The organism is Streptomyces sp. CA-210063, from assembly GCF_024612015.1.
Taxonomy (GTDB): Bacteria; Actinomycetota; Actinomycetes; order Streptomycetales; family Streptomycetaceae; genus Streptomyces.
This window is the reverse complement of the sequence record NZ_CP102512.1, coordinates 7,181,917-7,238,905: the sequence shown is the minus strand read 5'-3', so window position 1 is coordinate 7,238,905 and position 56,989 is coordinate 7,181,917. Positions and strand designations below refer to the sequence as shown.

Sequence of the window (56,989 nt, the reverse complement as noted above, 5' to 3'; positions counted from 1 at the left end):
CGCCAACCAACCGCCCAGCGAGGTACCCCTCGATCTGGTCCAGAGACACCCGCTCCTGCTTCATCGAGTCCCGCTCACGCACGGTCACCGCATTGTCGTCGAGCGTGTCGAAGTCGACCGTCACGCAGTACGGCGTACCGATCTCGTCCTGGCGCCGGTACCGGCGACCGATCGCCCCCGCGTCGTCGAACTCGATGTTCCAGTTCTGCCGCAGCGCCGTCGCGAGCCCCTTCGCCTTCGGGGACAGCTCGGGGTTGCGCGACAGCGGCAGCACCGCGACCTTCACCGGGGCGATCCGGTGGTCGAGACGCAGCACCGTCCGCTTCTCCAGCTTGCCCTTGGCGTTGGGCGCCTCGTCCTCGGTGTAAGCATCGAGGAGGAACGCCAGCATGGTGCGGCCGACACCGGCGGCGGGCTCGATGACGTACGGGGTGTAGCGCTCGCCGGCCTCCTGGTCGAAGTAGAAGAGGTCCTGGCCGGAGGCCTTGGAGTGCGCGGTGAGGTCGTAGTCCGTGCGGTTGGCGACGCCCTCCAGCTCACCCCACTCGTTGCCGCCGAACTGGAAGCGGTACTCGATGTCGGCGGTCCGCTTGGAGTAGTGGGAGAGCTTCTCCTTCGGGTGGTCGTACCAGCGCATGTTCTCCTCGCGCAGACCCAGGCCGGTGTACCAGTTCCACCGCTCCTGCATCCAGTACTCCTGCCACTTCTCGTCCTCGCCCGGCTTGACGAAGAACTCCATCTCCATCTGCTCGAACTCGCGGGTACGGAAGATGAAGTTGCCGGGCGTGATCTCGTTGCGGAAGGACTTGCCCATCTGCGCGATGCCGAACGGGGGCTTCTTGCGCGAGGTGGTCTGCACCTGGGCGAAGTTGGTGAAGATGCCCTGGGCGGTCTCGGGCCGCAGGTAGGCGATGGAGCCGGTGTCCTGCGTGGGGCCGAGGTGGGTGGAGAGCAGACCCGAGAACTGCTTGGGCTCGGTGAACTGGCCCTTGGTGCCACAGTTGGGGCAGTTGACGTCCGCGAGGCCGTTCTCCGGCAGGCGGCCCTTCTTCGCCTCGTACGCCTCTTCCAGGTGGTCCGCGCGGAACCGCTTGTGGCAGGAGGTGCACTCGGTGAGCGGGTCGGAGAAGGTGGCGACGTGGCCGGAGGCGACCCAGACCTCGGGGGCCAGGATGACGGACGAGTCGATACCGACCACGTCCTCGCGCGACGTCACCATGTAGCGCCACCACTGGCGCTTGAGGTTCTCCTTGAGCTCGACACCCAGCGGTCCGTAGTCCCAGGCGGCACGCTGACCGCCGTAGATCTCGCTGCACGGGAATACGAAGCCACGGCGCTTGCTCAGGCTGACGATGGTGTCGATCTTGTCGGCGGCCACGGTGCTCTCTTCATTACGACGACGGGCGACGAAGCGGTGCGCTCCTGGAGGGAAGCGGATGCGCTTCAGAGCGAATGCTTCAGGTTACCGGCGCGGCCTGCCCTCCAATCAAATCGGTTCGGGGAAGGAGACGGGCGAGAGCCGGACAAAGGCCCTACCCGGGACTTACCCAGGGCTTACCAACAGGCTTGTTGACAATCGTTTCCAGATAAGATGAAAATGACTGTCATGAACGTAGTAAGACGACGACTCCTGATACCCGCGGCGGCGACCGCGGCCGCCGCCATCGGCCTCACCACTCTCTCGGCATGTTCGAACGACAGCGCCGCCGCGGGCAACACGGACAAGTTCGACGTCGTCGCGTCGTTCTATCCGATGGCCTTCCTCGCCGAGCAGATCGGCGGGAAGTACGTGAACGTCACCAGTCTGACCGAGCCCGGCCAGGAGCCGCACGACCTGGAGATCAGCGCCAAGCAGACCGCGCAGCTCCAGGAGTCGGACGCGGTGGTCTATCTCAAGGGCCTGCAGCCCTCCGTCGACGACGCCGTCGACCAGTCCGAGATCAAGACGAAGATCGACGCCGCCACGCTGACCTCCCTGGAGGAGCACGGCACCGAGGTCGGCGGCCACGCCGAGGAGCACGACGACGAGCCCGCGGAGGACGAGCACGGCCACGAGGAGTCCGGCAAGGACCCCCACATCTGGCTCGACCCCGTGAAGTACGCCGAGGTCGCCAAGGGCGTCGGCGCCGCCCTCGAAAAGGCCGACCCGGACCACGCGGACACCTACAAGACCAACACCGAGGCCCTGGTCGAGAAGCTGGGCGCGCTCGACGGCCAGTTCGAGAGCGGCCTGAAGAACACGAAGACCAAGGTCTTCATCACCACCCACGCCGCCTTCGGCTACCTCGCCGAGCGCTACGGCCTCACCGAGGAGGCCATCTCCGGCCTCGACCCCGAGTCCGAGCCGAGTGCGGCGCGGGTGAAGGAACTTGAGAAGATGGCGAAGGCCGACGGCGTCACCACGGTGTTCTACGAGACACTCGTCAGTGACAAGACCGCGAAGACCATCGCCGCCGACGCCGGGCTGAAGACGGACGTCCTCGACCCGATCGAGGGCATCACCGAGAAGTCCCGCGGCAAGGACTACTTCTCGGTCCAGGAAGCCAACCTCAAGGCGCTCCAGACGGCCCTGGGAGCCAAGTGATCATCCGGAGGACCCGACCATGAGCGAGCCCGTCATATCGCTGCGCGGGGTACGCGCCGAACTGGGCTCGCGCACGGTCCTGCGCGGCATCGACCTCACCGTGCACCGCGGTGAGGTCGTCGCGTTGCTCGGCGCCAACGGCTCCGGCAAGTCCACCGCCGTACGCACGGTGATCGGCCAGGTGCCGGTCAGCGACGGCGAGATCGAGCTGTTCGGCACCCCGCGGCGCCGCTTCCGCGACTGGCGGCGGCTCGGGTACGTGCCGCAGCGCACGACCGCGGCGGGCGGCGTCCCGGCGACCGTCACCGAGGTCGTGACGTCCGGCCGGCTCTCCCGCGCCCGCTTCGGCATCCTCGGCAGGGCGGACCGCGAGGCCGTACGACGGGCCATCGACCTGGTCGGCATGGCGGACCGCGCCAAGGACTCGGTGAACGCCCTCTCCGGCGGCCAGCACCAGCGCGTCCTCATCGCCCGTGCCCTCGCCTGCGAACCCGAGCTGCTGATCATGGACGAGCCGATGGCGGGCGTCGACCTGGCCAGCCAGGAGGTGCTGGCCGCGACCCTGCGCGAGCAGGTCGCGAAGGGGACGACCGTGCTGTTGGTCCTCCATGAACTGGGCCCGCTGGAGCCGCTGATCGACCGCGCGGTGGTGCTCCGCGACGGCTGCGTCACCCACGACGGCCCGCCCCCGAAGGCGGTCGGCCAGCACGCGCTGCCCGGCCACGACCATGTCCACCCGCACGCGGCACCGGGCACGGAGCCGGTCCGTACGGGCCTGCTGAGCTGAGAAGGCATTCGCGATGGAAATCCTCAACTACGCCTTCATGCAGCGGGCCCTGCTCGCCGCCGTCCTCGTCGGCATCACCGCCCCCGCGATCGGTATCTACCTCGTCCAGCGCCGCCAGGCCCTCATGGGCGACGGCATCGGCCATGTCGCGATGACCGGCGTGGGCCTCGGCTTCATGCTCTCCTGGTCGCCGGTGTGGATGGCGACGCTGGTGTCCGTGGTGGGCGCCGTCCTGATGGAACTGATCCGCTGGTACGGCAGGACGCGCGGCGACATCGCGCTCGCCATGCTCTTCTACGGCGGCATGGCGGGCGGTGTGATGCTCATCAACCTCGCGCCCGGCGGCACCAACGCCAATCTGATGTCGTTCCTCTTCGGCTCGCTCTCGACCGTGTCGCAGGAGGACATCACCGCGATCTGCGTCCTGGCCGCGTTCGTGATCGTGATGACGCTGGCGCTGCGGCGGCAGCTGTTCGCGGTCAGCCAGGACGAGGAGTTCGCCCGGGTCACCGGCCTGCCGGTGCGGGCGCTGAACCTGCTGACGGCGGTCACGGCGGCGGTGACCGTGACGGTCGCCATGCGCGTCGTCGGCCTGCTGCTGGTGTCCGCGCTGATGGTCGTCCCGGTCGCCGCGGCGCAGCAGCTCACCCGCAGTTTCGCGGCGACGTTCGCGATCGCCGTGGCCATCGGGGTGTCCGTGACGATCGGCGGCACCGTCACGTCGTACTACCAGGACGTACCGCCCGGCGCGACGATCGTGCTGCTCGCCATCGCCGCGTTCATGGTGCTCACCGCACTGGCCACACCCCTGGCCAGGCGGCGTGCGAAGGCGATGGAGCCGGCGGCCGGCGACCCGGCGGTATGCGTGATTCCGAAGTCCGGTGAGGAGGCCGGGGCGGGGGTGATCAGGGATACGGTTCCGGCCAGCCGGACCTCCGCCGAGGGGTCCGCCGGCTGACCGGCGTCCGAACGGGGTGTGTCCGGGCTGGCACAATGGCCCGGCAAGACCGCTACGTGAGGAGGCAACGGTGACGACCGCTGGACCCGTACGAGGTCGTTCCACCCGGCAGCGGGCGGCCGTGGCTGCGGCACTCGACGAGGTCGACGAGTTCCGCAGCGCGCAGGAACTCCATGACATGCTCAAGCACAAGGGCGACTCGGTCGGGCTCACCACCGTGTACCGCACGTTGCAGACCCTCGCCGACGCGGGCGAGGTCGACGTTCTGCGCACCTCCGACGGCGAGTCCGTGTACCGCCGCTGCTCGACCGGCGAGCACCACCACCACCTCGTCTGCCGCGTCTGCGGCAAGGCCGTGGAGGTGGAGGGCCCCGCGGTCGAGAAGTGGGCCGACGCGATCGCCGCGGAACACGGCTTCGTGAACGTCGCCCACACGGTGGAGATCTTCGGCACCTGCGCGGAGTGCGCGGCGAAGATCTCGTAGGCCGGGCGTCGGCCGGATCTCCCGCCGGCCGGATCTCCCGCAGGCCGGGATCTCCCGTCGGCCGGATCTCCCGTCGGCAGCCTTGCCGCTACAGGCGGGTCAGACCTTCGCGGTCGAGGACGGCGCGGAGCCGGTCGGCGTCGCCTGGGTTCCGCAGGCCCCTCTTGGGCAGCACGGTGAGGCGGGGCGCGTGGGTGCCGCCGCTGAGCAGGACGAAGGTGTGCGGGGTCTCGGCGTACCGGGACACCTGTGACCAGCGGGCCGGGTGTTCGGTGCCCCGGTCGTGCCGGACGGTCACGCCCCACAGGTCCAGCACGGCGTGGTGCGTGCCGAGCAGCGCCGCCCGGCGGTGGAGATGGCGGGCCTGGAGGTGCGGGAGCACCAGCAGGCCGAGTACCGGCGCGGCCGTCATCACGAGGACCTTGGGATCGGGTGCGGCACCGAGCAGCAGCGACACCGCCGCCAGGAGCACCCCCAGCCCGCCGGAGAAGAGCAGCAGCCCCCTGCCCCACCGCCCGAGCGCCGAGGCCCGCGTCGACGCGTGCAGCGCCTCGCGGAACTCCCCGGCCGTCGCCCGGTACACCAGCTCGACCCGGTCGACCGGCCCGGCCGACTCCACCCGCTCCGCACCGGCCTCCGCCAACGGTCAGCCCTCCGTCCGGCCCTCCATCCGGCCCTCCATCGCCAGCAGTTCCTCGTTCGGGATGGCGCCGCCGAAGCGGCGGTCCCGGGAGGCGAACTCCATGCACGCCCGCCACAGGTCACGGCGGTCGAAGTCCGGCCACAGCACGTCCTGGAAGACCATCTCGGCGTAGGCACTCTGCCAGAGCAGGTAGTTGGAGGTGCGCTGCTCGCCGCTGGGGCGCAGGAAGAGGTCGACGTCCGGCATGTCCGGGTAGTAGAGGTACTTCGCGAAGGTCTTCTCGGTGACCTTGGAGGGGTCGAGGCGGCCCGCGCGGATGTCCTCGGCGAGGGCCTGCGCCGCGTCGGCGATCTCGGCGCGGCCGCCGTAGTTCATGCAGAAGTACAGGGTCAGCAGGTCGTTGCCCTTGGTCTGCTCCTGGGCGACCTGGAGCTCCTTGGCGACGGACTTCCACAGCTTCGGCATCCGGCCGACCCAGCGGACCCGGATGCCGAGTTCGTCGAGCTGGTCGCGGGTCTTGCGGATGAAGTCGCGGTTGAAGTTCATGAGGAAGCGGACCTCGTCGGGCGAGCGCTTCCAGTTCTCGGTGGAGAAGGCGTAGAGGGAGATGTTGCGGACGCCGATCTCGAGGGAGCCCTGGAGGACGTCGAGCACACGCTCGGCGCCGACCTTGTGGCCCTCGGTGCGCGGCAGCCCGCGCTCCTTGGCCCAGCGGCCGTTCCCGTCCATGACGATCGCCACGTGCTCGGGGACCAGCTCGCCGGGCAGCTTGGGCGCGCGGGCGCCGGACAGATGCGGCGTCGGCGCCTTGTACTCGCGGCGCTGACGCCCGAGGAACCCGCGTACCACCATGTGCTTCTCGTCTCCTCTGTGCTGCTGACGACTCTGTACTGCTGACGACTCTGTACTGCTGACGGCTGACTCTGTGTGCCGACGACTCTGATGTGCTTACGACTCTGTGTGCTTACGACTTTTCCACGTACCGAAGTGAGCGCAGGCCGCGCTCCAGATGCCAGTGCAGGTAGGCGGAGACCAGCCCGCTGCCCTCCCGCACATACCGCGGCTCGCACGCGTCCGCGGTCTCCCAGTCCCCCGTCAGCAGCGCGCCGAGGAGTTCCAGGGCCTGTGCCGAGGGTACGACGCTGCCGGGCACCCGGCAGTCCACGCAGACGGAGCCGCCGGCCGCGACGGAGAAGAAGCGATTCGGTCCGGGCAGCCCGCACTTCGCGCAGTCGCCGAAGCTGGGGGCGTAGCCGTTGATGGCGAGCGAGCGCAGCAGGAAGGCGTCGAGGACGAGGTGCGGCGCGTGCTCGCCGCGGGCGAGGGTGCGCAGCCCGCCGACGAGCAGCAGATACTGCTGCACGGCGGGCTCGCCCTCGTGGTCCGTGAACCGCTCGGCCGTCTCCAGCATGGCCGTCCCGGCGGTGTAGCGGGCGTAGTCGCTCACGATGCCGCCGCCGTACGGCGCGATGGTCTCACTCTGTGTGCACAGGGGCAGCCCGCGTCCGATCAGCTCACTGCCCCGCGCGAAGAACTGCACGTCCACATGCGAGAAGGGTTCGAGCCGCGCCCCGAACTTCGACTTGGTCCGCCGCACTCCCCGGGCCACGGCCCGCACCCGCCCGTGACCACGAGTGAGCAGCGTGATGATCCGGTCCGCTTCACCCAGCTTCTGGGTGCGCAGCACGATGCCGTCGTCGCGAAAGAGACTCATCGCACGCCCCCGGGGGTTTCCTGCTGGGGGTACGGGGGTCGCCCCCCGGGAGAATGCAGCATGATCCGGTCCGCTTCACCCAGCTTCTGGGTGCGCAGCACGATGCCGTCGTCGCGGAACAGGCTCATGCCGCCCATTCTCGCCTACGGTCACCCCTTCAAGGGACCTCACCTCGGCTACGGGCGTTCTCGTACGCCGTCGCCGCGCGCAGTCGCTCTATGGTCGTGGCGGCCCGTACGGCCTCGGGGGCGCAGTCCCACTCCCTGCCTCCGCCGACCGGCCGCAGCTGTACGTACGGCCCCTCGTGGCCCATGACACGGCCGACCTTGCCAGTGCGGGTGTCGACCGCGTAGGTGCCGATCGCCGGCTTCTTTCCGTTCCCGCTCACCGCAGGGCCGCCGCCGAAATACCCGCTGGCGGCGGCACAATTCCCGTCCTCTGGCTCACTCGCCGCAATTCCTCCACCATGTCCTCCGCCTCTCCGGCGCACCGCGCCGGGCGTCGTCCCCCGAGCCCTTCTCTGCTGCCTCCACCCTGCTCCCCTGCCCCATCGAATTTCACTCTTCGCATCTCTTCGGTGACCTGCCGTGTCTAAACTCGGCAGGAGTCTGTGCTCGTCAACTGCGGGGCGGGGCAGAGATGTTGACCTTGGGCAATGGCCCGGATTCCCGCGACCCCACGGCTCCCCCACGGCATCGCCACAGGTGGTCCTCACCTACGTGAGGAATCTCCGCGTTGTCCACCTAAGATTCCGTTTGGTTCCCCCGTTTTCCGACAACTCACCGGCGCATCATGCGTCTTGGGAAACCACTCGGCGTACATGAGCGTCGAACGTTGCGTGAGCAACCGCTGTCCCGGCGGTCCGACGGCACGGAAGATGGGGACCCGTGGAGCTGGAATTCCGACTGCTCGGTCCGGTCGAGGCGTGGCACGGTGCGAGGCCCCTGCGGCTGGGCGGCCCGAAACCGCGTGCGCTGCTGGCCGTGCTGCTGCTGCGGGCCGGTCAGGTGGTGCCCGCGGACGCGCTGGTGGACGTGATCTGGGGGGACGAGCCCCCGGACACCGCGCGGGCGCTGGTGCAGACGTATGTGTCGGCGCTGCGGCGGGCCCTGCCCGCCGAGGCGGCGGAGGCGATCGAGACCCGGCCGCCGGGGTATGTGCTGCGGCCCGGGGTCGGGCGCGTGGATGTGGCGGAGTTCGAGGCGCGCACGGCGGACGGGCGGCGGGCCGCCGCCGAAGGGGACCACGAGGGGGCCGCGCGGCTCCTGCGGGAGGCGCTGGAGCTGTGGCGCGGGCCGGCGCTCGGCGGCGTCGGGGAGGCGCTGCGGGGCGAGGCCGGGTGGCTGGAGCAGGCCCGGCAGGCGGCCCTGGAGGAACGGATCGCCGCCGAGCTGGAGGTCGGCGGACACGAGGCGGAGCTGGTCACCGAGCTGACCGCGCTGGTCAGGGCGCATCCGAGCCGGGAGCGGCCACGCGGCCAGTTGATGCTGGGCCTGTACCGGCTGGGGCGGCAGGCCGACGCGCTGGCCGTGTACGCGGAGGGGCGGGCCGTGCTCGCCGAGGAACTGGGGATCGACCCGGGCCCGGAGCTCAACCGGCTGTACGAGGCCATCCTGCGGGCCGACCCGACCCTGCTCGCCTCCACCACGGCCACCGCCGCTCCGCAGCAGGCCGCCCCGGCCCGGCCCGTGTCCCTTCTCCCGCCCGCCATCGGGGACTTCACCGGGCGGGAGGACGAACTGGCCCAGGTCGTCGAACGGTTGACGGGCGAGCGGGAGGCGATGCCCGTCGTCGTGGTCTCGGGGGCCGCCGGGGTGGGCAAGTCCGCACTCGCCGTGCAGGCCGCGCACCGGGTGGCCGGCGAGTATCCCGACGGGCAGCTCTACGCCGAACTGCACGGCTTCAGCGAGCCCGTACCGCCCGCCGAGGTGCTGGGCCGGCTGCTGCGGGCGCTGGGCGCGGACCCGCCGGAGGACACGGCCGAGCGCGGCGATCTGTTCCGCAGCCTCGTCGCCGGGCGGCGCATGCTGCTGGTCCTCGACGACGCGAACGGCGAGGCCCAGGTGCGCCCGCTGCTGCCGGGCAGCGCCACGTGCGGGGTGCTGGTGACCTCACGGGCGAGGCTCGGCGGGCTCGTCGGGTCCCGGCGTACCGACCTGGACGTCCTGGACGACGCCCGCGGCCTGGAACTGCTGACCAGGGTCACCGGCCCGGACCGTACCCCGGACGATCCGCCCGAGCGGGCCGCCGCGCGCCGGATCGTCGAGCTGTGCGGCGGGCTGCCGCTGGCCCTGCGGATCGCGGGCGCACGCCTGGCGACCCGCAGGCACTGGACGCCCAGCGTGCTCGCCGAGCGCCTCGCCGACGAACACCGCCGCCTCGACGAACTGTCCGTGGGGGACCTGGAGGTACGGGCCAGTCTCGGCCTCAGCTATCAGGCCCTGGACGAGTGCGCCCGCCGGGTCCTCCGCCGCATCGCCACGCTCGGCTCCGCCGACGTCGCCGTCTGGACGGTGGCCGCGCTCTCCGACACCCCGGAGGACGAGGCGGAGGAGATCCTGGAACGCCTCCTGGACGCCCAGTTGATCGACTGCCCGGGCCGGGACCAGGTGGGCCAGCCCCGTTACCGCCTGCACGACCTCGTACGCGTCTACGCCGCCGAGCGCGCCGAGACCGAGGACCCCGCCGACGACCGCACGGCGGCGGTGGGCCGCGCGTTGACGGCCGGGTTGTGGCTGATGGACCGGGTGACAGAGGCGGCACCGTCGGGTGCGGTGATCTTGAGACAGGGTTTCAGACGAGCGCCCCTGAAGGGGCGCGGGGAACTGCGCGAGCAACCACGGACAACCGGCAGCCGCGAACAATCCGAGCACACCTCCCCCGTAGGCGAACAAACCGCCCGCCGCGCCCTGGAAGACCCCTTCTCCTGGTTCGACGCCGAGGCAGACACGCTCACCTCGGCGGTGGAGCGGGCCGCAGCCATGGGCCTGCACACCCTCGCCTGTGAAGCCGCCGCCGCGCTGTGCTCTTCCTCGTTCGCCATCAAAAACCGCTTCGACGCCTGGTGGCGCAGCCACGACGCCGCCCTGGCGGCGGCCCGCCGCGCCGAGGACCGCTCGGGCGAGGCCCTGCTGATCATCGGCCTGGGCCAGCTCCGCTACGAGCAGGACCGCATCGCCGAGTCCCAGGAGTACTTCCGCACCGCCGAGCGCATCTGCACCGAACTCGGCGACGTACGCGGCCGTTCCGCCGCCCTCGCCGGCCTCGGCAGCGCCTGCCGCGAGGTGGGCGAACTGCGTGACGCGGAACGGGCTCTGACCGACGCGGCCGACGGCTTCCGGCGGGTCGGCGACGACACCGGGGTCGGTGTCGCCTGCCGGTACGGCGGTTCCGTACGCCTCGAACTCGGCGACCAGGAAGGGGCGTTGCCGCTCCTCGACGAGTCGCTGCGGGCGTACCGGAGGCTCGGCAGCCGGCGCGGCGAGGCCCTGGCGCTGCGCACGCTCAGCCTGGTGCACCGGTCGCTCGGGGCGTACGAGGAGGCCGCGCGCGTGGCCGAGCAGGCGCTGGAGATCCTGCGCGCCCTCGGCGATCCGCACATGGCGGCGTACGCCCTGCGGGCCCGGGCCAAGGCCCGGTTGCGGCTGGGGCACACCCGGGAGGCGGAGACGGAACTGCACGAGATCCTCGATGTCTGCCGGGTCCACGAGGACCGCTTCGGCGAGGCCCTGACGCTGCGCACGCTCGGCGAGTGCGCGCTGGCAGAGGGCCGGCTGACGGACGCGGAGGGGCTGTTGACCGCCTCCGCCGCCCTCTGGGGTGTCCTCGCCCTGCCCCTCCCCCGCGCCCGCGCCCTGCGCAACCTCTCGGTCGTACGTGCCGCGCTCGGCGATCAGGACGGCGCCGACGCGCTGCGGGCCGAAGCCATGCGGGTGTTCAACGCCTGCGAGGCCCGCGAACGGCACGAGCCATGGCCGTGGGTGTGACCCGGGACCAGAGGGCCAAGGCCGCGCCGGTTGCCGGTCGGCGGGTTGCGCACGCCTGTCGGCCAGGCCGAAACCCGCTTGCGGCGGACTTGCAGAGAACTTCCAGCGGAGTGCGGCATTCTCGTTGTCCTCGGGGGAACAACGGATCGGCCGGGCGACCACCGCCCGGCCGGTCGACCCACCGGAGCGCGCAGGGGACGGACCGGTGGGAACGTGAACACAGTGGGATCGGAACGGCACGACGGACGGGGGGAACGACCGTCGTCAGGTCACAGACCACCACTCAAGGGGGGAAGCCCCCGGGGAGGGACATCAGGGGATCAGGTCCCTCCCCGGGGTGCTGCCACGCACCCCGCCGCATCACACCTCCCGCCCGGTGGAAGACGACGTATGCCTTCGATCATCCTCATGAGCGACCCCGAGGTCGCCCGCGTCCCGGTCCAGGACTGCGGTGAGCCCCTCGTCGACCTGAGGGAACTGCCCTTCGTGGTGGTCGACTCCCGTCAGGCCGACCCCGAGGGGTCGTACGCGCACCTCCGTGAGGGCGTCGCCTGGCGCCTCGCCCGCGCCGCCCGGCTGCTGCCCGACGGGCTGCGGCTGCTGGTCACCGAGGGGTACCGGCCGCTCGCCCTGCAGATCGAGTACTTCGAGAGGTACGCCGCCGAACTGCGCCGGGCCAACCCGGACTGGTCGGAGGACCACCTCCGCGTCCAGGCCAGCCGCTCCCTCTCCCCGCCGGAGATCGGGCCGCACGTCGCCGGCGCCGCAGTCGACCTCACCCTGTGCACCGCCGCCGGGGAGGAACTCGACATGGGCACCCGCCTCGACGCCAGCCCCGAGGAGAGCGACGACGCCTGCTACACCGACGCCCCCAACATCTCCGACACCGCCCGCCGCAACCGCCGCACCCTGTCCGCGGCGCTCACCACGGCCGGGCTGGTCAACTACCCCACCGAGTGGTGGCACTGGTCGTACGGAGACCGGTACTGGGCGCTGATGACCGGCGCCCCGAACGCCGTGTACGGCCCCGCGCGGACCGGCGCCTAGCCCGGTCCCGCCGAGACGCCCGAGGCCTTCCCGCCCCCGCCGTCCCTACCCGTCCCATCCCTGAGGGCTGCACCCCACCCCCCGTCGTCGCCTCGGCGGCAAACCCCGTAGCGGGGGCCAGGGGCAGCACCCCGCGGATGGGACGGGCAGGGGTGGCGGGGGCGGAGTCACGCCGAATCCAGGTCTTCGGTGTCGTCCGTCAGGTTCCGAACCGTCGTACGTACCGCCGCTGCCACGGCGTCTCCACCGCGCGCCGGTCGTAGTGCCGGCGTACGTACGCCACGGCGTCCTCCGGTGGTACGCCGTCCAGGACCGCAAGGCAGGCCAGCGCGGTGCCGGTGCGGCCCCGGCCGCCGCCGCAGGCGAGTTCGACGCGGTCGGCGGCCGCCCGGTGCCAGGCGTCCCGCAGCACCTCCGCCGCCTCCGCCCGGTCGCCGGGCAGCCGGAAGTCGGGCCAGCGCAGCCAGCGTGACTCCCAGGGGACCTCGGGCGGCTCCTTGCCGAGGAGGTACACGGCGTACGTGGGGACCCGGCCGTCCGGGAGCGGCCGGCTGAGCCCCCGGCCGCGCACCAGCCGCCCGGAGGGCAGCCGCAGCACACCGGTGTCCGTCGGCTCCCAGGGCTCGGCCGCCGTCTCCCCCATGGCTGGTGCCGCGTCAGCCAAGGTTCGCCCGTGCCTCGATGCCCCGGAAGTGGTCGGACATCGCCCGCTGCGCGCCCTCGACGTCGCGGGCGCGCAGGGCGGCCACGATGTCGCGGTGGCGGCGGATGGTCAGCTCGGGGGTGGGGTCGTCGGTCCAGCCGCGGGCGCCGGCGACGCGCAGGAAGACGGTCCAGAAGGCGCCGAGGAGCTGGGGGATCAGCGCGTTGCCGAGGGAGGCGTAGAGGAGTTCGTGGAAGTCGCGGTCGAGTTCGGCGACGGGTTCGCCCGCGCGGCCGGCCGCCTCCATCCGGTCGACGACGGCCGCGAGACCGTCCAGTTGGTCGTCCGTGAGGGCGGCCGCGACCCGTCGTACGAGGCCGTCCTCCAGGACCTCGCGGATCTGGAGGATCTCGGCGAGGGCGGCGGTGTCGCCGTCGGGCCGGGCGAGGGCGCGGAAGGTGAGGCCGTCGACAAGGGGGGTGAGGGATGCCTCGCCGACATACGTGCCGTAGCCGTGTCTGATGTCGACTATGTCGAGGGCCTGCAGGGCCTTGAGGGCCTCACGGACGGAGTTGCGGCTGACGCCGAGGTCCTCCATCAGCTCCGTCTCGGTGGGCAGCGGCGCGCCCGCCTGGAGCTTGCGGTCGAGGATCAGCTGCATCACCTCGCGCTGGATCCGGCTGCTCACCCGCCGCTCGGGCCGGCGCCGACCGCCGCTCTCCTGAGACATGCGCCGCATCGTACGCTCGCCGGACATCCGACGTCCCACCTCCGGACGGAAGCCGCGTGAACCGATCAGGGGAACGCCAGGTTAACGCCCCGTGATCACCCCGGGAAACTCTTCTCTAACGGACCGTCAACTGTCCTTATTTCCTACCGGTGATGATCCGCCATTGGTCGCACCTTTGGCACCTACGCCATTCGTGTGCGATCTCTTGACCACCCCTACCGGCGCTCTTAAGGTCACGCTGCTCCCTGTAGGACGTAGGACGTCGTATCTCCCCCACCGCTTCGCTCCCTCGCTGCCTCGCTGGAGGAACCGTGCGCGACGTGACCCATGACGCCCCGGCGACGCCTCGCCGGTCGTTCCTGAAGTACTCCGGCGCGCTGGGCGCGGCCGCCGCCGTCTCCTCGTCGCTGGCCGCCTGTTCGGCCGGGCCGGAGTCCACCAACGACACCGGTGACGGCGGGGGCGGGAAGAACGGCACCCTGACCGCCGTCATCGGCTACGGCAACGACGGCAGCTGGGACCCGACCCAGACCGCGTCCGCCTTCTGCATGGCCGCCAACAACCACATCTACGAGGGGCTCCTCGACACCGACCCCATCTCGCGCGAGCCGTACGCGGCGCTCGCGACGGCCGTGCCGAGCGATATCGGCGGTACGTCGTGGAAGTTCGAGCTGCGGGCCGGGGCCACCTTCCACGACGGCAAGCCGGTCACCGCCGACGACGTCGTCTTCGTGTACGAGCGGATCCTCGACCCCGACACCCAGACCCTCGCCAAGGGCTTCTTCGCGAGCTGGCTGAAGGAGGTCAGGAAGATCGACGCGCGGAACGTCGAGCTGGTGCTCAAGTTCCCCTTCCCGGACGGCATTTCCCGGCTGACGCTGGCGAAGATCATGCCGAAGCACATCTTCTCCGAGCCGGGCGCCTGGGACGACGCCATCAAGGGCAAGGCGATCGGTTCGGGGCCGTACCGGCAGACCGCGCACCACCCGAAGTCGAACACAAAGTTCGAGGCCTTCGCCGATTACAACGGCCCCCGTCCGCCGGCCTTCAAGAAGATGAACTGGCTGACCATCGTGGACGCCGCCCCGCGCGTCGCGAAGATCTCCGGCGCGAGCGCGGGCGCGCAGATCGCCGACAACATCCCGTACGCCAATATCGGCCAGCTGGAGAAGGGCGGCATGACCGTCCAGGGCGGCTCCGGGATGAACAACCTGTTCCTCATGTTCAACACCCGGCACAAGCCCTTCGACGACGTGCGCGTGCGGCAGGCGCTGCATTACGCCATCGACCGGGACAAGATGATCGAGGTGGCCCTGAAGGGGCACGGGAAGCCGGCGAGTTCCTTTCTGAACGAGGGGAATCCGAGTTATCGGCCGGCGAAGAGCGTGTACGCGTACGACCCCGACAAGGCGAAGGCGCTGCTGGCCGAGGCCGGGGTGAAGGGGCTGAAGATCGAGATTCTGGCGGTGAACGTCAGCTGGATCGTCGACTGTCTGCCGACCATCAAGGCCTCCTGGGACGCGATCGGCGTCGAGACGACCCTCTCGCCGCAGGAGACCACCGCCGTCTTCACGAAGATGGACCAGAAACAGGACTACCAGGTCGTGGCCGCGGCCTCGAATCCGAACCAGTTCGGGCTCGACGCGGATCTGATCATGCACTACAACTACGGGCCGCAGAATCTCTGGATGCAGTACGCGCGGTGGGCCGACAACGCGGTGGCCAAGGCGCTCTTCAAGGACATGGACCAGGCCACTCAGGAGCCCGACGCCGACAGGAAGAAGACGATGGTGCAGGACTACATCGACATCGTCGCCGAACAGGCCGTGCTCTATCCGGTGGTCCACAACGAGCTGATGACGGCCTGGAATCCGAAGCGGCTCAGCGGGATAAGGGCACAGCCGTATCCGGGGATCAATCTGCTCCAGGCCAAGTGGGTTTAGCGTGGTCGCTGTCCTGCGCATTCTGATTCGGCGGGTCGCTCTCCTCGTCCCGCTGATGCTCGGAATCGTGTTGTTCGTGTTCATCGTCATGCGCTTCTCGGATGTGGATCCGGCGTCGGCGTTCTTCCAGGGGGCCAATCCGACGCCGGAGCAGCTGCACGACTTCCGGGAGGAGAACGGGCTGCTGGACCCCATGCCCGTGCGCTACGTCGGCTTCGTCGGCGATCTGCTCCACGGTGACATGGGGATCAGCGCGCTCACCCGGGCCCCCGTCATCGACCAGGTCACCACCGCGTTGCCGCTCACGCTCCAGCTCACCTTCCTGGGGCTGGGGATCGCGGTCGTGCTGGCGCTGCTCGGCGGGGTCACCGCGGCGATCTACCGGGACCGGCTGCCGGACCAGATCATCCGGGTCGTGTCGCTGACCGGGGTCGCGGCGCCGGGGTTCTGGCTGGCGCTGCTGATGATCCAGTACCTGGCGGTCGACCTGGGGTGGTTCCCGACCGGCGGGTACGTCAATCCGGCGGACTCCTTCACCGGATGGCTGAAGACGATGACGCTGCCGGCGTTCGCGCTGTCGTTGCCGGTGGCGGCGCAGCTGACGCGGATCGTGCGGACGTCGGTGGTGGAGGAGCTGGACAAGGACTACGTACGGACGGCGATCGGGAGCGGACTGCCGCCACGGGTGGTGGTGGGCCGGAACGTGCTGCGGAACGCCCTGATCAATCCGCTCACCGTGCTGGGGCTGCGCGTCGGCTATCTGCTCGGCGGCGCGGTCGTCATCGAGACGATCTTCTCGCTGCCGGGCATGGGCAAGCTGATGATCGACGCCGTGAAGAACGGCGACCCGGCGGTCGTCCAGGGAGTCGTCCTGACCACGGCCGCGGGCTTCGTGGTCGTGAACCTCGTCATCGACGTCCTCTACCTGCTGGTGAACCCGCGGCTGAGGGACGCAAGGTGACTGAGGGACGCAAGGTGACTGAGGGACGCAAGGTGACTCAGGGACGCACGTTGACGACGACTGAGGGATGCGAGCTGATGCCCTGATGTTCGGCCTGATGGTGACCACGCGCAAGCGCCTGACGGAGGTCCTGTCCCGGCCCGGCGTCCGGCTGCGCTCCTGGCGCAGGCTGCCCCTCCTCTCCCGTGCCGCGGTCTGCTTCCTGACGGTGGTGGTCCTCACGGCGCTCCTCGCCCCGGTACTCGCCCCGCACGACCCGCTCGACCAGCAGGCCCTGGTCGGCGGCACCGGCGCGCCCTCCGCCGACCACTGGATGGGCCAGGACAGCCTCGGCCGGGACATCCTGAGCCGGCTGATGTACGGGGCCCGCTGGTCGCTCGCGATCGGCCTCGGCGCCACCGGTCTCGCGCTGGTCGTGGGCGCGGTCGTCGGAGCCGTGGCCGCGACCTCGCGCAAGGCGGTCGACGAGACGCTGATGCGCTGCCTGGACGTCGTCATGGCGTTCCCCGGCATCGCGCTGGCCGCCGTCCTCGTGGCCGTCTTCGGCGGCGGGATCACCGTCCTGATCTGCGCGATCGCGTTCCTGTTCACGCCGCCGGTCGCCAGGGTCGTACGGGCCAACGTCCTCGACCAGTACGGCGAGGACTATGTGACCGCCGAGCGGGTGATGGGAGCCCGCACCCCGCACATCGTGATCCGGCACGTGGCCGTCAACTGCGCCGCCCCCGTGCTGGTGTTCTGCACGGTCCAGGTCGCCGAGGCCATCGTCTTCGAGGCGTCGCTGTCCTTCATCGGCGCGGGCGTACGGCCGCCGGACCCGTCCTGGGGCAGTGTCATCGCGGACGGCAAGAACATGGTGCTGACCGGTGGCTGGTGGGCCACCGTGTTTCCCGGCCTGCTGATGCTGGTCACGGTCCTGTCCCTGAACATCCTCTCCGAGGGCGTCTCCGACGCCTGGGCCGCGCCGGTCGCGCGGGACGTCGAGCCCCGCAAGGAGGAGGACCGTCTTGAGGCCCCCGAGCCGGGCAGCGGGAAGATCACCGAACTGCCGGGTCTGACGGAGGCGGCGGCGCGACTGCGCTCCCGGGCACGACCGCTTCCGGACGGCCGACCCGTGCTGTCCGTCTCGGAGTTGGCCATCGGCTTCGACCACCGCCACCAGGGTGTGGACATCGTCGACGGCATCAGCTTCGACATCCGCCCCGGTGAAGTCCTCGGCCTGGTCGGCGAGTCGGGCTGCGGGAAGTCGCTGACCGCGCTGACGGTGATGGGCCTGGAACCGAAGGGCGCCCGGGTACGCGGCCAAGTCCGTTTCGACGAGCGGCAGTTGGTGGGCGAGCCGATGCGCGTACGCCGCCGTCTGCTCGGCCACGAGATGGCGATGGTCTACCAGGACGCCCTGTCCTCCCTGAACCCGGCGATGACGATCCGCGCCCAGCTGAAGCAGGTCGTACGCCGGGGCGGCAAGCGCTCCGCACCGGAGCTGCTGCGCCTGGTCGGCCTCGACCCCGAGCGCACGCTCCGCAGCTACCCGCACGAACTCTCCGGCGGCCAGCGCCAGCGCGTCCTCATCGCGATGGCCCTGTCCCGCAACCCCAAGCTGATCGTGGCCGACGAGCCGACGACGGCGCTCGACGTGACCGTCCAGGCGCAGATCATCGAGCTGCTGCTGCGGCTGCGCGAGGAGCTGGGCTTCGCGCTGATCCTCGTCTCGCACGACCTGGCCCTGATCGCGGACGTGACCGACCGGGTGGTCGTGATGTACGGCGGGCAGATCGTCGAGACGGGTGTGACGGCGGACCTGGTGGAGCGGCCCACCCACCACTACACGCGCGGTCTGCTCGGCAGCGTCCTGTCCCTGGAGTCGGCGGCCGAGCGGATGACCCAGATCAAGGGCGTCGTCCCCTCCCCCGCCGACTTCCCGGCCGGCTGCCGCTTCGCCGACCGCTGTCCCCGGGCGAGCGACGTCTGCCGGACGACGGCCCCGGCCCTGCGGGGCACCCGTACGCACACGGCGGCCTGCCACCACCCGGCGGTGGACCTCATGGACAGCACGGAAGGCCAGGTGGCCCGGTGAGCGCGCTCGTGGAGGTCTCCGGCGCCCATGTCGTCCACAAGGCGCGCAGCGGCGGGGTGTTCACCCGGGACCGGGTGTACGCCCTGACCGGCGCCGATCTGGTGATCGCGCCCGGCGAGACGGTCGGTGTGGTGGGCGAGTCGGGGTGCGGCAAGTCGACACTGGCGAAGGTGCTGGTGGGCGTGGACCGGCCGACGGCCGGCGCGGTCTCCTTCCGGGGGCGGGACCTGTGGTCCATGTCGCCCGCCGAGCGCCGGGTGGCCGTCGGCAGCGGCACGGGCATGATCTTCCAGGACCCGTCCACGGCCCTGAACCGCCGCCTGACGGTCCGCCAGATCCTGCGCGACCCGCTCGACGTGCACAAGCGCGGCACCCCGGCCGAACGGGAGGACCGGGTACGGGAGTTGATGTCCCTGGTCGGCCTGCCGACGGCGCTCGCGGACGGCCTGCCGGGCCAGTTGTCCGGTGGGCAGCGCCAACGGGTGGCGATCGCCCGGGCGTTGGCCCTCGAACCCGACCTGGTGGTGGCGGACGAGCCGACGAGCGCACTGGACGTCTCGGTCCGCGCCCAGATCCTCAACCTCCTCCTGGACCTCAAGGAACGCCTGGGCCTGGCGCTGGTCTTCGTCTCGCACGACATCCAGACGGTACGGCGGATGAGCGACCGCGTGATCACCATGTATCTGGGCCGGATCGTGGAGGAGACCCCGGCGGCCCTGGTCACCGACCGCGCCCGGCACCCGTACACCCGCGCCCTGTTCTCGGCGACACCCGGCCTGCTGGACCCGATCGACCCGATCCCGCTGGTGGGCCCGGTCCCGTCGGCCGTCCGGCCGCCGAGCGGCTGCCCGTTCCGTACGCGCTGCTGGAAGGCGGACGACGTCTGCGCGGACGTCATGCCGGACTTCGCGGCCGCGTCGGCCCCCGGTCACCGCTTCCGGTGCCACCATCCGGTGGAGGAGACGGAGTCGACGCGTGACCTGGTCGCCCAGGCCGTGGAGGATCGAACCGAGCCAGCCGCACGCGCTACCCGAGATACCTAGCACCAAGGGAGCAACGATGACCGTCCCCGCCCCGCTGACCGGTGTCATCCCGCCCGTCTGCACGCCCCTGACACCGGACCGCGAGGTGGACGTCCCCTCACTCGTCCGTCTGGTCGACCATCTCGTGGCGGGCGGTGTGGACGCGCTGTTCGTGCTCGGTACGACGTCGGAGGCGGCGTATCTGACGGACGCGCAACGCCGCCTCGTGGTGGAGACGACGACGGCGCATGTCGCGGGCGCCGTGCCGGTCCTGGCCGGCGCGATCGACATGACGACCCCGAGGGTCCTGGACCACATCCGCTCCGTCACGGCGGCCGGCGCGGACGCGGTGGTGGCGACCGCCCCCTTCTACACCGGCACCCACCCGGCGGAGATCGCCCGCCACTACCGTCTGCTCACCGCCGAGTCCCCCGTCCCGGTCTACGCGTACGACCTCCCGGCCGGTGTGCACACGAAACTGCGGGCGGACCTGATCCTGGAACTGGCCGCCGAAGGCGCCATCGCCGGTCTGAAGGACTCCAGCGGCGACCTGGCCAACTTCCGCACCGTGATCACCGGCACCCGTTCCAGGCCCGACTTCACCCTCCTCACCGGCTCCGAACTCACCATCGACGCCGCCCTCGCCATGGGCGCCCACGGCTCCGTCCCCGGCCTCGCCAACATCGACCCCACCGGCTACGTCCACCTGGACCGCCTCTGCCGCGCCGGCGACTGGGACCGGGCACGGGCCGAACAGGAACGCCTGTGCGCCCTCTTCGGCATGATCGGCGTCGGCGACCCGTCCCGCATGGGCCCCAGCTCCTCCGCCCTCGGCGCCTTCAAGGCGGCCCTGCACCTGCGCGGCATCATCGACTGCGCGGCCACGGCCGAACCCCAGGTGCCGCTGTCGGAGGCGGAGGTCGAGCAGGTGGGCAAGTACCTGGCGGCGGCGGGCCTGTTGTAGGCGTCCTGGAGAGCTGTCAGACGTCCTGGAGACGTCAGCCCAGGACGGCGGAGAGCGGCAGGCGGCGGAACTCGATCGTCTCGTACGGGCCTGCCGTGCCCGTCTCGTAGAGGACGCCCACGCGTGAGCCGGCCAGCGGGACCAGGTCGGAGTAGGCGGCCGGGCGCTGGGAGAGGGTCGTGGACCTGGTGAAGGTGGTGCCCGCGTCGGTGCTGCGCCAGACGGACATCGACTGGCGGGCGGTGGGGACGGAGGGGCCGGAGAAGAGGAGCGGGCCGCCGGAGGGGAGCTGGAGGACCGCGCCCTGGACCACGGGGACGTCGGAGAGGGTGGGCTGGACGGTGTACGGGCGGTCGAGCGACTCGCCGCCGTCGCCGGAGTAGGAGTCGAGGCGGTTGCCGACGCTCGTGCCGTGCTGGTCCCGCGCGCTGAAGTACAGCCGCCCGTCCGGCAGTTCGGCCGCGCTGTTCTCGTTGGCGTTGTCGAGGCCGTCGTAGGAGTCGTCGACGAAGCCGAGCCGCCAGGTGGTGCCCCCGTCGTCGGAGTAGATCGCGTGGGCGCCGTAGTACCGGGGCTCCTGTCCCGTGTCCGCCGAGTCCGCGGGCGGGGCGGCCGAGTGGTTCGAGGGGACGACCAGGCGGCCCGCGTGCGGCCCCCGGGTGAGGGCGACCGCGTGGCCCGGGCCGGTCGCGTACCAGCGCCAGCCCGGGAGTTTCACGTCCGCCGTGATGTCCCTGGGGGCGCTGAAGCGGCGGCCGTCGTCCTTGCTCGTCTGCACGAAGACGCGACGGCTCTGCTCGGCGGTGACCTCGCCCCGCATGATCTGCTCCTCGGTCACCGTGCCGCTGTTGTACGAGGTGACCAGCACGATCCGGCCGGTCGTCGGGTCGACCACCGGCGCCGGGTTGCCCCGGGTGTCCCCCTTCCCGGCGGCCACCACCTTCAGCGGCCCCCAGGTGCAGCCGCCGTCGGCCGACCGTCTCAGGACGATGTCGATGTTGCCCGTGTCGCCCGCCCCGTTGCGCCTGCCCTCCGCGAAGGCCAGCACGGTGCCCGCGCGGGTCGTGATCGTGGCGGGGATGCGGTACGTGTCGTAGCCGCCCTGGCCGGAGACGTACGGCACGGAGGAGACGCAGCCGCGGGTGGGGAGGGTCGTGGCGGCGGCCGCCGGAACCGCCGCGACCGTGGTGATCGCGGCGGTGAGCAGTCCCGTGGCGGCGACCAGAGCGGTGGCCGTACGGCGGCTTCTGGCGGACAAGGCGGCTCCCCGGACGTGGGACGTTGGATGTCCGGTGAACCTAATGTGTCCCCTGAGGCCCCGCAACAGGGGCGCGCCGGATGAGTATTGACGTGACGTCAGATCGTGCCCGGGGTCACCAGCCCCGACTCGTACGCCACGATCACCAGTTGCGCCCGGTCCCGCGCGCCCAGCTTGCCCATGATGCGGCTGACATGGGTCTTCGCGGTCAGCGGGCTGAGGCCCAGCGTCTCGGCGATCTCGGTGTTGTTGAGGCCGCGCGCGACGAGGGCCAGGACCTCCCTCTCCCGGTCCGAAAGGCACTCGGGGCCGCCCTCGGGTGGCGAGGGCGGCGCGGTCGGGGCACGCAGCAACCGCGCGACCAGGCGTGCGGTCGGGCCCGGTGAGAGCAGGGCGTCACCGGCGGCCACCGTGCGGATGGCGTCGAGGAGTTCCGCCGGTCTCATGTCCTTCACCACGAAACCGGAGGCCCCGGCCCGCAGGGCCTCCATGACGTGCTCGTCGGTGTCGTACGTGGTGAGGACGAGGACCCTGACCCCGGCCAGGTCCTCGTCCGCCGCGATGAGCCGGGTCGCCTCGATGCCGTCGAGGTCGGGCATGCGCAGGTCCATGAGGACCAGGTCGGCCCGCGCGCTCCGCGCCAGCTCCACGGCTTCCCGGCCCGTACCCGCCTGCCCCACGACCTCCATGTCCCGCGCCGACTTCACGAGCATGGCGAAGGCGGCCCGGACGAGGGTCTGGTCGTCGGCGAGGAGTACGCGGATGACGCGGTCGGTCATCGGGCCACCCTCCGCTCCTGCTCGACGGCAGCGACGCCGGCAGCGACATCGGGATCGGCAGCGACTTCGGCGCCGTCAGCGACATCGGCACCGGCACCGGCACCGGCACCGCTCACATACCGCTCGCCGACCCCGCCCAGCGGCAGCACCGCCTCCACCTCGAAGCCGCCGGCCGCCCGCGGCCCCGCCTCCAGCGTGCCGCCGACGCTGCGGGCCCGCTCCCGCATACCGAGGATCCCGAAGCCGGGACCGCCTGAAGGCGTCCCCACCGCTTCCCCCACCCCCTCGTCCGTCACCCGCACCCGAAGCACCCCTCGCCCGCCCCGCAGCTCCACCCGTATCGCCACGTCCGCTCCCCCATGTCGTACCGCATTGGTCAGTGCCTCCTGCACGATCCGGTAGGCGGCCGCGCCCACCCCGGAGGGCACCCCGTCCGCCGTGACGGCGATGTCCACGCGTGCCCCCGCCCTTCGGGCCGCGTCGACGAGATCGGAGAGGCCGTCGAGGCCCGGCAGGGGGCCGCGGGCGCCGGCACCGGCGTACTCGGACTCGCGCAACACCTCCAGCGTGCCGCGCAGTTCACCGCGGGCGGTCCGGCAGGTCTCGGCGATGTCGTCGAGGGCCTCGGCGACGGCGGCGCGGTCGAGGCGGTCGGGGTCGGCGGCCAGGACGTGCGCGGCGACGGAGGTCTGCACGCCGATGAGCGTGATGCTGTGAGCGAGCAGATCGTGCAGGTCACGGGCGATGCGCAGCCGTTCCTCGGCGACCCGCCGCCGCGCCTCCTCCTCGCGGGTGCGTTCGGCGCGCTCGGCACGTTCGACGACAGAGGCGATGTACTGGCGGTGGACGCGGACGTATCCGCCGAAGACGAGGACGGCCACGATCCAGCCGGAGATCCGCAGGAACTCGACGAGTTGGCTGGGCGTGAAGGTCGCGTTCACCGCCAGGGTCGCGCCGACGACGGCGGCGCCGGTGAGCAGGGTGCGGCGGGCCGTACCGGTCACCGCGGCCGTGTACAGCGCGACCATGGCCGGCGGGACCGCGGCGGGGTGGTTGTAGTCGAGCCCGTGGTACAGCGCCACCAGGGCCACGAACACGCAGAGCACGAGCATCGGGCGCCGGCGCCGCCACACGAGGAGCACGTGGACGACGAGCAGGAGCGCCCAGCCGAGGGGGTCGAGTTCGCGGCCGTCGACGAGGAGCACGGCGACCACCACGTCCAGGACCATCAAGGCGGCCGCGAGATACGCGTCGTGGCGCAGGGCGTCGGCCCCCACGGCCGTGCGGAGGCGTTCGACGATCCCGGGCAGCACTGCCGCGCCCGTACTCGTCCCAGTACTCGTCCCCGTAGTGGTCCCCGTGCTCGTCCCCGTACTGGTTGCCGTCACGGCCTCATCCTCCGTCAGGAAGGTGCCCCTCCGGGAGAGGGGCACCCCAGTCGTACTCCTGGCGCTCAGCCAACTACCACGCGCTCCCGGTCCGTCGCCTCACCCGGCGGCGGCTCCACGGGCCCCGCCGGCTCCCGGGAGAGCCGTCCGGGCCACCACATCTTCCGCCGCAGCGCCACGCTCGCGCTGGTCACGAGGTACGTACGGACGAGGAAGGTGTCGAGGAGCACGCCGACCGCGATGACGAAGCCCAGCTGGACGAGTTGGACGAGCCCCATGTTCAGCAGCACGGCGAAGGTCGCGGCCAGGACGAGCCCGGCGGAGGCGATGACCCCTCCTGTCGTCCGCAGCGCGGTGAGCGCGGCGGCGGCCGGTTCGGCGCCGGCGAGGGACTCCTCGCGCATCCGGTGCATGAGGAAGATGCCGTAGTCGACCCCGAGGGCGACGAGGAAGACGAAGGACAGCAGCCCGAGCCCCGAATCGGTCCCCTCGAATCCGAACACCGGCCCGAAGACCAGCCCACCGATGCCGAGCGCGGCCGCCCACACCGCGACCACGGCGACGACGAGCAGCAGCGGCGCGACCAGGCTCCGCAGCAGCGCGACGAGGATGAGCAGGACGGACACGAGCACGATCGGTACGACGACGAGCCGGTCCCGGGCGTTGGTGTCCTTCAGGTCGAGCTGCTCGGCACTGGGCCCGCCGATGTAGGACTCCGGCAGCCGGTCCCGCAGCGACTTGATGGTGGTCGTCTCGGCGGCCGACTGCGGCGCGCTCTTCGCTACGACGGAGATCTCGGTCCAGCCGCCCCCACTGCGGCCCCGCTCGACCGCCGCGACTCCCTCATGCCCCTCGATCTCCGCGAGCGTGGCGTCGGCCCGCCCGGTCGGTGTGATCACCGAGATCGGCTGGGTGCTCTGCCCGGGATAGGCCTTGGCAAGGGTCTCCATGGCCGCGATCGACTCGGGCCTGTCGACGAAGGCGTCCTCCTGCTTGAGCGACCCGGGCAGGTTCAGCGTGCCGAGCGCGAGGGTGCCCAGCAGGACGGCCCCGCCCGCCAGCACGACCAGCGGCCGCCGCCCCGCGGACGACCCCATCGCCGAGAACAGGCTCCGCCGCTGCTTCGGCTCACTGCCGTACGCCGGCACGAGCGGCCAGAACACCCGCCGCCCCAGGAGGACGAGGATCGCCGGCAGCAGGGTGATCATGGCGAGGAGGGCGCACAGCACGCCGACCGTCCCGAGCGGTCCCATCCCCCGGCTGCTGTTCAGGTCGGCGGCCAGCAGACACAGCAACCCGGCGGCGACCGTCCCGGAGGAGGCGAGCACGGCGGGCCCGCAGCCCCGCAGAGCGGCCCTCATCGCCTCGTACGGCCGCTCGATCCGCCGCAGCTCCTCGCGGTAGCGGGAGACGACCAGCAGCGCGTAGTCCGTCCCCGCCCCGAAGACCAGGATCGTCATCATCGCCGAGCTCTGCCCCGACACGGTCGTCCCGAAGACCTGGTTCAGCCCGTACGCCACGCCCATCGACATGAAGTCCGCGACCCCGGCCACGAGGAGCGGCACCAGCCACAGCACGGGACTCCGGTAGATGATGATCAGCAGTACGGCGACGACCGCGACGGTGGTGTACAGCACCGGCCCGCCGAGCGACCCGTAGACCGCACCCACATCGGAGACGAGGGCCCCCGGCCCACCCACCTCGACCGTCAGCCCTCCCTCGCTGTGGGCGACTTCCCGCACCCGCTCGACGAACGCGTCCCGCAGCTCCTTGTCGGTTCCGGGCCCGTTGCTCGCGACCGGATACATGAGGGTGTCCCCGTCCTGCGACGGCACCCCCTCAGGCTCCGCGACCAGCCGGTCCCGCTCCCCGATCTCCGCGACCTGCGCGTCGGCGGCGGCCCGGTCGGCGGCGGTCAACCCGCCCTCCCGGTGATACACGAGCACCAGCTCGGTCGTGTCACCCCCGGGCAACCGGTCCTGGATTTTGGCCGCTTGAGTCGAGTCCGCGCTCGCCGGGAGATAGTCCACCTCCCGGTTGTTCTGCACCTCGGACAGCTGCGACGCGAACGGCCCGACCACCGCGAGCAACACCACCCACAACCCGAGCACCAGCCAGGGCACGGCTCGCCGCCGCGTACGTACGTTTGTCTCTCCGGGCCCCATGACGGGGTCCCCCCTCCTCGACGGGTGGTCTGGACGTTCACCAGACTCCCGGCGGAGGAGGGCCGATTCGTCGCGCCTGAGGGCGAGTTGAGCGGTACTGCCCGGGGCGGTACGGCGGCCGTACTACTCCCTGGGGAGTACGCGCGCCTCGGCGGAGGGAGCCCGGTCCGGCCGGTGGTCGAGGATGACCCGTGCGCCCTGCGGCCGCATGGTCATCCGCAGCAGCGGCTCGGGGGTGGTGCCCGGCTGTGGCCGTACCCGCCAGCGGCGGAGGATCACCGCGAGGGCCACCTGTGCCTCGGCGAGCCCGAACGCGTCGCCGATGCATCTGCGGGTGCCCGCGCCGAAGGGGATGAACGCCTCCCGGTGGCGGCGTTCGATGCGGTTCTCGATCCAGCGGTCGGGGTCGAACCGCTCGGGCTCGGCGAAGACGGCCGGGTCCCGGTGGAGGGCGTAGGGGCTGAAGAGCAGCCCCGCCCCGGCGGGGAGCGGGTGGCCGCCCAGTTCGGTGTCGACGAGGGTGACGCGGCTGAGCAGCCACACGGGCGGGTGCAGGCGCAGCGACTCGTTGATCACCCGCTTCATGAAGGTCAGCCGGGACAGGTCCTGGAGGGTGACGGGCCGGTCGCCGAGCACCTCGTCCAGCTCGGCCTCCACCCGCTCGTACGCCCGGGGGTGGACGCTCAGCAGGTGCAGGGTCCAGGACAGCAGCGACGCCATGGTCTCGGTGCCGCCGATGAAGAACGTGATGACCTGGTCGAACACCTCCTGCTCGGTGTGGGCGTCCGGGCAGTCGGGGGGCACGAGGGCCGACATCAGGTCGTGGTGGTCGGTGGGATCGCTCATCCGGCGCCGGACCATCGTGTCGACCGCCTCGCGGGTCTCGCGGGCCGCCCGCGCGTACCGCAGGTTCTCGGGGGTCGGCAGGCGGTTGCTGCCGGGCACCATCATGTGAGTCGCCAGGGCGGAGAGCATCAGCGGCACATTGCGCTGGACGGCCTCGACGGCCTGCCGGTCCTCGGGGGCGAGGAAGAGGGTCCGGGCGAGGACGGCGACCGCGAAGCGCTTCATCTCCGTGTACGGCTCGACGACCTGGCCGGGCCGCCACGCCGAGGACACCTCGAGCGCGCAGTCCTGGAACCGCTCGGTGTGGTGGGGCAGCCGCCGGCGGGCGAACACAGGCCGCAACGTGGCGCGCATCGGCCGGTGGGGTCCGGCCAGGGAGGTGGAGAGACCGTCCCCCACGAGCTGGGCGGCCTGGTCGAAGAAGGGGCCGCCCTTGTCGAACTCCACTCCGTTGCCCGCCACCAGCATCCGCTGGACGAGTTCGGGAGCGTTGACGACGTGCACCGGGGTGCGCCCCAGCCGGATCCGTACGACCGGCCCCAGGGCACGCAGCTCTTCGAGGAAGCCCAGCCGGTCGCGGGCCAGCCGGCCCGCGTGGCCGATGAGCGGGAGCGCTCCTGGAGCGGAGGGAGCCGTGTCGGTCTTCGTCACAAGGGACCTCACAGTGCCGTGGGGGGGGTGTCTCAGGCGACGATCCCCACCACCGCGTGGCCCATACGGCGCACACGACGGCGATCGAAGCACATGGGTGACTGCGAACCGCGCACGTATGCAACAAGTGCGTATGTATGAACGCCGGCTGCCGACGGTGACGTCGGTGACGGTTACGACGGTGGGTTACGACGGTGACGGTTACGACGGCGTCCGTGCCGTCGCCAGCAACCGCGTCACATCGTCCCCGCAGATCGTCAGCGCCGCCCCCACCGTGAAGAGGACGTCTCTCTCCGCGGGGGTGTACGGCCCGTCCGCCAGGGCGATCCGCGCGCCCTGGAGGAGGATCGCCTCGCGGCCGGTCGGGGCGAGGTGGGGGGCGAGGGGGTCCAGGGCCTCGTGGAGCTCTATGGCCAGGCCGGGTCCGCACGGCTCCCCGTAGACGCGGCCGGTGTCGGCGGCGAGGGCCTCGACCAGGGCGCCGAGCTGCTCCTCGGTGCAGTCGTCGAAGCCGGCGGAGCGTACGGCGGTCGCGGCGACCGACAGGGACGGGCGGGTGCAGGTGCCGTCCGTCGCCAGGACGGCGAGGGCGACCGTGTGGACGGCGTCGCGGAGCATCGCCGAGAAGCGGGTGGTGGTGGGGTGGTCGAGGACGTCCGTGGCGTAGTGGTGGCGGCAGGCCGCGCATTCCACCACCGGGCCGGTCTCGCCGCGGGGCAGGACGGGGACGCCGAGGAGGATGAAGCGGCGGCGGCCGGTGAGGCGCTGGTAGTTGCGGTCACCTCCGCAGCCCGGGCAGAAGAACTCGCCGTCACCGACACCGGTCCACGCGATCCGGGTGCCCATGACCCGCGAGAGCCCGGTGACACGGCCGGTGGTCCCGACGCGGGCGAGCGCGGCGGCACGGCCGATGGGGTCCCGTCCTGGCAGCACGTCGCACCTCCGTAACTCCCCCACACTGCCCCTTGGGCGCGGGAAGTGCCCCCTCGGCAACGTCGCCGCGCTTGCGTGATGTTAGCCACATTGTTGAGGCACAGTCAGTACTCCGGACGAGGCCTTCCCGGGACCCGCACAGGGTTTGGCCGGTAAACGACGGGCCCCGCCCACCGATATGCGGTGAACGGGGCCTTCAAACCGCCGGTCAGGCTGGTCAGCGCGCCGCGCGGTTGACGGCGGAGACGACCGCCTTCAGCGACGCGCGCGTCGTGTTCGCGTCGATACCGATGCCCCACATGACCTTGTCCTCGATGGCGACCTCGATGTAGGAGGCGGCCTGCGCGGAGGCACCCTCGCTCATCGTGTGCTCGGAGTAGTCCAGCAGGCGGGCGTCGACGCCGATGCCCTGCAGGGCGTTGAAGAACGCGGAGATCGGGCCGTTGCCGGTGCCGACCAGGGTCCGCTGCTCGCCGTCGACCTCGGCCTCGACGGTCAGCGTGTCCACGCCGTCCTTGTCGGTCGTCGTCTGGCCGCTCAGGACCTGGACGCGGCCCCACGGGTTCTGGGGGTTCGGCAGGTACTCGTCCTGGAAGACCGCCCAGATGTCGCCGCCGGTGACCTCGCCGCCCTCGGCGTCCGTCTTCGCCTGGATGATCTTCGAGAACTCGATCTGCATCCGGCGCGGCAGGTCCAGCTTGTGGTCGTTCTTCAGGACGTACGCGATACCGCCCTTGCCGGACTGCGAGTTGACCCGGATGACCGCCTCGTAGGAGCGGCCGACGTCCTTCGGGTCGATCGGCAGGTACGGAACGGCCCACTCGATGTCGTCGACCGTCTTGCCCTGCTCCTTGGCGGACGCCTCCATGGCGTCGAAGCCCTTCTTGATGGCGTCCTGGTGGGAGCCGGAGAAGGACGTGTAGACCAGGTCGCCCACGTACGGGTGGCGCGGGTGGACCTCCATCTGGTTGCAGTACTCCCACGTACGACGGATCTCGTCGATGTCGGAGAAGTCGATCTGCGGGTCGACGCCCTGGGAGAACAGGTTCATGCCCAGGGTGACCAGGTCGACGTTGCCGGTGCGCTCGCCCTGCCCGAACAGACAGCCCTCGACGCGGTCGGCGCCGGCCATCAGCGCCAGCTCGGCGGCGGCGACGGCCGTACCGCGGTCGTTGTGCGGGTGGACGGAGACGCAGACGTACTCGCGGCGGGAGAGGTTGCGGCTCATCCACTCGAACCGGTCCGCGTGCGTCGACGGCGTCGAACGCTCAACGGTGGCGGGCAGGTTGAGGATGATCTCGCGGCCCGGACCCGGCTGGTAGACGTCCATCACCGCCTCGCAGACCTCCAGCGCGAAGTCCAGCTCGGTGTCGGTGAAGATCTCCGGGCTGTACTGGTACCCGAACTCGGTCTCCGGGCCCAGCAGCTTCTCCGCGTACTCCATCACCAGGCGGGTGCCGTCGACGGCGATCTGCTTGATGTCGTCCTTGGAGCCGCGGAAGACCACACGGCGGAAGACCGGGGCGGTGGCGTTGTACAGGTGGACGGTGGCGCGCTTGGCGCCCTTCAGCGACTCGACCGTCCGCTCGATCAGGTCCTCACGGGCCTGGGTCAGTACGGAGATGGTGACGTCGTCGGGGATGACCCCCGGCTCCTCGATGATCGACCGTACGAAGTCGAAGTCCGTCTGTCCCGACGCCGGGAAGCCGACCTCGATCTCCTTGTAGCCCATCTTGACCAGCTGGTCGAACATCCGGCGCTTGCGCTCGGGCGACATCGGGTCGATCAGGGACTGGTTGCCGTCGCGCAGGTCGGTGGAGAGCCAGCGGGGGGCGACGGTGATCCGGTTGTTCGGCCAGGTGCGGTCGGGGATGTCGACCTGCTCGTACTGCCCGTACTTGTGGATCGGCATGGAACTGGGCTGCTGGCGGTTCGCCATGATTGCGTGGGCTCCTCGATGGTCCGGAAAGGACGGCCGACGACGCAACACCAAAGCACCGCGGGGAGGGGGTCGGCCTCGATTACAGGCCCTCGCCGCGGCAGCTAAGGAGAAGCAGCCCGAAACGCATGATGCGACGCAGCCTAGCTGAGTCCCGTTCCGTACGGGGGGCCGTATCAGTATGCGGGACCGGGGTGCCAAGCGGCACAAAAGGTGCGCAATGCCACATCGGGTGCGAGAAGCGCGCCCTGGAGGGGCGCGGGGAACTGCGCGAGAAGCCCCACCCACGGAAAGCCCGCACTCAACCCTCAGTAACACGGCGACAACGAAACGCAACCCATACAGCCACATTTCACCAATCAAGGTCGCCCCTAGTGACACGCCCCTAACGGAGTGCGATCGTGCGAGCCATGACCACCAACGGGGGCCACGAGCCCGTCTTCTGCACCGTCGTCCCACCCCATGTCCTCGACAAGCTCTCCCAGGCCGAGGACCCGGCGCTCGCGAACGCCGCGCGCAAGACCCTGGAGCGCGACGCCTTCGAGCGCACCCACCGCCGCCTGACCACGGTCATCGGCGCCCCCACCGTCGCCGCACCCGCGGGCGCCGAAGCCGGCACACCGCACCGCACGATCTACGACGCCCGCCACGGCACGGACCTGCCCGGCCGGAAGGTGCGCGGCGAGGGAGACGAGCCCGGCAAGGACGCCACGGTCAACCGCGCGTACGCGGGCCTCGGCGCGACCTTCGAGCTGTTCCTCAAGGCGTACGCGCGCGACTCGATCGACGGCAGCGGGCTGCCGCTGGACGCGACCGTGCACTACGAGCGCGACTACAACAACGCCTTCTGGAACGGCGAGCAGATGGTGTTCGGCGACGGGGACGGGGAGATCTTCCTCGACTTCACCATCCCGATCGACGTCATCGGCCACGAGCTGAGCCACGGCGTCACCCAGTACACGGCGAACCTGACGTACTTCGGACAGCCGGGCGCGCTCAACGAGTCGATGTCGGATGTCTTCGGCGCCCTCATCAAGCAGTACACGCTGGGCCAGACCGCCGCCGAGGCCGACTGGCTGATCGGCGCGGGCCTGCTCGCCCCGCGTGTCACGGGCACCGCCCTGCGCTCGATGAAGGCCCCGGGCACGGCGTACGACGACGACGTCCTCGGCAAGGACCCGCAGCCGGCGACCATGGACGACTTCGTCCGCACGGGCCGCGACAACGGCGGCGTCCACATCAACTCCGGTATCCCCAACCACGCGTTCTACCTCGCGGCCACGGCCCTCGGCGGCCACGCCTGGGAGCGGGCCGGCCAGATCTGGTACGACGTCCTCACCGGCGGCGAGCTGAAGCAGCAGGCGCTGTTCGTCGACTTCGCCACGCTCACGGTGAAGGCGGCCAAGGACCGCTATGGCCAGGGCGACGAGCTGACCGCCGTACTGAAGGCCTGGGAGCAGGTGGGCGTGCGGACGCTGTAGTTCCGTACTAGACAGGACCCATGCGTATTCAAGTGCGGCGCACGGGCGGTTTCGCGGGCATCGAGCGGCACGCGGCGGTGGACACCGCCGGGCGGCCCGACGCCCCCGACTGGCACACCCTGGCCGAGCGGGCCCTCGCCGCCGGCCGGGGCACCCCGCCCCTCGGCGTACCGGACGGCTTCGCGTACGAGATCACGGTGGATGGGAGGACTGTGTACTGCGCGGATCCCCGCCTGTCGGACGAGCAGCGGGAGCTGATCAGGAGGGTGCTGAAGGAGGGGGCGTGAGCGGGCCCCACAGCACGTAACGGGCCTTTCACCCTCGGGCGTTGACTTCCTTTACTCCTGGTACGGATGATCCGCCCATGGCGACGAACCTGATACCCCAGTTCCCGGCCGGCTTCCTGTGGGGCGTCTCGACCTCCGCGCATCAGATCGAGGGTGCGGTGGGTGGGCGCGAGCCGTCCGTGTGGGATGCCTTCTCGGCCGGGGCGGGCCACATCAAGGACGGCTCGACGGCGGCGGTGGCCTGCGACCACGTCCACCGCTACCCCGAGGACGTGGCCCTGCTGCGCGACCTGGGCGTGGGCGCGTACCGCTTCTCGATCTCCTGGCCCCGGGTGAACTCCCCCGGCGGACTCGACTTCTACGACCGTCTGGTGGACGAGCTGATCGGGGCGGGCGTCCGGCCGGTGCCGACCCTCTTCCACTGGGATCTGCCGTCGTCGCTGGAGGAGGCGGGGGGCTGGCTGAACCGGGACACCGCCGAGCGTTTCGCCGAGTACGCCGCTGTCGTCGCCGCACGTCTGGGTGACCGGGTCACCAAGTGGATCACCATCAACGAGCCCGCCGAACACACCCTGTTGGGCCACGCCCTCGGCACCCACGCCCCCGGCAAGCAGCTGATGTTCGACGCGCTCCCGGCCGCCCACCACCAGCTGTTGGGCCACGGCCTGGCCGTACGGGCCCTGCGCGCGGCCGGAGTCACGGACATCGGCATCGCCAACTCGCACGGCCCCACGTGGGCCGCGTCGCAGGAGCAGGCGGACGTGGAGGCGGCCGGCTTCTACGACCTTCTCCTGAACCGGCTGTTCGCGGAGCCGGTCCTGCTGGGTGAATACCCGGAGGGCATCGGCGAGTTGATGCCGGGCACGGACATCGAGTCCGACCTGAAGGTCATCTCCGAGCCCCTCGACTGGTACGGCATCAACTACTACGCGCCGACCCGCGTGGGCGCCCCCGAGGGCGCGGACATCGAGTTCGGCGGCGTCACCATCCCCGCCGAACTCCCCTTCACCGTCAAGGAGATCGAGGGCGTCCCCACGACCGACTTCGGCTGGCCCGTCGTCCCCGAGGGCCTCACCGAGCTCCTGACCGGCTTCCACGAGCGCTACGGCGACCGGCTGCCCCCCGTGGTCATCACCGAGAACGGCTGCTCGTACGAGGGTGTCGACGACCAGGAGCGCATCGCCTACCTGGACGGCCACATCCGGGCGCTGCACCGGGCCTCGGAGGCGGGCGTCGACGTACGCGGCTACTTCGTCTGGTCCCTCCTCGACAACTTCGAGTGGGCGGAGGGGTACGCGCGGAGGTTCGGCCTGGTCCACGTGGACTTCGAGACGCTGGAGAGGACTCCGAAGGCGTCGTACGCGTGGTACCGGGAGTTGCTGCGAGCACAGAGCGAGGGGTGACCGAAACCGCCGGATGGTGTGTGGTTGCTCGCGCAGTTCCCCGCGCCCCTTTGGGGCCGCAGGCCCCAAAGGGGCGCGGGGAACTGCGCGAGCAACCACACCGGACCCGCAGATGGGGGTCGAAGGGGCGCAGCCCCTGGGGATGGGACGGGTAGGGGCGGCGGGGGCGAACCCCATGTCACAGATCACGGACGCTCGGCAGAATCACAGCAACCACACAGGCAACGCACCCTCCCCGCCGGCCCTCTTCAGTGCTGACCACCCTCACCACTGAAGGGACACCCCGTGCCCCCGCATGCGTCCAGCCCCTCCCGAACCCGCCCCACCCGCCGGGCGATAACCGTGCTCGCCCTCTCCGGCACCCTGCTCGCGACCCCCTCCCTCGCCACCCCCACGGCGTTCGCGGCCGGCCCGCCCCCCACCGATCTGCGCGTGGACACGAACCGGGACGGGCGGGTCGACGTCACCGGGACCACCGACACGGCCGGTGAGAACGGCTGGACCGTCGCCCGGGGCGCGCTGATGCTGCCCAACATCGACGACGACAGCAGCCGTTGCCCGACCACCGGCCCGAAGGGCAAGCGCCTCACCGACGCCCAGCTGGCCGCCTGCCACGACGCCTCCGACTCCAAGGTGAACGGCACGGCCGACGCCGCCGACCTGGCCCGTGTGCGGTCGGTGCCGAGGAACGTGCCGGCCGGGGCGCAGGGCAGCGTGAAGGTCACGGCGGGTGCCAAGCAGACCCGGGTGTTCGTCAAGCGGGGCAAGAAGTGGGAGCTCGTCACGGCCAGGACCCGGCTGTCGCGGGCCGAGTTGCGTACGGGCGTGGAGTTCGGTGTCGAGGCCCGGGACGTGATCCGGGACACCGCCAAGTGGGACGGGCTCGCCCGCGTCCGGCTGACCGTGAAGTCCTCCAAGGGCACCTCCGCCGACTCGGTCACGCTGCGCGTCGCCCCGCTCCTGACCCACCATCACCTGCAGAACGCCCAGCAGTTGCTGGTCACCAAGATCTCCGGCAACGACGACTACGCGAAGCTCAACCGCACCTTCCGCGAGGGCCTGGACAAGGAGGCGCGGGCCGCGGGTATCACCGCGCCCACGGTCAACTTCACCAAGTACCAGGACGTCTGGGCGCAGGACTTCGTCGAGCCCGCGTACGTCAGCATGACCGGCGCGGACGGCCGCCGGCAGACCATGCGGGTGATGCTGCGCTCCGCCCAGTTGGACCGGGAGGCGGGCCGGGAGCTGTTCGAGAAGATGCGCGGCCGGAACATCGGCGTCGTGCAGGTGACGGGTGCCCGCGACTCGGAGGAGTGGACGCTCAACTCCATGGGCAACCTGGAGACCATTCCGCCGTACGCGCAGGGCAAGCGTTCGTTCCCGGCGGGCCGCATCATCATGGGGCACCGCCCGGACACCGGCTCCAAGCCGGCGAAGGTGATGCGGACGTTCCTGAAGTCCCAGGGCCTCCAGGACCCCCTGTTCCTCGACACCTCCTGGCTGCACGTCGGCCACGTCGACGAGTTCGTGCAGTTCCTGCCCGCCGACACCCCGCGGGGCTGGAAGATCGCGATCGCCGACCCCGAGGCCGGTCTGAAGCTGCTGCGCGACGCGAAGAGCGCCGGGCACGGCTCGACGAAGGTGTTCTCCCTGCCGAAGGACACGCCGAACTCCATGCCCGAGGAGACCATCTCCAAGGCCCTCGCCTCGAAGAACCTCGTCTCCGACAACAACCTCGCCACCCGCCGGATCGAGGCCAACCTCGCGATCCTCAAGCGCGAGACGGGTGTCACGGACGCCGAGGTCATCCGCGTGCCGGCGCTGTTCACCCAGGGCACGGAGATGGTGGGCGATGCCCAGCGAGGCGGCGCCGAGACCCGCCGTCTGCCCCGGCTGACCCGCCTCGGCGCGGGCGTCGAACTGCCGGAGGCGGCACGGGAGTACGGCCAGCAGCGGAACCTCGACCGGGCGACGGCCGGCGACGGTTCGGCGACCAGCGACGGGTTCGCGTCCGGCAGCCCCGCCGCCCCCGCCCCCTCCGTCATGACCAGCGCCTACATCCCCGGCGCCGTCAACGGCATCCTCCTCAGCCGCACCCGGTACCTCGCCCCGCGCCAGTGGGGCCCGGTCATCGCGGGCAAGGACATCTTCACCGAGGCGGTGACGGCCGCGTACACGTCCGCCGGCATGAAGGTGTCGTACATCGACGACTGGTCGACGTACCACCTCGGCATGGGCGAGATCCACTGCGGGACGAACACCCTGAGGAACGCGTCGGCCGCCTGGTGGACGCGCTAGCCACCACCGAGCGGTACGACCCTCGCCGCCGCCCCGGGATGCCGGGGCGGCGGCGCTGTCATGCCGGACCGCGGTTCCGCAGATCCTCCAGCCGCACCAGGGCGTCGCGGGCCTCCACCCGTTCCTCGGCGGTGAGCCGGACCGCCGCGGCGCGGGTGAGTACGGACGTCGCCGTCTCCTCGTCGCCGAGCCGGGCGGCGACATCGGCCCGCAGCACGAGCAGTTGCAGCAGCCGCAGGCCCGTGGGCTTCTCGTCCTCCAGCCCCAGCGCCCGGTCGACGACCCTCGCCGCGCCCGCCGGATCGTTCTTCGAGTCCGCCAGCAGGGACGCGAGATGCAGGGCCCGCGCGAAGGTCTCCGTGGGGGTGGGCCGGTGGCTCTGGTCCTCGCTCGTCGGCTGCCCGACCCGGACGCAGTTGCCGCCCGGATCGGTCATCAGGAACTGCCGCATGCCGTACGACATGTCCTTCAGCGGTCCGAGACGCGGCAGCCCCCGCGTCGGTATCCGCCCGTAGGTCTCCTTGAGGCCGGCCCGGAAAGCCGCGTACAGCCCGTCGACGTCGTCGGTGCGCACGTAACAGGTGCTGAAGGACTGGGTCGGCTCGTACCTCTTCAGACCGAAGAACTGCAGTTCGATGCCGCCGCGCACCACCACGGCGTACGGATTGGGGCTGCGCTGCTGGAAGGCGACCTCGAAGCCGAGGGCCACATAGAAGTCGAGGAGCGGCTGGAGGGTCTGACACGGAAGGATCGGAATCGTCTTCTCGCCCATACCCCGACCCTAGTCAAACTTGACCAGAGGGCGCGACCCATTAAATAGCCCCACCGCACTGATCCCTGAATGACCCCTCAGAACCCCAGCTTCCGCAACTGCCGTGGGTCCCGCTGCCAGTCCTTCGCCACCTTGACGTGCAGGTCGAGGAAGACCGGCGTCCCCAGCAGCGCCTCGATCTGCTTACGGGACTTGATGCCGACCTCCTTCAGGCGCTTGCCCTTGGGGCCGATGATGATGCCCTTCTGGCTGGGGCGCTCGATGTAGACGAAGGCGTGGATGTCGAGGAGGGGCTTGTCGGCGGGGCGGTCCTCGCGGGGGAGCATCTCCTCGACGACGACGGCGATGGAGTGCGGGAGCTCGTCGCGGACGCCCTCCAGCGCGGCCTCGCGGATCAGCTCGGCGATCATGACCTGCTCGGGCTCGTCGGTGAGGTCGCCCTCGGGGTAGAGCGCCGGGCCCTCCGGGAGCAGGGGGACGAGCAGGTCGGCCAGCAGGTCCACCTGCTTGTCGGCGACCGCCGAGACCGGCACGATCTCGGCCCACTCGAAGCCCAGCTCCTTGCCGAGCTGGTCGATGGCGATGAGCTGCTCGGCGAGCGTCTTGCTGTCCACGAGGTCCGTCTTCGTGACGATCGCGATCTTCGGCGTCTTCTTGATGGACGCCAGTTCCTTCGCGATGAAACGGTCACCGGGGCCGAGCTTCTCGTTCGCCGGCAGACAGAAGCCGATCACGTCGACCTCGGCCCAGGTCGTGCGGACGATGTCGTTCAGCCGCTCGCCGAGCAGCGTGCGCGGCTTGTGGAGGCCCGGGGTGTCGACCAGGATCAGCTGGGCGTCCGGCCGGTGCACGATGCCGCGCACCGTGTGCCGCGTCGTCTGCGGCTGGTTCGCGGTGATCGCCACCTTCTGGCCGACCAGAGCGTTCGTGAGGGTGGACTTGCCCGCGTTGGGGCGGCCCACGAAGCAGGCGAAGCCGGCGCGGTGGGCGGCCTCGGCCGGCTGCTCGGATGACTGGGTACGAACGCTCATGGCGCCCATTGTCCCTGATCGCCAGAGCCCCGCCGCACAGAAGGCCGAACAGCGACCCGGCCGGGCCGCCCGGCCGCGCCACGGACGGGGAACACCAGTGCACCGTTCTCGGCCTTACGGCGCACGCCGAGACCGCATACGATCACGGCGTCCCGGGCCACGGTGCCCCGGTCACCTCGTCCGTCCCCTCCACGCAGAAGGCCAAGGCCCAGGCATGAAGCTCATCACCGCGATCATCAAGCCGTACCGCCTCGACCCGGTCAAGACCGCCCTGCAGGAGATGGGCGTACACGGTCTGACCGTGACCGAGGCCAGCGGCTACGGCCGGCAGCGCGGCCACACCGAGGTGTACCGCGGCGCCGAGTACCAGGTCGACCTCGTCCCCAAGGTCCGGATCGAGATCGTCGTCGAGGACGCCGACTCCGACGCCGTCATCGAGACCATCGTCAAGGCCGCCCAGACCGGGAAGATCGGCGACGGCAAGGTGTGGGCGCTGCCGGTGGAGGCGGTCGTACGGGTGCGGACGGGCGAGCGGGGTCCCGACGCGCTGTGAGACAGCGGAGCTGAGAGATGAGGGGTGATGCCGCCGGGTGGGCGGCACCACCCCTCACTCATGGGCGGTCGGCTCAGTCGAAGACGAACGGCCCCGGCGACTGTGCCTCGCCGGCGGTGCACGTCACGGTGAAGCCCAGGATCACCATCTGCAGCGAGCCGCCGAACGCCTCCAGGCTGTCGCCGGGGGCGACGGTGCCGGTGAGGGGGCCGACGGTGACGCCGTCACCCATCGCCAGCGCCGGGTTCTCGGTGCCGGTGAAGGCGGTCGTGCCGCCGCTCGCCTTCACGAGGGTGAGCGTGGACTGGATCGAGTCCTCACCGAGGGCGATCGGGGCGGTGATCTCCTCGGAGGAGACGGTGATCGTGGCGGTGGTGCCGGTCTGCGTGGCCGTGAGCGTGGCCACGCCGGAACCGCCGATCGTGCAGGTGGCGTTGATCGTCGCGGTGTCCGGGGTGACAGCCACGGCGGTCGGGGCGAGCGCGAGGCCGGTGACGGCCAGCGTCCCTGCCACGAGCGCCGCGCCGGCTCCGAGTCGTATGCGTCTCATCGAGCGAAGTCCCTTCCCTGGTACGGGATGTGTCCGGGGCCTGGGGAAGCCTCGTACAGCCCGGTACGGGCGTTGCCATGTGGGGGCGGAGCAGTGCGCGGCCGCGCGGCGGAATCTGACGGTCCGCCAAGAGAACGGCTCCATTGAGACGCGAGCGGCCCAAGATTGCAAGAGATGTTCTGGTGGATGCACCAAGGGTCGACGAAAGTGGCCGAAGCCGACCGCCGACGACGTCGGGCAACTCGTCAGCAGGGTCCGGCTGTTGGGGTGTTCTGTCCCGCGCCGTGCGGGTTGTCGGCCGCCGGGGTCGGGTGTCCACTCGTCCGCGCGTGATTTTCGCGCAGCTCGAAGGGCTGTTACCGGCCGTAACACTACGGCGCGGGCGACTCCTGACAGCGTGGGCCGAAGATCACTAACCTGGAGGGGTGCTCTCCTATGACGAGTTGACGGATCCGGAGCGTGGGCTGTGGGACGCGTTTCCGGAGGGGCGGCGGGTCGATCTACGGACGGGGACGCCGGAGGATGACCGGGTCGCCGGGGGCGGGGAGTGGGGGCCGGAGCGGACGGTGCGGGCGGCGGTGATCGCGGCGCTGCTGCTCGGCTCCAACGTCGCCCAGCGGCCCGGCGGGGTCGGCTCGCTCTCTCTCGCCGGGGCGCGGATCTCCGGCCCCCTCGACCTGGCCGGCGCCCGGATCGAGCATCCCCTGTGGCTGGAGGAGTGCTGGTTCGAGCAGGAGGTGAACCTCTACGGGGCGGAGACGCGGACGGTCGCGATCATGGGCAGCCGGGTGCCCAGGCTGGAGGCCGGGGCGAGCCGGATCGGGGGACGTCTCGATCTGCACGGCACCCAGGTGGAAGCGAGGCCGCCCTCTTCCCCCTTCCACCGTGCGAGCACCGCCCTGTCGCTCGTCAACGCCCATGTGGCCGGCGGCATCATGCTGAACAAGGCCCGGCTGCTCGCCCCCGACGGATGGGCGATGGCCGCCGGTGGCCTGGTTGTCGAGGGAGGCCTCTTCTGCCGGCGCGGATTCGTCGCCGTCGGTGAGATCCGGCTGCTGGGCGCCCAGTTGCCCGGCGGACTGTTCCTGCAAGGGGCCCGTCTGGAACGGCCGGGCCCGCACGGCGTGACCCTCGCCCTGGACAACGCCGTCGCCCAGACGGTCGACTGCTCCGACGGATTCGTCTCCCACGGCACGGTCCGTCTGCGCGGCACCCAGATCACGGACAATCTGACCTTCGAGGGCGCCGTCCTGGAGGGAGCCCCCGACGGCGCCGGAGGCACCGGCCCGGCCCTGGTCGCCATGCTCATGCAGGCCGCCGACTTCGACCTCACCCTCGCCCAAACCCCGTCCGGCACCATCGACCTGCGGGGCGCGCAGGTGTCGTACCTGCACGAGAACGAGCACAGCTGGCCGGAGAGGGTGGAGCTGGACGGCTTCGTCTACGGTTCCATCAAGACCGCAGGGACGAACGGCGAGCGCCGAGAGGCCGTGGGCGACCGGGAGTCCGTGGCCCGCCGGGTGGCGTGGATACGGAGCAGCCCCGGATACAGCCCGCAGCCCTACGAACAGCTCGCGAGCTGGTACCGCAAGGCCGGCCACGACGACGACGCCCGCCGCGTCCTCCTCGCCAAGCAACGCCACCGGCGCCGCACGCTCTCCCCGGCAGCCCGCATCTGGGGCCACCTCCTCGACGTCACCGTCGGCTACGGCTACCGCCCCTGGCTTGCCGGGGTCTGGCTCCTCGCCCTCACCCTGCTGGGCACGACGGCGTTCGCCAGCGGCTCCCCCACCGCGGTGAAGCGGGGCGAGGGCGCCCCCTTCCAGCCGTTCGTCTACACCCTCGACCTGCTCATCCCCATCGGCGGCCTGGGCCAACGCACCGCCTGGTACTGGACGGACGACACCCTCCAGTGGCTGGCCTACACCCTGATCGCCCTCGGCTGGATCCTGACGACAGCCGTCATCGCGGGGGTGACCCGCACGCTGCAGAAGAACTGACCCCGCCGGGGTGACCCGCACGCTGCAGAAGAACTGACCCCGCCGGGGTTCAGCCCGCCGTCACCGTCACCCGCACCGCCCCGTCCGGCCCGGCCACCAGCACCGGCGTCTCCGGGCCACCGAGGTCCCGTACGGCGGCCCGGTCCTCGTCGGAGACGGTCTCGGAGCCGGTCACCACGGCCGCCGCCTCCAGGGACTTCGCGCCGGACGCCACCGCCATGGCGACAGCCGTGCGCAGTGCGCTCAGCTTCAGGGACTCCAGGGCCACGGTCCCGGCCACATACGTACGGCCCGTCTCGTCGCGTACGGCCGCTCCCTCGGGCACACCGTTGCGGGCCCGCGCGGAACGGGCCAGGGTGACGATCTTGCGGTCCTCGGGGTCGAGCGCGCTGCTGTCGGTCATGCCCCGAGCATACGGAGCCGGGGGCGGCCCACCACGCCACGGGGGTGCGTCACGCCCGGTCGAGACGGAGCCGCTCCGCGCGCGGCAGACCGGCCACCACCAGGTCGTACGAGTCCTCGATCAGCTCCTTGACGAGACTGTCGGGGAGATCGCCGTCCACCCTCACCGTGTTCCAGTGGCGCTTGTTCATGTGGTAGCCGGGGGTGATGAGGCCGGGGTGCTCGGTGCGCAGCCGGATCGCGTCCTCGGGGTCGCACTTGAGGTTGACCTTCAGGGGGCGCTCTTCCGTCCAGCTCAGGGCGAACATCTTGCCCAGGACCTTGAAGACGGAGATCTCGGGGCGGAAGGGGAAGTCCTCGACGGCCTCGTTGAAGGACAGACAGAAAGCGCGCAACTCGTGTGGTGTCACTCCGGCTTCGTCTCCTCCTCCGCCGGCTCGGCGGGGCCGATCGGCTCCACCAGAACCGTGACGATCTTGTTCCGGCGACCGGCGGCGGCCTCCGCCGTGAGCCTCAGTTCGCGCTCGTCCGGGAGGGCCACGACCGAGGAGGCGCCGGCGATGGGGACGCGGCCCAGGGCCTTGGCCAGCAGCCCACCCACGGTCTCCACGTCCTCGTCGTCGTAGGCGTCCAGGCCGTACAGCTCGCCGAGGTCGGTGATGTCGAGGCGGGCGGTGACGCGGTAACGGTCGTCGCCCAACTCCTCCACCGGCGGCAGCTCACGGTCGTACTCGTCGGTGATCTCGCCGACGATCTCCTCCAGGATGTCCTCGATGGTGACGATGCCGGCGGTGCCGCCGTACTCGTCGATCACGACGGCGACGTGGTTGCGCTCCTGCTGCATCTCGCGGAGCAGGTCACCCGCGTTCTTGGTGTCGGGGACGAAGACCGCGGGGCGCATGGCCGTGGACACCAGTTCGCTCTCGGCGTCCCGGCTGATGTGCGTCTTGCGGGCCAGGTCCTTCAGGTAGACGATCCCGACGATGTCGTCCTCGTTCTCGCCGGTGACCGGGATGCGCGAGAAGCCGGACCGCAGGGCGAGGGTCAGGGCCTGGCGGATCGTCTTGTAGCGCTCGATGGCGACGAGGTCCGTGCGCGGGACCATCACCTCGCGGACGAGGGTGTCGCCCAGTTCGAAGATCGAGTGCACCATGCGGCGCTCCTCGGCCTCGATCAGGGACTCCTTCTCGGCGAGGTCGACCAGCGCGCGCAGCTCGGCCTCGGAGGCGAAGGGGCCGCGACGGAAGCCCTTGCCGGGCGTCAGCGCGTTACCGATGAGGATCAGGAGGGACGGGATGGGGCCCATGATCCGGGCCAGGGGCAGCAGGATGTACGCCGCCGCCGTGGCCGTGTTCAGGGGGTGCTGGCGGCCGATGGTGCGCGGGGAGACGCCGACGGCCACGTAGCTGACGAGGACCATGACGCCGATGGCGATGGTCAGGGCCTCCCAGGTCGCGTCGAACTCCTGCAGACAGGCGTAGGTGACGAGCGCGGCGGCGGCCATCTCGCAGACCACGCGCATCAGCAGCGCGACGTTCAGATAGCGGGTCGGGTCGGCCGCGATCTGGGCGAGCCCCGCGCTGCCGCGCCGCCCGGACCGTACGGCCTCCTCGGCGCGGAAGCTGGAGACACGCGCGAGGCCCGCCTCCGCGCAGGCGGCGAGCCACGCGACGACGACCAGGGCGACGGCACCACTGATGAGGGTCGCGCTCATGACACGGTCGGTGCCGGGGAGGGGCCGGTGTGGCCCTTCTCCGCGCGCCAGCCGTCCACGATGGCGGCCTGGAGGCCGAACATCTCGGCCTTCTCGTCCGGCTCCTCGTGGTCGTAGCCGAGCAGGTGCAGCACTCCGTGGACGGTGAGGAGCTGGAGCTCCTCGTCCATGGAGTGCTGCGTGTCCGCTTCCTTGCCCTGCTTCTCGGCGACCTCGGGGCAGAGCACGATGTCCCCGAGCAGTCCCTGCGGTGGCTCGGCGTCGTCCTTCGACGGCGGACGCAGCTCGTCCATCGGGAAGGACATGACATCGGTCGGACCGGGCAGGTCCATCCACTGGATGTGCAGCTGCTCCATGGCGTCGGCGTCCACGACGATCACCGAGAGCTCGGAGAGGGGGTGGATGCGCATCCGTGTCAGCGCGTAGCGGGCAATGTCGAGGATCGCCTGCTCGTCGACCTCGGTTCCGGACTCGTTGTTGACGTCGATCGACATGGTCGTGCTGGTCTACTTCCGCTTGTTACGGGCGCCCTTGTGGGTGCCGTTCTCCGTACCGTTCTCGCTGTCGTACTTCTCGTACGCGTCGACGATACGGCCGACCAGCTTGTGCCGAACGACATCCTGGGACGACAGCCGGGAGAAGTGCACGTCGTCGAGGCCCTCCAGGATGTCCTGGACCTGGCGCAGACCGGACTTCGTGCCGTTCGGCAGGTCGACCTGCGTCACGTCACCCGTGATCACGATCTTCGAGTCGAAGCCGAGGCGGGTGAGGAACATCTTCATCTGCTCGGGCGAGGTGTTCTGGGCCTCGTCGAGGATGATGAAGGCGTCGTTGAGCGTCCGGCCGCGCATGTACGCCAGGGGTGCGACCTCGATCGTTCCGGCGGCCATGAGTCTGGGGATCGAGTCCGGATCCAGCATGTCGTGCAGCGCGTCGTACAGCGGGCGCAGATACGGGTCGATCTTCTCGTAGAGCGTGCCGGGGAGGAAGCCCAGGCGCTCTCCGGCCTCGACCGCCGGGCGGGTCAGGATGATGCGGTTGACCTGCTTGGACTGGAGTGCCTGGACGGCCTTGGCCATGGCCAGGTAGGTCTTGCCGGTGCCGGCGGGGCCGATGCCGAAGACGACGGTGTGCTTGTCGATGGCGTCGACGTACCGCTTCTGGTTGAGCGTCTTGGGGCGGATGGTGCGGCCGCGCGAGGACAGGATGTTCTGCGTCAGGACCTCGGCCGGGGTCTCCTGGCCGTCGCTCTGCCCGTTGTCACTCGCTCTCAGCATGGCGATCGAGCGTTCCACTGCGTCCTCCGTCATCGGCTGTCCGGTGCGGAGCACCAGCATCATCTCGTCGAACAGGCGCTGGACGAGAGCGACTTCGGGGGCGTCGCCGACCGCGCTGATCTCATTGCCCCGGACATGGATGTCGACCGCCGGGAAGGCCTTCTCGATCACGCGCAGGAGGGAGTCGCCGGAACCCAGCACGGTCACCATGGGGTGCGCCGCGGGGACGGTGAACTGTGCTCTCGCCTGCGCGGGGGTGTGGGCTGTGGGTGTCTGAGTCATGAGCCGGCTCTGGGCCGCGGTTCCTCCTCGAAGCGGTGCTGCTGCGCTTGCTTCCAGGGTACGACGCAGGGGTGACAGTGCCGTAGGGCTTTTACCGGGGAGGGCTCGGGGCCGCGTGTGGTTGCCGGGCTGCCGGTCGTACGTGGCTGGTCGCGCCCACGTGGCGGAGCCGCACAACGACACAAGCCCCGCGTCTTGCAAGGGGCGCGGGGACCTGCGCGAGCAACCACCACGCACCCGCACCCGCCGACGCACCCCCAACCCCCGAGCTCTCCCCCGCCACTCCGCGGAGCGCTTGGTGCAGACTGGCTGGATCCGCACCACCGCCAGGGAGCACATCGTGACCGCGTTCAAGGGAGAGCGACCGCACCGGCCCCAGGTCGACCCGCTGAGGGACCTGAGAGCGCCGGCCGACCCGCCCTGGGACGTGTATCTGACCGGCACCGTCTTCCTCGACATCATCTTCACCGGCCTCGACTCCGCCCCGGTGCGCGGAACGGAGTCCTGGGCACGCGGAATGGGGTCGAGCCCCGGAGGTGTCGCGAACATGGCCACAGCCCTGGCCCGCCTCGGCCTGAGGACCTCCCTCGCGGCGGCCTTCGGCGACGACCACTACGGGGAGTACTGCTGGGACGCCCTGGAACAGGGCGAGGGCATCGACCTCTCCACCTCCCGTACGGTCCCCGGCTGGCACTCCCCGGTCACCGTCTCCATGGCGTACGAGGGCGAGCGCACGATGGTCTCCCACGGCCACGAGGCGCCCCCGGAGGAGTCCGCGCCGGAGTGCCCGCCCCCCGCGCGCGCCGCCGTCGCCTCCCTCACGCCCGGCGTACGTGCCCCCTGGATCGCCCAGGCCGCGAGCAGGGGCACCCGGATCTTCGCGGACGTCGGCTGGGACGAGACCGGCGCCTGGGACCTGGCGGGGCTCGCCGATCTCGCCCACTGCGAGGCGTTCCTGCCCAACGCCCAGGAGGCGATGCTGTACACCCGGTCCGAGTGCCCCCGGGCCGCCGCCCGCGCCCTCACCGACCACGTCCCGGTGGCCGTGGTGACGCTGGGCGCGGAGGGCGCGTACGCCGTGGACGGCCGGACCGGCGAGACGGCGGAGGTGCCGGCGATCGCCGTGGAGGCCATGGACCCCACGGGCGCGGGTGATGTGTTCGTCGCCGGTTTCGTCACCGGCACCCTGGCGGACTGGCCGCTGGCGGACCGGCTGGCCTTCGCGGGTCTGACCGCCGCGCTGTCGGTCCAGGAGTTCGGCGGTTCGCTCTCGGCCCCCGGCTGGTCCGAGATCGCCGCGTGGTGGCGCCGGGTGCAGTCCCTGGAGGGCCAGGACCCGACGGCCCTGCGCCGGTACGCCTTCCTGGAGGACCTCCTCCCGAAGGAGCATGTCAGCCCCTGGCCGCTGCGCCGTGCCGTGCCGACGATCGGCTTCCGCCGCTCCGCCTGACGCTGCCGCGCGTGAGCGCGTGAGCGCGTGAGAGCTCGGGTGGCGGGGGTTGTCGGGTGAGTACGGGTCCGTCGTGGCTGGTCGCGCAGTTCCCCGCGCCCCTGAAAGGCAGGGGCTGCGCCCCGTGCTTTTCGGCCCGCAGGGCCGTGTCTTTCAGGGGCGTGGGGAACTGCGCGACCAGCCCCCACCCACCCGCGGCCGACCCCTCCGAACGGCCTCTGCGTCTGCCCCGCCCGCCGCACCCCAAACGCAACGTGCCCCAGATCACACCCCCCGCGTTTCTTCCCCTCCCCGCCTCCTTGATACAAATTCTCCGCGCGTCCCTGTCCGTCGACAGCCAGCCGCCCAATCCCCCTTTTTGAGCCGCACCTTCGCACGCCCAGGAACGCCCGTGTCCCCCCGCACCACCACCCCGCCCTGGCCTCTCGTCGCCCTTTTCACGGCCGGGTATCTCGCCGCGTACCTCCTGCCCACCACGGTCGGCAGACTCGACGCGGCCCTCCCCCTCACCACCACCGAGGCCGGCGCCATCGGCAGTGCCCTGCTGCTGGGTTCGGCCACGGCGGGCTTCACGCTCGCCGCCCAGGTGGAACGCGTCGGCCCCCGCCGCCTCGCCCGCGCGGGCCTGCTGCTCGCCGCCGCCGGCTACGGCACCGCCGCGCTCAGCACCGCCCTGCCCGCGGTGGTCGCGGGCGCGGTCCTCGGCGGCTTCGGCTCCGGTACGGCGACCGCCGTGGCCGCGACCGGCATCGCCGCGCAGCGCGACCCGCACCGGGCCTCGACGCTGGGCCTGTTGAGCGTCTCGGCGCTGGCCGGCGCCCTGTATCTGACGATCCCCCACCTGGGCCCCGGCCACGGCCTCCCGCTCGCCGCCCTCGCCCTCACGGCCCTGCTCACCCTCCCGGCGACCACCGGGCTCGACACCCCGGCGGCCACCGCCCGGGTCGCCCGGGAACGGGGCCCGCTCCCGCACCCCCGCCACGGCCTGACCCTCGCCGTCACGCTCCTCCTGTGGTCCCTGGCCCAGAACTCCCTCTGGGGCGTCAGCGGCCGTATCGGCACCACCCAGGCCGGGCTCACCGAGGTCACCGTCGGCGCGGTCTTCGCGATGGCGCTCGGCGCGGGCCTGCTCGGGGTGATCGGGGCGAGTGCGCTGGGCGCGCGCTTCGGCCGCGCGCTCCCCATCGGCGCCGGTACCGCCCTCATCGCCGGCTGTATCGCGCTCAGCGCCACCGCGACCGACCTGCCGACCTTCGCGACGGGCGAGATCGCCTGGAACACGCTCTACCCGGTCGTCCTGTCGTACCTCATCGGCCTCGCCGCGTCCCTCGACCCGCGCGGCCGCTGGGCGGTCCTCATCGGCTCCGCGTCCTCGCTCGGCACGGCCGCCGGCCCCCTCGTCGGCAGTCTGCTCTCGGCCCACGCCGGCTACCCGACGATGGGCGCGATCCTGGCCGTGGGCCTTGTCCTCCTCACGGCCCCCATGACCTGGGTGGCCCTGCGCGCGACGACCCCCACGACGGAACACGCCCGCTACCAGGAGCGGGAGCGGGTCGAGGCCCAGGCCCGGGCGACTCCCGAGCAACCGCAGTACCGCCCGGCGGCCTGAGCCCTGAGGACCCTCCCCCCTCAAAAAAGTTCCGTCACCCGAACTCGTACGCGTCCACCTCGGCGAGATACCGGGCCCGCCGCTCCTCGTCGTGCTCCAGGAAGGAGGCCGTGAAGGAGTTGCGGGCCAGCTCGCGCAGCCGGTCCTCGCTCAGGCCAAGCGTCCGCCGCACGGCGTCGAAGTTGTCACCGGCGTACCCGCCGAAGTACGCGGGGTCGTCGGAGTTGACCGTGCAGAGCAGGCCCGCGTCGAGCATGGCGGGCAGGGGATGGTCGGCGAGGGTGTCGACGGTCCGCAGCCGGACGTTCGACAGCGGGCACAGCGTCAGCGGGACGCGCTCGCGCACCAGCCGCTCGACGAGGGCCGGGTCCTCCATGCACCGGAGCCCGTGGTCGACGCGCTCGACGCCGAGGACGTCGAGGGCCTCGGTGATGTACTCCGGCGGCCCCTCCTCCCCCGCGTGCGCCACGCGCCGCAGCCCGAGCGCGGCGGCCGCCTCGTACACCTCACGGAACTTGACCGGCGGATGCCCGACCTCGGCGGAGTCCAGCCCGATCCCGACGATCCGGTCGAGATACGGCTTCGCGGCCTCCAGGGTGTCGAGGGCCGACGCGGCGGACTCGTCCCGCAGGAAGCAGAGGATCAGCTGGGTGGACACCCCGTGCGTCTCCTCGCTCCTCCCCAGCGCCCGCCACAGCCCCTCGACGACCGTCCCCATCGCCACGCCCCGCGCGATATGGGCCTGCGGGTCGAAGAAGATCTCCGCGTGTCGTACGCCCTGGGCGGCGGCGCGGGCGAGATAGGCGTCGGCGAGGTCCGCGAAGTCCTCCTCGGTGCGGAGGACGGCCATCAGCTCGTAGTACAGGTTCAGAAAGGACTGCAGGTCCTCGAACTCGTACGCCTTGCGGAGCTCGTCCGTGTCCGCGTACGGCAACGCGACCCCGTTCCGGGCGGCCAGCGCGAAGGCCAGCTCCGGCTCCAGGGTTCCTTCGATGTGCAGGTGCAGTTCAGCTTTGGGGAGGGACATCAAAGCATCGTACGGCTGCGCTACCGCCGTTTCGGAAGCGCCACCCTCAGCAGGTCGTGGGCCACGGTCAGCTCCCCCTCGAACCCGGCGGCCCGCGCCTGCCGTTCGAACTCCTCGGGCTCGGAGTAGCGCTGGCTGAAGTGGGTGAGGACGAGATGCCGTACCCCGCAGTCGCGGGCGACAGAGGCGGCCTGACCGGCCGTCAGATGCCCGTGGTCGACGGCGAGTTCGATGTCCTCGTTCAGGAAGGTGGACTCGATGACAAGCATGTCGGCCGCGTCGGCGAGGGCGTAGACCCCGTCGCACAAGCGTGTGTCCATGACGAACGCGAACCGCTGGCCGCGCCTCAGTTCGCTCACCTCGTCGAGCGAGACCCCGCCGATCGCGCCCTCCCGCTGGATCCGCCCGATGTCCGGCCCCTTGATCCCGCGTTCGGCGAGCCGCTCGGGCAGCATGCGGCGCCCGTCGGGCTCGACGAGCCGGTACCCGTACGACTCGACGGGGTGCGAGAGCTTGCGCGCCTCCAGCGTGTACGAGGGGGTGAGGGCCAGTGCCCCGCCCTCCCCTTCGACCGGGTTCTCGATGATCCGGACCGTCTCCCGGTACGCGGTGGCGTACCGCAGCCGGTCGAAGAACCGCTGCCCGGAGCGCGGGTAGTGGGCGGTGACGTCATGGGGCACACGGTCCAGATTGATCCGCTGGATGACGCCTGCGAGCCCCAGCGAGTGATCCCCGTGGAAGTGGGTGACGCATATGCGGTTCAGGTCGTGCGCCGCGACCCCGGCGCGCAGCATCTGCCGCTGGGTGCCCTCGCCCGGGTCGAAGAGCAGCCCCTCCGCGTCCCAGCGCAGCAGATAGCCGTTGTGGTTGCGGTGCCGGGTCGGGACCTGGCTGGCGGTGCCGAGGACCACCAATTCACGTACGGACACGACTCGTTACCCGGGGGGCCACTGCATGCCGCGACCGCCGACGACGTGGGCGTGCGCGTGGAACACGGTCTGGCCGGCGCCGGTGCCGGTGTTGAAGACGATCCGGTAGCTCTCCAGTTTGTCCTCGTCGGCGACTGCCTGCGTCTCGCGGAGGACGTCCGCGGCGAGTTCCGGGGCGGCGGCGGCGAGGGTCGCGGCGTCCGCGTAGTGCGCCTTCGGGATGATCAGGACGTGCGTCGGCGCCTGTGGGTTGATGTCCCTGAACGCGACGGTCGTCTGGGTCTCCCTCACGATTGTCGCCGGTACGTGTCCCGCCGCGATCTTGCAGAACAGACAGTCGTCCTGCGGCTCCCCAGCCATACGTGCCTCCCAGCCACCGGTGATCACCTACCGGGGCATCGTATCGAGGGGATTGCGCCCCCGCCGCCCTTACCCATTCCCGTCCCCAGGGGCTGCCGCCCCTTCTACCCCGCTCGGCAGTCGGTTGTCTGCGGGTGGGTGGGGGCTGGTCGCGCAGTTCCCCGCGCCCCTTAAAAGACACGGCCCCTGCGGGCCGAAAGCAAGGGGCGCAGCCCCTGCTTTTCAGGGGCGCGAGCAACCACCCCCCACCCGCACCCGCCAACGCACAGGCACCCCCGAGCTCCCCCGCGCCTACGCCCCCGGCAGCGCCGGTGCCGCCTTCGCCGGGGTTTCCTCAAGCCCCGCCAGCGCGATCCGGATCGCCTCGTCCAGCTGAGGATCCCGGCCGGCCGCATAGTCCTGCGGCGTCTGGACGACCTCCACATCCGGATCGACCCCGTGGTTCTCGACCCCCCACCCGTACCCCTCCAGCCAGAAGGCGTACTTCGGCTGCGTCACCCGCGTCCCGTCGACCAGCCGGTACCGGCTGTCGATCCCGACGACGCCTCCCCACGTCCGCGTACCGACCACCGGCCCGATCCCCAACGCCTTGATCGCCGCGTTGACGATGTCCCCGTCGGACCCGGAGAACTCGTTGGCGACGGCGACGACGGGCCCCCGGGGCGCGTCGTCGGGATAGCTGGACGGCCGCATCCCGCGCGGCAGGTCCCAGCCGACGATCCGCCGCGCGAGCTTCTCCACGACGAGCTGCGACGTGTGGCCGCCCCGGTTCTCCCGGACGTCCACGACGAGCCCCTCCCGGGCGACCTCGATGCGGAGGTCGCGGTGGAGCTGCGCCCAGCCGGAGCCGACCATGTCGGGCACATGGAGGTACCCGAGCCGGCCGCCGGACTTCTCGTGGACGTAGGCCCGCCGGTCCGCCACCCACGCGTGGTACCGCAGGGGCTCCTCGTCGGAGATGGGCACCACGACGGCGTGGCGGACGTCCCCGCCGCCGGACGGCAGGACGGTCAGCTCGACCGCCTTGCCCGCCGTACCGACGAGCAGCGGCCCGGGCCCGGCCACCGGATCGACCGGCTGCCCGCCCACGGCGATGATCGCGTCCCCGGCCCGCACGGCCACGCCGGGCGCGGCGAGCGGCGCATGCGCGTCCGGGTCGGAGGTCTCGGACGGCAGCACCCGGTCGATCCGCCACAGTGCCGATCCCTGCGGGCCGTCCTCGTGCCGGGAGATGTCCGCCCCGAGCAGCCCCTGCCGCCGGTCGCCGAAGCCGCCCCGGCCGCGCGGGGTGACGTACGCGTGGGAGGTGCCCAGCTCGCCCTGTACTTCCCAGAGGAGGTCCACCAGGTCGTCGTGCGTGGCGAGTCGGTCGAGGACCGGGCGGTACCGGTCCAGGACGCCGTCCCAGTCCACTCCGCCCAGGTCCGGGCGCCAGAAGTTGTCCCGCATGAGGCGGCCGGTCTCGTCGTACATCTGGCGCCACTCGGCGGCCGGGTCGACGGTCTGCCGTACGAGCGAGAGGTCGACGGTGATGTTGGTGTCGCTCTCGTCGTCGTTCGAGGCGCGCCGGTCACTGGGGACGACCTTGAGCTTGCCGTCGGTCCAGAGCAGGACGCGCTTGCCGTCGCCGCTGACGGCGTAGTGGTCGGCGTCGGAGGCGAGGTATTCGAGGCGCCGCTGGGCGAGGTCGTACCGCTCCAGGGAGGTCTTCGGGTCCGGATCGTCGGGCGTGGCCCGGGAGTGGCCGAGGACGCCGGTGACCGGGTGGCGCAGCCACAGCACGCCGTCCTTGGCGGCGCGGAGCGTCGAGTAGCGGGCGGCCTCGACCGGGAAGGGGACGATCCGGTCGGCGAGCCCTTCGAGGTCGATACGGGTGGCGGGGGCGCCCTCGCTGTCCGGGGTCTCGTCCTTGTCGGGCGCCTCGAACGGCCGGCCGTGGCGCTGCGGCCCGAACGGGGACGGCGTGGTCGCGGCGAGCGTGATGAGGTGCGGGCGGGCGCCGCTGACGAAGTGAAGGTCGAAGACGTGTTCGTCGTAGACCGGGTCGAAGGCGCGCGCGGAGAGGAAGGCGAGGTGCTTGCCGTCGAGCGTGAACGCCGGTGAGGAGTCCTGGAAGCGGAGCGGGGTCGCCTCGGTGACGGACAGGTCGGCGGAGTTGGCGAGCTTGAGCTGGCGCAGGGAGCCCGGGCCGGGGTGCGACCAGGCGAGCCACGCCGAGTCGGGCGAGAAGACGAGCCCGGTCACCTCGCCGTCCTCGCTGCGGTCCACCTCGCGGACCTCTCCCGTCTCCCGCTCGACGAGCAGCACCCGGCCGTCGTGCGTGGCGATCGCGACCCGGCTGCCGTCGGGTGCCACGGCGAGCCCGAGGACACGGCCCAGCTGCCCGGCGGCGAGCCGGCGCGGGGTCGCCCCGGGGCCGACGCCGGTCGACGGGGCGAACTCCAGTGCGTCGTCGCCCTCGGCGTCCGTCACCCACACCACCCACTCCTCGCCCTCCACCCGGAAGGTGCGCGGCAGCCGGGCCCGTACGCCGTGTTCGGCGGCGAGCGCCCTGGCGGGGCCGGAGCGGTGGGTGATCCAGTGGACGGACCCGCGCACGGAGACCGCGCTGCCCCGGGCGGTGTGGTCGGGCGAGGCGGAGCCGAACCAGCGGGAGGCGTTCACCGGGAAGGGCTGGAGGTCGACGCGCTGCCCGCCCAGCCGGATGTCGAGCCTGCGCGGCTCGGCCCCGTCCAGGTCGTCGAGCAGCCACAGTTCACCGACGGAGGAGTACACGACCCGCGTGCCGTCGGTGGCCGCGTGCCGGGCGTAGAAGCCGTCGACAGGAGTGTGCCGCCGCAAGTCCGATCCGTCAGCGAGGGAGGAGTACAGCGCCCCGACCCCCTCGTGGTCGGACAGGAACGCGATCCGGTCGCCGACCCACAGCGGATACTCGAGGTTCCCGTCCAAGTCGGTGTGCAGCCGGACGAATTCCCCGGCGCCTTCCCCGCTCTCGTCGGCCCGGTCGATCCACAGCTTGCCCGCCGTGCCGCCCCGGTACCGCTTCCACCAGGCGGCCTCGCGGCCCATCGGCGCGGACAGCAGCACGGTGGCGGGGCCGTGGGCGACATCGCCGACCGGCCCGTACGGGAGGGTGGTGGCCGGGCCGCCGTCGAGCGGGACCGCCCGGGCCCAGCTGCGCCGGAGGCTGGCCTGGCCGTGCGTGCTGAGCGCGAGGACCTGGCCGTCGGGGGTCCAGCCGCGCACCTGGGTCCGCCAACTGCCCCAGTAGGTGAGGCGTTTGGCAGGACCGCCGTCGATGGGCGCGACGTGGACCTCGGGCGCGCCGTCCCGCGTGGAGGTCCACGCAACGGTGGTGCCGTCCGGGGAGATACGCGGATGGTTCACGGGCACGTTGTCCGCGCTGACCCGCCAGGCGCGGCCGCCGTCGAGAGGCGCGACCCACACGTCGTCCTCGGCGGTGAAGGCGATCAAGTCGCCGTACAGATGCGGATACCGGAGATACGCGAGCTGAGTCACCCGGTCACTGTAAGCAGCGTTCGGTCTGATGGGGAGGGGTTTGGATCATGTCCCTCGCGCCGGGCCTCACTTGCCCTCGGGCCAGCACTGCGGGTCCTTCTGGCACCAGATGGTCTGCGTGACGGTGACCGTGACGGTCGGCCCGGGCTGGTCCGGCTGGTCGGGGTCGGGCAACCCGGCACTGGGAGTCGGGTCGGGGGCATCGCAGTTGCCGAGCACGTCGACGTGAAACCACTCCTTGCCGCCGACCTTCGCGGTCAGGTCGCCGCGTACGCACTTGCCGTTGACCTCTTTCGTCACCTTCCCGGTGAGGGTGATGTCCCGGCCTTCCTTGTCCTCGCCCGTGCAGTCGACGTTCGCGACGGTGTCGACGGAGGAGGACGGCGACTGGGACTTCTTGTCGCCGCCGCCGTCGTTCCCGCCGCTGTCATTCCCGCCGCTGTCATTCCCGCCGCCGTCGTTCCCGTCGCCGTCGTACGACGCCGTGCAGGTGAGCCACTGGACGTCGACGCCCTGCCGCTCCAGCTCCTTGGTGCCCATCTGGTCCGTCGTGTACGCGACCGCGCCGGTGTTGAGCGCGCCGCCCTCGCAGGCCACGAGGCCCGCGACCGCGCCGACTCCGAGCCCGACTCCCAGCAGGAGCCGACGCCCGCCTGTCCGGTACGCCCTGATACGCCTCCATGCCCCCATGGACGGCAGCCTGCCACCGCCCGCCGCGCCACGGAAGACCGCATGCGGCCATGCCGCCGGGACGGGTGAACCGGTGCCGTCACGAACAGAAGGACGTCAGCCGCGCAGCAGCAGCCATTCCTGCAGCTCCACCAAGTTCCCCTCGGGATCCTTGAGATGGGCCACGCGCATACGGTCGGTCATGGGTGCGGGCCCGTGCAGGAGCGTGGCGCCGCGCTCGACGATCCGCTCGCAGTAGTCGTCGAGATCGTCGACCCGGAGCACGACCAGCGACCGGTGCCCGTTCGCCGTGTCGGCCAGTTCCCCGAGCACCTCGGCCATCATCGCCCGGTCCTGCAGGGCGATGCCCGCGGACCCGACCGTCGGGCTGAACTTCTCGTACGGCCCGTCGGCCGCCCCGGACTGCGGCTTCAGACCGAGCACGTCGGCGTAGAAGCGGTAGCAGGCGGCGAAGTCGGAGACCAGCAGCCTTACCTGTGCGAGTTCCACGTTGCTCCCAGGGGATCCGGGGACGCCGGTCGGGACCGAGGGGCGGTCAGGACCAGCGTCCGGTTCGGCCCAGCAGCAGCGCCCCGGCCGCCGTCCCGGCGGTCGATGTACGCAGCACACTGGGCCCGAGTCGATACGCCCCCGCGCCCGCCTCGCCGAAGAGCGCCAGCTCTTCCGGAGACACACCCCCTTCGGGCCCCACGACGAGCACGATCTCCCCGGCCGCCGGCAGCTCGGCCGTGGCCAGCGTCTCGTCGCCGCTCTCATGCAGTACGGCGGCGAAGTCGGCCTGCGCGAGCAGCGCCGCGACCTGCTTGCCGGTGGCCGCGTCCGCGACCTCGGGGAACCGCACCCGGCGGGACTGCTTGCCCGCCTCCCGCGCGGTCGCCCGCCACTTGGCGAGGGCCTTCAGCCCCCGGTCGCCCTTCCACTGGGTGATGCAGCGCGAGGCGGCCCACGGCACGATCGCGTCGACGCCGACCTCGGTCATGGTCTCGACGGCCAGTTCGCCCCGGTCGCCCTTGGGCAGCGCCTGGACGACGGTGATACGGGGCTGCGCGGGCGGCTCCTCGTGGAGGCTCCCCACGTCCATGACGACCAGCCGGTCCTTGCCCTCGGCGGCCTTCACCACGCCCTCCAGCCACCGGCCCCGCCCGTCGGTGAGGACGACGTCCTCACCGGGCCGCAGCCGCTTCACCGAGACGGCGTGCCGCCCCTCGGGGCCGTCGAGCACGATCTCCGATCCCCAGCCGTCGAACCGGTCCACCACGAACACCGGCGCGGTCATCGGCCCTCACCCCCGGCCTGTCCGCCGCCCTGACTGCCGACCCGCGCGGCGGCCTGCTCGGCCTGCGCGGCGGCGATCTCGGCGGCCAGCACCTCGACCAGTTCCCCGGCCGGCAGCTCCCGGGCCATCCGGTGCCCCTGCCCGGCCCACAGCGCCATGCCCTGCGCGTCCCCGGCCTTGGCGGCGGCCTTGCGCAGCGGCGAGGTGAGGTGATGGACCTCGGGGTAGGCGACGGGCGCGTAGGGGCCGTGCTCACGCAGGAACCGGTTGACCAGGCCGCGCGCGGGGCGCCCGGAGAAGGCGCGGGTCAGCTCCGTACGGACGAAGAGGGGGTTGGTCAGCGCCTGCTTGTGCACGGCGTGGGCGCCGGACTCGGTGGTGGCGAGGAACGCCGTCCCGAGCTGGGCCGCGCTCACGCCCGCCGTGAGGAGCGCGGCGATCTGGCCGCCGCGCATGATGCCGCCGGCCGCGACCATCGGCAGCGCCACGGCCTCGCGGACCTGGGCGACCAGGGAGAGCAGGCCGATGCCGGCGTGGTCCCGCTCCGGGTCGTCCCGGTGGGTGCCCTGGTGGCCGCCCGCCTCGACGCCCTGCACGATCACGGCGTGGGCCCCCGACCGCTCCACGGCCTGCGCCTCCTCCGCCGAGGTCGCGGTGACCAGGGTGAGTGTGCCCTTGCGGGCGAGGGACTCGATGACCTCGGGGGTCGGGCAGCCGAAGTGGAACGACACCACCGGCACCGGGTTGTCGAGCAGCACGGCGATCTTGGCCTCGTAGCCGTCGTCGCGCCCGCTGTCGGGGTCGCCCAGCTCGGCCTCGTACCAGGTGGCCTCACCGGCCAGCTGCTCCGCGTACACCTCGACGGCGGCCGGCTCCGCGTACTCCGGCTGTGGCATGAACAGGTTCACGCCGAAGGGACGCGAGGTCAGCGCCCGCAGCGCCTTGATCTCCTGATACATCCCGTCGGCCGTCTTGTACCCGGCGGCGAGAAAACCCAGCCCGCCCGCCTCGGACACGGCAGCGGCCAGCTGCGGCACGGACACACCGCCCGCCATCGGGGCCTGCACGATCGGGAGCGGGACGAGATCGGTCAGTGCGGAGGACATGACGGCATGTTGCCACGTCCTCGGAACATCACCGAATCGGGTACGGCCGGTCGTTCGACTGCGGGTGCCTGGGGGCTGGTCGCGCAGTTCCCCGCGCCCCTGAAGGGGCGCGGGGAACTGCGCGAGCAACCACGCACCGCCCGCACCCACCCGACAGCCTCGGCCTCCCGAGCTCTCCCGTGGACCGGTCAGCGCCCGTTGAACGCATCCTTCAACCGCGAGAACAATCCCTGCTGCCCGGGCTGGAACTGCCCCGTAGGCCGCTCCTCACCCCGCAGCGCGGCCAGCTGCCGCAGCAGCCCCTCCTGCTCGGGGTCGAGCTTCGTCGGGGTCTGGACCTCCACGTGGACGATCAGATCGCCACGACCGCCGCCCCGCAGATGCGTGACACCGCGCCCGTGCAACGGAATCGACTGCCCGGACTGCGTCCCGGGCCGGATGTCGACCTCCTCAAGCCCGTCCAGCGTCTCC

General features: G+C 71.3%; 51 protein-coding genes (2 of these 51 running past the window's edge). 19 read left to right on the top strand and 32 right to left on the bottom strand.

The features are described 5' to 3' along the window. Positions 1-1,378, bottom strand: the 5' portion of a protein-coding gene (locus JIX56_RS31650) for a glycine--tRNA ligase (RefSeq protein ID WP_257545561.1). The gene continues 5 nt to the left of window position 1, outside the view; 1,378 of the gene's 1,383 nt are visible here — the first part of the coding sequence; the start codon lies at positions 1,376-1,378; its stop codon lies beyond the left edge, outside the window. Positions 1,379-1,606: 228 nt separating this feature from the next. Between JIX56_RS31650 and JIX56_RS31645 the strand changes: the two genes are divergently transcribed. From JIX56_RS31645 to JIX56_RS31630, 4 genes are all read left to right on the top strand, one after another. Beyond that, positions 1,607-2,584: a metal ABC transporter solute-binding protein, Zn/Mn family gene (locus tag JIX56_RS31645; protein ID WP_257551247.1), complete on the top strand. Its 978-nt coding sequence runs from the start codon at positions 1,607-1,609 to the stop codon at positions 2,582-2,584. A 19-nt stretch (positions 2,585-2,603) separates the two neighbouring features. Then, on the top strand, positions 2,604-3,371 hold the full coding sequence (locus JIX56_RS31640) for a metal ABC transporter ATP-binding protein (RefSeq protein WP_257545559.1): 768 nt from the start codon (positions 2,604-2,606) through the stop codon (positions 3,369-3,371). A gap of 13 nt (positions 3,372-3,384) precedes the next feature. Beyond that, positions 3,385-4,329, top strand: a complete 945-nt coding sequence (locus JIX56_RS31635; protein WP_257545557.1) for a metal ABC transporter permease — start codon at positions 3,385-3,387, stop codon at positions 4,327-4,329. 70 nt (positions 4,330-4,399) lie between these two features. After that, positions 4,400-4,813, top strand: coding sequence for a Fur family transcriptional regulator (locus tag JIX56_RS31630; protein WP_257545555.1), 414 nt, complete (start codon positions 4,400-4,402; stop codon positions 4,811-4,813). 88 nt (positions 4,814-4,901) lie between these two features. Here JIX56_RS31630 and JIX56_RS31625 read toward each other — a convergent pair whose 3' ends face one another. The 5 genes from JIX56_RS31625 to JIX56_RS31605 form a co-directional block, all read right to left on the bottom strand. After that, entirely contained in the window at positions 4,902-5,456 is a 555-nt protein-coding gene (locus JIX56_RS31625) for a YcxB family protein (RefSeq protein WP_306819893.1), read from the bottom strand. A 3-nt stretch (positions 5,457-5,459) separates the two neighbouring features. Then, positions 5,460-6,308 carry an isoprenyl transferase gene (locus JIX56_RS31620; RefSeq protein ID WP_257545553.1) on the bottom strand — a complete coding sequence of 283 codons (849 nt, stop codon included), beginning with the start codon at positions 6,306-6,308 and terminating at the stop codon, positions 5,460-5,462. Positions 6,309-6,420: 112 nt separating this feature from the next. Next, on the bottom strand, positions 6,421-7,170 hold the full coding sequence (recO, locus tag JIX56_RS31615; protein ID WP_257545551.1) for a DNA repair protein RecO: 750 nt from the start codon (positions 7,168-7,170) through the stop codon (positions 6,421-6,423). Next, positions 7,167-7,298, bottom strand: a complete 132-nt coding sequence (locus JIX56_RS47855; protein ID WP_257545550.1) for a recombination protein O N-terminal domain-containing protein — start codon at positions 7,296-7,298, stop codon at positions 7,167-7,169. Before JIX56_RS47855 ends, recO begins: the two co-directional genes overlap by 4 nt. A 29-nt stretch (positions 7,299-7,327) precedes the next feature. Continuing rightward, entirely contained in the window at positions 7,328-7,558 is a 231-nt protein-coding gene (locus JIX56_RS31605; RefSeq protein WP_257545549.1) for a hypothetical protein, read from the bottom strand. A 499-nt stretch (positions 7,559-8,057) separates the two neighbouring features. On the opposite strand from JIX56_RS31605, the gene JIX56_RS31600 reads away from it, so the two are divergent. Beyond that, on the top strand, positions 8,058-11,156 hold the full coding sequence (locus JIX56_RS31600; protein WP_257545547.1) for an AfsR/SARP family transcriptional regulator: 3,099 nt from the start codon (positions 8,058-8,060) through the stop codon (positions 11,154-11,156). 390 nt (positions 11,157-11,546) lie between these two features. Continuing rightward, positions 11,547-12,203: a M15 family metallopeptidase gene (locus tag JIX56_RS31595; RefSeq protein WP_257545545.1), complete on the top strand. Its 657-nt coding sequence runs from the start codon at positions 11,547-11,549 to the stop codon at positions 12,201-12,203. A gap of 199 nt (positions 12,204-12,402) precedes the next feature. Here the strand turns inward: JIX56_RS31595 and JIX56_RS31590 are convergent, their stop codons facing one another. Both JIX56_RS31590 and JIX56_RS31585 read right to left on the bottom strand, forming a co-directional pair. Next, entirely contained in the window at positions 12,403-12,846 is a 444-nt protein-coding gene (locus JIX56_RS31590) for a protein-tyrosine phosphatase family protein (RefSeq protein WP_257551243.1), read from the bottom strand. Between the two features lie 13 nt (positions 12,847-12,859). Beyond that, positions 12,860-13,585 (bottom strand): FadR/GntR family transcriptional regulator, encoded by a 726-nt coding sequence (locus JIX56_RS31585; protein WP_257551241.1) that lies wholly within the window; start codon positions 13,583-13,585, stop codon positions 12,860-12,862. A gap of 302 nt (positions 13,586-13,887) precedes the next feature. Here JIX56_RS31585 and JIX56_RS31580 point away from each other — a divergent pair, with 302 nt between their 5' ends. The 5 genes from JIX56_RS31580 to JIX56_RS31560 all read left to right on the top strand — a co-directional run bounded on the left by JIX56_RS31580 (position 13,888) and on the right by JIX56_RS31560 (position 20,543). Beyond that, the gene (locus tag JIX56_RS31580; RefSeq protein ID WP_257545543.1) at positions 13,888-15,519 is read left to right on the top strand and encodes an ABC transporter substrate-binding protein; all 1,632 of its coding nucleotides are present in this window, start codon (positions 13,888-13,890) and stop codon (positions 15,517-15,519) included. 1 nt (position 15,520) lies between these two features. Next, positions 15,521-16,480 carry an ABC transporter permease gene (locus JIX56_RS31575; RefSeq protein ID WP_257545541.1) on the top strand — a complete coding sequence of 320 codons (960 nt, stop codon included), beginning with the start codon at positions 15,521-15,523 and terminating at the stop codon, positions 16,478-16,480. Positions 16,481-16,577: 97 nt separating this feature from the next. Next, positions 16,578-18,557, top strand: coding sequence for a dipeptide/oligopeptide/nickel ABC transporter permease/ATP-binding protein (locus tag JIX56_RS31570; protein WP_257551239.1), 1,980 nt, complete (start codon positions 16,578-16,580; stop codon positions 18,555-18,557). Next, a complete protein-coding gene (locus tag JIX56_RS31565; protein ID WP_257545539.1) occupies positions 18,554-19,600 on the top strand; it encodes an oligopeptide/dipeptide ABC transporter ATP-binding protein in 1,047 nt (348 codons plus the stop codon). Before JIX56_RS31570 ends, JIX56_RS31565 begins: the two co-directional genes overlap by 4 nt. A 16-nt stretch (positions 19,601-19,616) precedes the next feature. Next, positions 19,617-20,543, top strand: coding sequence for a dihydrodipicolinate synthase family protein (locus JIX56_RS31560; RefSeq protein ID WP_257545538.1), 927 nt, complete (start codon positions 19,617-19,619; stop codon positions 20,541-20,543). 34 nt (positions 20,544-20,577) lie between these two features. Here JIX56_RS31560 and JIX56_RS31555 read toward each other — a convergent pair whose 3' ends face one another. The 7 genes from JIX56_RS31555 to leuA all read right to left on the bottom strand — a co-directional run bounded on the left by JIX56_RS31555 (position 20,578) and on the right by leuA (position 30,502). Next, positions 20,578-21,801 (bottom strand): sialidase family protein, encoded by a 1,224-nt coding sequence (locus tag JIX56_RS31555; protein ID WP_257545536.1) that lies wholly within the window; start codon positions 21,799-21,801, stop codon positions 20,578-20,580. A gap of 98 nt (positions 21,802-21,899) precedes the next feature. After that, a complete protein-coding gene (locus JIX56_RS31550) occupies positions 21,900-22,580 on the bottom strand; it encodes a response regulator (RefSeq protein ID WP_257545534.1) in 681 nt (226 codons plus the stop codon). Next, positions 22,577-23,968 carry a sensor histidine kinase gene (locus JIX56_RS31545; protein ID WP_443031919.1) on the bottom strand — a complete coding sequence of 464 codons (1,392 nt, stop codon included), beginning with the start codon at positions 23,966-23,968 and terminating at the stop codon, positions 22,577-22,579. The genes JIX56_RS31550 and JIX56_RS31545 overlap by 4 nt, the downstream gene beginning before the upstream one ends. 65 nt (positions 23,969-24,033) lie before the next feature. Next, positions 24,034-26,133, bottom strand: a complete 2,100-nt coding sequence (locus tag JIX56_RS31540; RefSeq protein WP_257545532.1) for an MMPL family transporter — start codon at positions 26,131-26,133, stop codon at positions 24,034-24,036. Between the two features lie 123 nt (positions 26,134-26,256). Next, positions 26,257-27,630, bottom strand: coding sequence for a cytochrome P450 (locus tag JIX56_RS31535; RefSeq protein WP_257545530.1), 1,374 nt, complete (start codon positions 27,628-27,630; stop codon positions 26,257-26,259). A gap of 201 nt (positions 27,631-27,831) precedes the next feature. Next, entirely contained in the window at positions 27,832-28,563 is a 732-nt protein-coding gene (locus JIX56_RS31530; protein ID WP_443031918.1) for a TerB family tellurite resistance protein, read from the bottom strand. A gap of 217 nt (positions 28,564-28,780) precedes the next feature. Next, positions 28,781-30,502 carry a 2-isopropylmalate synthase gene (gene leuA / locus JIX56_RS31525; protein ID WP_257545528.1) on the bottom strand — a complete coding sequence of 574 codons (1,722 nt, stop codon included), beginning with the start codon at positions 30,500-30,502 and terminating at the stop codon, positions 28,781-28,783. A 410-nt stretch (positions 30,503-30,912) separates the two neighbouring features. On the opposite strand from leuA, the gene JIX56_RS31520 reads away from it, so the two are divergent. From JIX56_RS31520 to JIX56_RS31505, 4 genes are all read left to right on the top strand, one after another. After that, positions 30,913-31,983 carry a M4 family metallopeptidase gene (locus JIX56_RS31520; protein WP_257545527.1) on the top strand — a complete coding sequence of 357 codons (1,071 nt, stop codon included), beginning with the start codon at positions 30,913-30,915 and terminating at the stop codon, positions 31,981-31,983. Positions 31,984-32,003: 20 nt separating this feature from the next. Beyond that, positions 32,004-32,270 carry a protealysin inhibitor emfourin gene (locus JIX56_RS31515; protein ID WP_257545525.1) on the top strand — a complete coding sequence of 89 codons (267 nt, stop codon included), beginning with the start codon at positions 32,004-32,006 and terminating at the stop codon, positions 32,268-32,270. A gap of 77 nt (positions 32,271-32,347) precedes the next feature. Then, positions 32,348-33,673 (top strand): GH1 family beta-glucosidase, encoded by a 1,326-nt coding sequence (locus JIX56_RS31510; RefSeq protein ID WP_257545523.1) that lies wholly within the window; start codon positions 32,348-32,350, stop codon positions 33,671-33,673. Between the two features lie 342 nt (positions 33,674-34,015). Then, the gene (locus JIX56_RS31505; protein ID WP_257551233.1) at positions 34,016-35,971 is read left to right on the top strand and encodes a protein-arginine deiminase domain-containing protein; all 1,956 of its coding nucleotides are present in this window, start codon (positions 34,016-34,018) and stop codon (positions 35,969-35,971) included. A 58-nt stretch (positions 35,972-36,029) separates the two neighbouring features. On the opposite strand, the gene JIX56_RS31500 is transcribed toward JIX56_RS31505, so the two are convergent. Beyond that, complete coding sequence (locus JIX56_RS31500) at positions 36,030-36,743, bottom strand: bleomycin resistance protein (RefSeq protein WP_257545521.1); 714 nt, start codon at positions 36,741-36,743, stop codon at positions 36,030-36,032. 77 nt (positions 36,744-36,820) lie between these two features. Then, complete coding sequence (gene era, locus JIX56_RS31495) at positions 36,821-37,783, bottom strand: GTPase Era (RefSeq protein ID WP_257545519.1); 963 nt, start codon at positions 37,781-37,783, stop codon at positions 36,821-36,823. 205 nt (positions 37,784-37,988) lie between these two features. On the opposite strand from era, the gene JIX56_RS31485 reads away from it, so the two are divergent. Then, positions 37,989-38,327: a P-II family nitrogen regulator gene (locus tag JIX56_RS31485; protein WP_257545517.1), complete on the top strand. Its 339-nt coding sequence runs from the start codon at positions 37,989-37,991 to the stop codon at positions 38,325-38,327. Between the two features lie 73 nt (positions 38,328-38,400). Here JIX56_RS31485 and JIX56_RS31480 read toward each other — a convergent pair whose 3' ends face one another. Beyond that, positions 38,401-38,877: a hypothetical protein gene (locus JIX56_RS31480; RefSeq protein ID WP_257545515.1), complete on the bottom strand. Its 477-nt coding sequence runs from the start codon at positions 38,875-38,877 to the stop codon at positions 38,401-38,403. A 425-nt stretch (positions 38,878-39,302) separates the two neighbouring features. Here JIX56_RS31480 and JIX56_RS31475 point away from each other — a divergent pair, with 425 nt between their 5' ends. Further along, positions 39,303-40,877, top strand: a complete 1,575-nt coding sequence (locus JIX56_RS31475) for an oxidoreductase (protein ID WP_257545513.1) — start codon at positions 39,303-39,305, stop codon at positions 40,875-40,877. A 49-nt stretch (positions 40,878-40,926) separates the two neighbouring features. Here the strand turns inward: JIX56_RS31475 and JIX56_RS31470 are convergent, their stop codons facing one another. From JIX56_RS31470 to JIX56_RS31450, 5 genes are read right to left on the bottom strand one after another with little or no spacing between them, the layout of a single operon-like run. Next, the gene (locus JIX56_RS31470; RefSeq protein ID WP_257545511.1) at positions 40,927-41,280 is read right to left on the bottom strand and encodes a cytidine deaminase; all 354 of its coding nucleotides are present in this window, start codon (positions 41,278-41,280) and stop codon (positions 40,927-40,929) included. Between the two features lie 49 nt (positions 41,281-41,329). Further along, positions 41,330-41,689 carry an MmcQ/YjbR family DNA-binding protein gene (locus tag JIX56_RS31465; protein ID WP_257545509.1) on the bottom strand — a complete coding sequence of 120 codons (360 nt, stop codon included), beginning with the start codon at positions 41,687-41,689 and terminating at the stop codon, positions 41,330-41,332. Continuing rightward, the gene (locus JIX56_RS31460; protein ID WP_257545507.1) at positions 41,686-42,993 is read right to left on the bottom strand and encodes a hemolysin family protein; all 1,308 of its coding nucleotides are present in this window, start codon (positions 42,991-42,993) and stop codon (positions 41,686-41,688) included. The genes JIX56_RS31465 and JIX56_RS31460 overlap by 4 nt, the downstream gene beginning before the upstream one ends. Then, on the bottom strand, positions 42,990-43,487 hold the full coding sequence (gene ybeY, locus JIX56_RS31455; RefSeq protein WP_257545505.1) for an rRNA maturation RNase YbeY: 498 nt from the start codon (positions 43,485-43,487) through the stop codon (positions 42,990-42,992). Before ybeY ends, JIX56_RS31460 begins: the two co-directional genes overlap by 4 nt. Before the next feature lie 12 nt (positions 43,488-43,499). Further along, complete coding sequence (locus tag JIX56_RS31450) at positions 43,500-44,552, bottom strand: PhoH family protein (protein ID WP_257545503.1); 1,053 nt, start codon at positions 44,550-44,552, stop codon at positions 43,500-43,502. Between the two features lie 340 nt (positions 44,553-44,892). On the opposite strand from JIX56_RS31450, the gene JIX56_RS31445 reads away from it, so the two are divergent. Together JIX56_RS31445 and JIX56_RS31440 are read left to right on the top strand one after the other, a co-directional pair. Continuing rightward, positions 44,893-46,002, top strand: a complete 1,110-nt coding sequence (locus JIX56_RS31445; protein WP_257545501.1) for a carbohydrate kinase family protein — start codon at positions 44,893-44,895, stop codon at positions 46,000-46,002. A gap of 391 nt (positions 46,003-46,393) precedes the next feature. Then, positions 46,394-47,611 (top strand): MFS transporter, encoded by a 1,218-nt coding sequence (locus JIX56_RS31440; protein WP_257545499.1) that lies wholly within the window; start codon positions 46,394-46,396, stop codon positions 47,609-47,611. Between the two features lie 34 nt (positions 47,612-47,645). On the opposite strand, the gene JIX56_RS31435 is transcribed toward JIX56_RS31440, so the two are convergent. The 9 genes from JIX56_RS31435 to dnaJ form a co-directional block, all read right to left on the bottom strand. Further along, the gene (locus JIX56_RS31435) at positions 47,646-48,638 is read right to left on the bottom strand and encodes an adenosine deaminase (RefSeq protein ID WP_257545497.1); all 993 of its coding nucleotides are present in this window, start codon (positions 48,636-48,638) and stop codon (positions 47,646-47,648) included. A gap of 20 nt (positions 48,639-48,658) precedes the next feature. Next, positions 48,659-49,567 carry a ribonuclease Z gene (locus tag JIX56_RS31430; protein WP_257545495.1) on the bottom strand — a complete coding sequence of 303 codons (909 nt, stop codon included), beginning with the start codon at positions 49,565-49,567 and terminating at the stop codon, positions 48,659-48,661. A gap of 6 nt (positions 49,568-49,573) precedes the next feature. Continuing rightward, positions 49,574-49,927 carry an HIT domain-containing protein gene (locus tag JIX56_RS31425; protein ID WP_257545493.1) on the bottom strand — a complete coding sequence of 118 codons (354 nt, stop codon included), beginning with the start codon at positions 49,925-49,927 and terminating at the stop codon, positions 49,574-49,576. A 291-nt stretch (positions 49,928-50,218) separates the two neighbouring features. After that, entirely contained in the window at positions 50,219-53,446 is a 3,228-nt protein-coding gene (locus JIX56_RS31420) for a S41 family peptidase (RefSeq protein WP_257545491.1), read from the bottom strand. A 66-nt stretch (positions 53,447-53,512) separates the two neighbouring features. Continuing rightward, complete coding sequence (locus JIX56_RS31415) at positions 53,513-54,136, bottom strand: hypothetical protein (RefSeq protein ID WP_257545489.1); 624 nt, start codon at positions 54,134-54,136, stop codon at positions 53,513-53,515. Between the two features lie 96 nt (positions 54,137-54,232). After that, positions 54,233-54,625, bottom strand: coding sequence for a VOC family protein (locus tag JIX56_RS31410; protein WP_257545487.1), 393 nt, complete (start codon positions 54,623-54,625; stop codon positions 54,233-54,235). A 46-nt stretch (positions 54,626-54,671) separates the two neighbouring features. Continuing rightward, the gene (locus tag JIX56_RS31405; RefSeq protein WP_257545485.1) at positions 54,672-55,412 is read right to left on the bottom strand and encodes a 16S rRNA (uracil(1498)-N(3))-methyltransferase; all 741 of its coding nucleotides are present in this window, start codon (positions 55,410-55,412) and stop codon (positions 54,672-54,674) included. After that, positions 55,409-56,518, bottom strand: coding sequence for a nitronate monooxygenase (locus JIX56_RS31400; RefSeq protein WP_257545483.1), 1,110 nt, complete (start codon positions 56,516-56,518; stop codon positions 55,409-55,411). The genes JIX56_RS31405 and JIX56_RS31400 overlap by 4 nt, the downstream gene beginning before the upstream one ends. Before the next feature lie 188 nt (positions 56,519-56,706). Then, positions 56,707-56,989, bottom strand: the end of a protein-coding gene (dnaJ, locus tag JIX56_RS31395) for a molecular chaperone DnaJ (RefSeq protein WP_257545482.1). Its footprint extends 854 nt past the window's final position; 283 of the gene's 1,137 nt are visible here — the last part of the coding sequence; its start codon lies beyond the right edge, outside the window; it ends in the stop codon at positions 56,707-56,709.

What these genes read in the sequence shown, in the direction of transcription:
- JIX56_RS31645 (WP_257551247.1), top strand. Translation starts at nt 1,607, where the DNA reads ATGAACGTAGTAAGACGACGACTCCTGATACCCGCGGCGGCGACCGCG.
- JIX56_RS31640 (WP_257545559.1), top strand. Translation starts at nt 2,604, where the DNA reads ATGAGCGAGCCCGTCATATCGCTGCGCGGGGTACGCGCCGAACTGGGC.
- JIX56_RS31635 (WP_257545557.1), top strand. Translation starts at nt 3,385, where the DNA reads ATGGAAATCCTCAACTACGCCTTCATGCAGCGGGCCCTGCTCGCCGCC.
- JIX56_RS31620 (WP_257545553.1), bottom strand. Translation starts at nt 6,308, where the DNA reads ATGGTGGTACGCGGGTTCCTCGGGCGTCAGCGCCGCGAGTACAAGGCG.
- recO (WP_257545551.1), bottom strand. Translation starts at nt 7,170, where the DNA reads ATGAGTCTCTTTCGCGACGACGGCATCGTGCTGCGCACCCAGAAGCTG.
- JIX56_RS47855 (WP_257545550.1), bottom strand. Translation starts at nt 7,298, where the DNA reads ATGAGCCTGTTCCGCGACGACGGCATCGTGCTGCGCACCCAGAAGCTG.
- JIX56_RS31595 (WP_257545545.1), top strand. Translation starts at nt 11,547, where the DNA reads ATGCCTTCGATCATCCTCATGAGCGACCCCGAGGTCGCCCGCGTCCCG.
- JIX56_RS31590 (WP_257551243.1), bottom strand. Translation starts at nt 12,846, where the DNA reads ATGGGGGAGACGGCGGCCGAGCCCTGGGAGCCGACGGACACCGGTGTG.
- JIX56_RS31585 (WP_257551241.1), bottom strand. Translation starts at nt 13,585, where the DNA reads ATGCGGCGCATGTCTCAGGAGAGCGGCGGTCGGCGCCGGCCCGAGCGG.
- JIX56_RS31570 (WP_257551239.1), top strand. Translation starts at nt 16,578, where the DNA reads ATGGTGACCACGCGCAAGCGCCTGACGGAGGTCCTGTCCCGGCCCGGC.
- JIX56_RS31560 (WP_257545538.1), top strand. Translation starts at nt 19,617, where the DNA reads ATGACCGTCCCCGCCCCGCTGACCGGTGTCATCCCGCCCGTCTGCACG.
- JIX56_RS31550 (WP_257545534.1), bottom strand. Translation starts at nt 22,580, where the DNA reads ATGACCGACCGCGTCATCCGCGTACTCCTCGCCGACGACCAGACCCTC.
- JIX56_RS31540 (WP_257545532.1), bottom strand. Translation starts at nt 26,133, where the DNA reads ATGGGGCCCGGAGAGACAAACGTACGTACGCGGCGGCGAGCCGTGCCC.
- leuA (WP_257545528.1), bottom strand. Translation starts at nt 30,502, where the DNA reads ATGGCGAACCGCCAGCAGCCCAGTTCCATGCCGATCCACAAGTACGGG.
- JIX56_RS31520 (WP_257545527.1), top strand. Translation starts at nt 30,913, where the DNA reads ATGACCACCAACGGGGGCCACGAGCCCGTCTTCTGCACCGTCGTCCCA.
- JIX56_RS31515 (WP_257545525.1), top strand. Translation starts at nt 32,004, where the DNA reads ATGCGTATTCAAGTGCGGCGCACGGGCGGTTTCGCGGGCATCGAGCGG.
- JIX56_RS31510 (WP_257545523.1), top strand. Translation starts at nt 32,348, where the DNA reads ATGGCGACGAACCTGATACCCCAGTTCCCGGCCGGCTTCCTGTGGGGC.
- JIX56_RS31500 (WP_257545521.1), bottom strand. Translation starts at nt 36,743, where the DNA reads ATGGGCGAGAAGACGATTCCGATCCTTCCGTGTCAGACCCTCCAGCCG.
- era (WP_257545519.1), bottom strand. Translation starts at nt 37,783, where the DNA reads ATGGGCGCCATGAGCGTTCGTACCCAGTCATCCGAGCAGCCGGCCGAG.
- JIX56_RS31485 (WP_257545517.1), top strand. Translation starts at nt 37,989, where the DNA reads ATGAAGCTCATCACCGCGATCATCAAGCCGTACCGCCTCGACCCGGTC.
- JIX56_RS31480 (WP_257545515.1), bottom strand. Translation starts at nt 38,877, where the DNA reads ATGAGACGCATACGACTCGGAGCCGGCGCGGCGCTCGTGGCAGGGACG.
- JIX56_RS31470 (WP_257545511.1), bottom strand. Translation starts at nt 41,280, where the DNA reads ATGACCGACAGCAGCGCGCTCGACCCCGAGGACCGCAAGATCGTCACC.
- JIX56_RS31460 (WP_257545507.1), bottom strand. Translation starts at nt 42,993, where the DNA reads ATGAGCGCGACCCTCATCAGTGGTGCCGTCGCCCTGGTCGTCGTCGCG.
- ybeY (WP_257545505.1), bottom strand. Translation starts at nt 43,487, where the DNA reads ATGTCGATCGACGTCAACAACGAGTCCGGAACCGAGGTCGACGAGCAG.
- JIX56_RS31450 (WP_257545503.1), bottom strand. Translation starts at nt 44,552, where the DNA reads ATGACTCAGACACCCACAGCCCACACCCCCGCGCAGGCGAGAGCACAG.
- JIX56_RS31435 (WP_257545497.1), bottom strand. Translation starts at nt 48,638, where the DNA reads ATGTCCCTCCCCAAAGCTGAACTGCACCTGCACATCGAAGGAACCCTG.
- JIX56_RS31425 (WP_257545493.1), bottom strand. Translation starts at nt 49,927, where the DNA reads ATGGCTGGGGAGCCGCAGGACGACTGTCTGTTCTGCAAGATCGCGGCG.
- JIX56_RS31415 (WP_257545489.1), bottom strand. Translation starts at nt 54,136, where the DNA reads ATGGGGGCATGGAGGCGTATCAGGGCGTACCGGACAGGCGGGCGTCGG.
- JIX56_RS31405 (WP_257545485.1), bottom strand. Translation starts at nt 55,412, where the DNA reads ATGACCGCGCCGGTGTTCGTGGTGGACCGGTTCGACGGCTGGGGATCG.
- JIX56_RS31400 (WP_257545483.1), bottom strand. Translation starts at nt 56,518, where the DNA reads ATGTCCTCCGCACTGACCGATCTCGTCCCGCTCCCGATCGTGCAGGCC.